This window comes from Acidovorax sp. SRI_002, from assembly GCF_057586455.1.
In genome coordinates, this window is sequence record NZ_JBYCZW010000006.1 from 115343 (window position 1) to 169741 (window position 54399).

Annotated in this window: 53 protein-coding genes and 1 pseudogene (2 of these 54 only partly in view); 25 read left to right on the forward strand and 29 right to left on the reverse strand. The window is 66.3% G+C overall.

What is annotated here, in order from left to right:
• Positions 1–232 carry the 5' end (the start) of a DUF922 domain-containing Zn-dependent protease gene (locus AC2YJX_RS17405; RefSeq protein ID WP_487256983.1) on the reverse strand. 326 nt of this gene lie to the left of the window's left edge, so 232 of the gene's 558 nt are visible here — the first part of the coding sequence; its start codon is at positions 230–232; its stop codon lies off the left edge, out of view.
• A gap of 34 nt (positions 233–266) precedes the next feature.
• Positions 267–1901 carry a wax ester/triacylglycerol synthase family O-acyltransferase gene (locus AC2YJX_RS17410; protein ID WP_487256784.1) on the reverse strand — a complete coding sequence of 545 codons (1635 nt, stop codon included), beginning with the start codon at positions 1899–1901 and terminating at the stop codon, positions 267–269.
• A gap of 149 nt (positions 1902–2050) precedes the next feature.
• Here AC2YJX_RS17410 and AC2YJX_RS17415 point away from each other — a divergent pair, with 149 nt between their 5' ends.
• Positions 2051–2305: an acyl-CoA-binding protein gene (locus AC2YJX_RS17415; RefSeq protein WP_055397012.1), complete on the forward strand. Its 255-nt coding sequence runs from the start codon at positions 2051–2053 to the stop codon at positions 2303–2305.
• A 61-nt stretch (positions 2306–2366) separates the two neighbouring features.
• Here AC2YJX_RS17415 and AC2YJX_RS17420 read toward each other — a convergent pair whose 3' ends face one another.
• Positions 2367–3287, reverse strand: coding sequence for a hydroxymethylglutaryl-CoA lyase (locus AC2YJX_RS17420; protein WP_487256785.1), 921 nt, complete (start codon positions 3285–3287; stop codon positions 2367–2369).
• Between the two features lie 218 nt (positions 3288–3505).
• On the opposite strand from AC2YJX_RS17420, the gene AC2YJX_RS17425 reads away from it, so the two are divergent.
• Positions 3506–4567 carry an ornithine cyclodeaminase gene (locus AC2YJX_RS17425; protein ID WP_487256786.1) on the forward strand — a complete coding sequence of 354 codons (1062 nt, stop codon included), beginning with the start codon at positions 3506–3508 and terminating at the stop codon, positions 4565–4567.
• 21 nt (positions 4568–4588) lie between these two features.
• On the opposite strand, the gene AC2YJX_RS17430 is transcribed toward AC2YJX_RS17425, so the two are convergent.
• From AC2YJX_RS17430 to AC2YJX_RS17440, 3 genes are read right to left on the reverse strand one after another with little or no spacing between them, the layout of a single operon-like run.
• Positions 4589–5293: a nitroreductase gene (locus AC2YJX_RS17430; RefSeq protein WP_487256787.1), complete on the reverse strand. Its 705-nt coding sequence runs from the start codon at positions 5291–5293 to the stop codon at positions 4589–4591.
• 17 nt (positions 5294–5310) lie between these two features.
• Entirely contained in the window at positions 5311–5718 is a 408-nt protein-coding gene (locus AC2YJX_RS17435) for a polyhydroxyalkanoic acid system family protein (RefSeq protein WP_487256788.1), read from the reverse strand.
• Complete coding sequence (locus AC2YJX_RS17440; RefSeq protein WP_487256789.1) at positions 5711–6883, reverse strand: aminopeptidase; 1173 nt, start codon at positions 6881–6883, stop codon at positions 5711–5713. Before AC2YJX_RS17440 ends, AC2YJX_RS17435 begins: the two co-directional genes overlap by 8 nt.
• A gap of 73 nt (positions 6884–6956) precedes the next feature.
• On the opposite strand from AC2YJX_RS17440, the gene AC2YJX_RS17445 reads away from it, so the two are divergent.
• Positions 6957–7622 carry a DNA-3-methyladenine glycosylase I gene (locus AC2YJX_RS17445; RefSeq protein WP_056059772.1) on the forward strand — a complete coding sequence of 222 codons (666 nt, stop codon included), beginning with the start codon at positions 6957–6959 and terminating at the stop codon, positions 7620–7622.
• Between the two features lie 20 nt (positions 7623–7642).
• On the opposite strand, the gene AC2YJX_RS17450 is transcribed toward AC2YJX_RS17445, so the two are convergent.
• The 5 genes from AC2YJX_RS17450 to phnF are packed head-to-tail and all read right to left on the reverse strand — an operon-like array spanning position 7643 to position 11440.
• A complete protein-coding gene (locus tag AC2YJX_RS17450; RefSeq protein WP_487256790.1) occupies positions 7643–8842 on the reverse strand; it encodes an MFS transporter in 1200 nt (399 codons plus the stop codon).
• A gap of 39 nt (positions 8843–8881) precedes the next feature.
• On the reverse strand, positions 8882–9304 hold the full coding sequence (gene arsC, locus AC2YJX_RS17455) for an arsenate reductase (glutaredoxin) (RefSeq protein ID WP_218298997.1): 423 nt from the start codon (positions 9302–9304) through the stop codon (positions 8882–8884).
• Between the two features lie 36 nt (positions 9305–9340).
• Entirely contained in the window at positions 9341–9946 is a 606-nt protein-coding gene (phnN, locus tag AC2YJX_RS17460) for a phosphonate metabolism protein/1,5-bisphosphokinase (PRPP-forming) PhnN (protein WP_487256791.1), read from the reverse strand.
• A complete protein-coding gene (locus tag AC2YJX_RS17465) occupies positions 9943–10671 on the reverse strand; it encodes a DUF1045 domain-containing protein (protein WP_487256792.1) in 729 nt (242 codons plus the stop codon). The genes phnN and AC2YJX_RS17465 overlap by 4 nt, the downstream gene beginning before the upstream one ends.
• On the reverse strand, positions 10658–11440 hold the full coding sequence (phnF, locus tag AC2YJX_RS17470) for a phosphonate metabolism transcriptional regulator PhnF (protein ID WP_008903098.1): 783 nt from the start codon (positions 11438–11440) through the stop codon (positions 10658–10660). The genes AC2YJX_RS17465 and phnF overlap by 14 nt, the downstream gene beginning before the upstream one ends.
• Positions 11441–11515: 75 nt before the next feature.
• Between phnF and phnG the strand changes: the two genes are divergently transcribed.
• The 12 genes and pseudogenes from phnG (at position 11516) to AC2YJX_RS17530 (ending at position 21212) form a co-directional block, all read left to right on the forward strand.
• Positions 11516–12028: a phosphonate C-P lyase system protein PhnG gene (gene phnG, locus AC2YJX_RS17475; RefSeq protein ID WP_444824041.1), complete on the forward strand. Its 513-nt coding sequence runs from the start codon at positions 11516–11518 to the stop codon at positions 12026–12028.
• Positions 12025–12663, forward strand: a complete 639-nt coding sequence (phnH, locus tag AC2YJX_RS17480) for a phosphonate C-P lyase system protein PhnH (protein ID WP_487256793.1) — start codon at positions 12025–12027, stop codon at positions 12661–12663. Before phnG ends, phnH begins: the two co-directional genes overlap by 4 nt.
• A 2-nt stretch (positions 12664–12665) precedes the next feature.
• On the forward strand, positions 12666–13769 hold the full coding sequence (locus tag AC2YJX_RS17485; RefSeq protein WP_487256794.1) for a carbon-phosphorus lyase complex subunit: 1104 nt from the start codon (positions 12666–12668) through the stop codon (positions 13767–13769).
• Positions 13766–14686: an alpha-D-ribose 1-methylphosphonate 5-phosphate C-P-lyase PhnJ gene (locus tag AC2YJX_RS17490; protein ID WP_487256795.1), complete on the forward strand. Its 921-nt coding sequence runs from the start codon at positions 13766–13768 to the stop codon at positions 14684–14686. The genes AC2YJX_RS17485 and AC2YJX_RS17490 overlap by 4 nt, the downstream gene beginning before the upstream one ends.
• Positions 14683–15144, forward strand: a complete 462-nt coding sequence (locus tag AC2YJX_RS17495; RefSeq protein ID WP_487256796.1) for an N-acetyltransferase family protein — start codon at positions 14683–14685, stop codon at positions 15142–15144. The genes AC2YJX_RS17490 and AC2YJX_RS17495 overlap by 4 nt, the downstream gene beginning before the upstream one ends.
• Positions 15141–15929, forward strand: a complete 789-nt coding sequence (phnK, locus tag AC2YJX_RS17500) for a phosphonate C-P lyase system protein PhnK (RefSeq protein WP_056059751.1) — start codon at positions 15141–15143, stop codon at positions 15927–15929. The genes AC2YJX_RS17495 and phnK overlap by 4 nt, the downstream gene beginning before the upstream one ends.
• Positions 15926–16657 carry a phosphonate C-P lyase system protein PhnL gene (gene phnL, locus AC2YJX_RS17505; RefSeq protein ID WP_487256797.1) on the forward strand — a complete coding sequence of 244 codons (732 nt, stop codon included), beginning with the start codon at positions 15926–15928 and terminating at the stop codon, positions 16655–16657. The genes phnK and phnL overlap by 4 nt, the downstream gene beginning before the upstream one ends.
• Positions 16654–17808 (forward strand): alpha-D-ribose 1-methylphosphonate 5-triphosphate diphosphatase, encoded by a 1155-nt coding sequence (locus AC2YJX_RS17510; RefSeq protein ID WP_487256798.1) that lies wholly within the window; start codon positions 16654–16656, stop codon positions 17806–17808. The genes phnL and AC2YJX_RS17510 overlap by 4 nt, the downstream gene beginning before the upstream one ends.
• Before the next feature lie 112 nt (positions 17809–17920).
• Positions 17921–18781: a phosphonate ABC transporter ATP-binding protein gene (phnC, locus tag AC2YJX_RS17515; protein WP_487256799.1), complete on the forward strand. Its 861-nt coding sequence runs from the start codon at positions 17921–17923 to the stop codon at positions 18779–18781.
• Between the two features lie 45 nt (positions 18782–18826).
• Positions 18827–19774, forward strand: coding sequence for a phosphonate ABC transporter substrate-binding protein (gene phnD, locus AC2YJX_RS17520; RefSeq protein WP_055399982.1), 948 nt, complete (start codon positions 18827–18829; stop codon positions 19772–19774).
• Positions 19775–19808: 34 nt separating this feature from the next.
• A pseudogene (phnE, locus tag AC2YJX_RS17525) lies at positions 19809–20614 on the forward strand (phosphonate ABC transporter, permease protein PhnE).
• A gap of 13 nt (positions 20615–20627) precedes the next feature.
• Positions 20628–21212 carry a phosphonate degradation HD-domain oxygenase gene (locus tag AC2YJX_RS17530; protein ID WP_487256800.1) on the forward strand — a complete coding sequence of 195 codons (585 nt, stop codon included), beginning with the start codon at positions 20628–20630 and terminating at the stop codon, positions 21210–21212.
• 36 nt (positions 21213–21248) lie between these two features.
• Here the strand turns inward: AC2YJX_RS17530 and AC2YJX_RS17535 are convergent, their stop codons facing one another.
• On the reverse strand, positions 21249–21710 hold the full coding sequence (locus AC2YJX_RS17535; protein ID WP_056059735.1) for an Lrp/AsnC family transcriptional regulator: 462 nt from the start codon (positions 21708–21710) through the stop codon (positions 21249–21251).
• 97 nt (positions 21711–21807) lie between these two features.
• On the opposite strand from AC2YJX_RS17535, the gene AC2YJX_RS17540 reads away from it, so the two are divergent.
• A complete protein-coding gene (locus AC2YJX_RS17540) occupies positions 21808–22776 on the forward strand; it encodes an EamA family transporter (protein ID WP_431151693.1) in 969 nt (322 codons plus the stop codon).
• Here the strand turns inward: AC2YJX_RS17540 and AC2YJX_RS17545 are convergent.
• From AC2YJX_RS17545 to AC2YJX_RS17570, 6 genes are read right to left on the reverse strand one after another with little or no spacing between them, the layout of a single operon-like run.
• Positions 22721–23119, reverse strand: coding sequence for a RidA family protein (locus AC2YJX_RS17545; RefSeq protein ID WP_055400021.1), 399 nt, complete (start codon positions 23117–23119; stop codon positions 22721–22723). The genes AC2YJX_RS17540 and AC2YJX_RS17545 overlap by 56 nt on opposite strands.
• Positions 23119–24783 (reverse strand): AMP-binding protein, encoded by a 1665-nt coding sequence (locus AC2YJX_RS17550; protein WP_487256801.1) that lies wholly within the window; start codon positions 24781–24783, stop codon positions 23119–23121. The genes AC2YJX_RS17545 and AC2YJX_RS17550 overlap by 1 nt, the downstream gene beginning before the upstream one ends.
• A 4-nt stretch (positions 24784–24787) precedes the next feature.
• Positions 24788–25996, reverse strand: a complete 1209-nt coding sequence (locus tag AC2YJX_RS17555; protein WP_487256802.1) for an acyl-CoA dehydrogenase family protein — start codon at positions 25994–25996, stop codon at positions 24788–24790.
• A 4-nt stretch (positions 25997–26000) separates the two neighbouring features.
• A complete protein-coding gene (locus AC2YJX_RS17560) occupies positions 26001–26855 on the reverse strand; it encodes an enoyl-CoA hydratase family protein (protein ID WP_487256803.1) in 855 nt (284 codons plus the stop codon).
• Complete coding sequence (locus AC2YJX_RS17565) at positions 26852–27343, reverse strand: MarR family winged helix-turn-helix transcriptional regulator (protein ID WP_431151697.1); 492 nt, start codon at positions 27341–27343, stop codon at positions 26852–26854. Before AC2YJX_RS17565 ends, AC2YJX_RS17560 begins: the two co-directional genes overlap by 4 nt.
• Before the next feature lie 2 nt (positions 27344–27345).
• Positions 27346–29706 (reverse strand): bifunctional salicylyl-CoA 5-hydroxylase/oxidoreductase, encoded by a 2361-nt coding sequence (locus tag AC2YJX_RS17570; protein ID WP_487256804.1) that lies wholly within the window; start codon positions 29704–29706, stop codon positions 27346–27348.
• A gap of 113 nt (positions 29707–29819) precedes the next feature.
• Here AC2YJX_RS17570 and AC2YJX_RS17575 point away from each other — a divergent pair, with 113 nt between their 5' ends.
• From AC2YJX_RS17575 to AC2YJX_RS17585, 3 genes are all read left to right on the forward strand, one after another.
• Positions 29820–31088, forward strand: coding sequence for a class I SAM-dependent methyltransferase (locus tag AC2YJX_RS17575; RefSeq protein WP_487256805.1), 1269 nt, complete (start codon positions 29820–29822; stop codon positions 31086–31088).
• Positions 31089–31117: 29 nt separating this feature from the next.
• Positions 31118–31441 carry a DUF1840 domain-containing protein gene (locus AC2YJX_RS17580; RefSeq protein WP_487256806.1) on the forward strand — a complete coding sequence of 108 codons (324 nt, stop codon included), beginning with the start codon at positions 31118–31120 and terminating at the stop codon, positions 31439–31441.
• A 99-nt stretch (positions 31442–31540) separates the two neighbouring features.
• Positions 31541–31930, forward strand: coding sequence for a nuclear transport factor 2 family protein (locus AC2YJX_RS17585; protein ID WP_487256807.1), 390 nt, complete (start codon positions 31541–31543; stop codon positions 31928–31930).
• A gap of 28 nt (positions 31931–31958) precedes the next feature.
• Here AC2YJX_RS17585 and AC2YJX_RS17590 read toward each other — a convergent pair whose 3' ends face one another.
• From AC2YJX_RS17590 to AC2YJX_RS17630, 9 genes are all read right to left on the reverse strand, one after another.
• Positions 31959–32987, reverse strand: a complete 1029-nt coding sequence (locus AC2YJX_RS17590; protein WP_487256808.1) for a Bug family tripartite tricarboxylate transporter substrate binding protein — start codon at positions 32985–32987, stop codon at positions 31959–31961.
• Between the two features lie 181 nt (positions 32988–33168).
• Positions 33169–34155, reverse strand: coding sequence for a tripartite tricarboxylate transporter substrate-binding protein (locus AC2YJX_RS17595; protein ID WP_055400007.1), 987 nt, complete (start codon positions 34153–34155; stop codon positions 33169–33171).
• Positions 34156–34567: 412 nt separating this feature from the next.
• Entirely contained in the window at positions 34568–35815 is a 1248-nt protein-coding gene (locus AC2YJX_RS17600) for a phenylacetate--CoA ligase family protein (protein WP_436130381.1), read from the reverse strand.
• Positions 35816–36040: 225 nt separating this feature from the next.
• A complete protein-coding gene (locus tag AC2YJX_RS17605) occupies positions 36041–36853 on the reverse strand; it encodes an ABC transporter ATP-binding protein (protein ID WP_055400025.1) in 813 nt (270 codons plus the stop codon).
• A 224-nt stretch (positions 36854–37077) separates the two neighbouring features.
• A complete protein-coding gene (locus AC2YJX_RS17610; protein ID WP_055400011.1) occupies positions 37078–38406 on the reverse strand; it encodes an ABC transporter substrate-binding protein in 1329 nt (442 codons plus the stop codon).
• A gap of 52 nt (positions 38407–38458) precedes the next feature.
• A complete protein-coding gene (locus AC2YJX_RS17615; RefSeq protein WP_055400013.1) occupies positions 38459–39535 on the reverse strand; it encodes a branched-chain amino acid ABC transporter permease in 1077 nt (358 codons plus the stop codon).
• A 28-nt stretch (positions 39536–39563) separates the two neighbouring features.
• Positions 39564–40493, reverse strand: coding sequence for a branched-chain amino acid ABC transporter permease (locus AC2YJX_RS17620; protein WP_055400015.1), 930 nt, complete (start codon positions 40491–40493; stop codon positions 39564–39566).
• Between the two features lie 15 nt (positions 40494–40508).
• A complete protein-coding gene (locus AC2YJX_RS17625; RefSeq protein WP_055400027.1) occupies positions 40509–41294 on the reverse strand; it encodes an ABC transporter ATP-binding protein in 786 nt (261 codons plus the stop codon).
• Positions 41295–41332: 38 nt separating this feature from the next.
• Complete coding sequence (locus AC2YJX_RS17630) at positions 41333–43279, reverse strand: AMP-dependent synthetase/ligase (protein WP_121507718.1); 1947 nt, start codon at positions 43277–43279, stop codon at positions 41333–41335.
• Positions 43280–43522: 243 nt separating this feature from the next.
• On the opposite strand from AC2YJX_RS17630, the gene AC2YJX_RS17635 reads away from it, so the two are divergent.
• Positions 43523–45286, forward strand: a complete 1764-nt coding sequence (locus AC2YJX_RS17635) for an ExeA family protein (RefSeq protein WP_487256809.1) — start codon at positions 43523–43525, stop codon at positions 45284–45286.
• Between the two features lie 2 nt (positions 45287–45288).
• Positions 45289–46119 carry a general secretion pathway protein GspB gene (locus AC2YJX_RS17640; RefSeq protein WP_228897520.1) on the forward strand — a complete coding sequence of 277 codons (831 nt, stop codon included), beginning with the start codon at positions 45289–45291 and terminating at the stop codon, positions 46117–46119.
• Between the two features lie 185 nt (positions 46120–46304).
• Here AC2YJX_RS17640 and AC2YJX_RS17645 read toward each other — a convergent pair whose 3' ends face one another.
• A complete protein-coding gene (locus tag AC2YJX_RS17645; protein WP_487256810.1) occupies positions 46305–47483 on the reverse strand; it encodes an ABC transporter substrate-binding protein in 1179 nt (392 codons plus the stop codon).
• Positions 47484–47661: 178 nt separating this feature from the next.
• Between AC2YJX_RS17645 and AC2YJX_RS17650 the strand changes: the two genes are divergently transcribed.
• Positions 47662–48375, forward strand: coding sequence for a Crp/Fnr family transcriptional regulator (locus AC2YJX_RS17650; protein ID WP_199727044.1), 714 nt, complete (start codon positions 47662–47664; stop codon positions 48373–48375).
• Positions 48376–48464: 89 nt separating this feature from the next.
• Here the strand turns inward: AC2YJX_RS17650 and AC2YJX_RS17655 are convergent, their stop codons facing one another.
• On the reverse strand, positions 48465–50177 hold the full coding sequence (locus AC2YJX_RS17655; RefSeq protein ID WP_228897511.1) for a methyl-accepting chemotaxis protein: 1713 nt from the start codon (positions 50175–50177) through the stop codon (positions 48465–48467).
• A gap of 396 nt (positions 50178–50573) precedes the next feature.
• Here AC2YJX_RS17655 and AC2YJX_RS17660 point away from each other — a divergent pair, with 396 nt between their 5' ends.
• The 3 genes in view from AC2YJX_RS17660 to AC2YJX_RS17670 are tightly spaced (each overlapping or abutting the next) and all read left to right on the forward strand, a layout consistent with a single transcriptional unit that may run on beyond the window.
• Positions 50574–51470: a DUF4394 domain-containing protein gene (locus AC2YJX_RS17660; protein ID WP_121507712.1), complete on the forward strand. Its 897-nt coding sequence runs from the start codon at positions 50574–50576 to the stop codon at positions 51468–51470.
• Positions 51467–52123 carry a methylamine utilization protein gene (locus AC2YJX_RS17665; RefSeq protein WP_199727043.1) on the forward strand — a complete coding sequence of 219 codons (657 nt, stop codon included), beginning with the start codon at positions 51467–51469 and terminating at the stop codon, positions 52121–52123. Before AC2YJX_RS17660 ends, AC2YJX_RS17665 begins: the two co-directional genes overlap by 4 nt.
• Positions 52120–54399, forward strand: the 5' portion of a protein-coding gene (locus AC2YJX_RS17670; RefSeq protein WP_487256811.1) for a putative bifunctional diguanylate cyclase/phosphodiesterase. 90 nt of this gene lie beyond the right edge of the window; only the first 2280 of its 2370 coding nucleotides appear in the window; the start codon lies at positions 52120–52122; its stop codon lies off the right edge, out of view. The genes AC2YJX_RS17665 and AC2YJX_RS17670 overlap by 4 nt, the downstream gene beginning before the upstream one ends.

The following is a 54399-nucleotide window of genomic DNA, read 5'->3' on the forward strand; positions in this document are numbered from 1 at the left end:
AGCGGCCCGATGCCTCGCGCCACCAGCGAAAGGTCCAGCGCACGTTCCAGCGGGTGTAGCCGTGAAAGCGCTGGCCGTCGACGGTGATGGGCGTGGCGGCGTTCAGCGCTTTCCGCAGGGTCTCGCCGGGCAGGGCGCGCACGGGGTAGGGCTGCTGGATATGTTCTTCCGTGACGGCGGCATGGGCGGCGCCCGCGCAGACCAGGGCCACCAGCACCCCGGCAAGGTCCACCAAGCGCGCCCTCAGCACCACCGAGGCTCCCGGTTCACTCGCCCCAGGGCAGCATCAGCGTGAGCAGCGACAGCTGGTCAAACTCGGGCGCAAACGCGTCGATGATCTGCTGTGGCTCGGGGCAGAGCGTGGTGTCGGTGATCACGCCAAATTGCACACCACCACCGTAGCTCAGGATGGAGACACCGAGGCCGATGTCGCCCGACTGCGGCACCCAGAACATGCACTGGGTGACGCGTGAGCCGCACAGTGTCAGCTGCTCCTTGGGCCCGGGCACATTGGTCATCACGGCCGTGGTCTTGCGGCCGAAAAGATTGAGCAGCGCGTCCTGCGCGGGTTTGATCATCAGTCCTGCCACGGCCAGCATCGCAAACGCCAGGATGGGCTGGGTGCTGCCCTTGAGCGCGTTCATGCGCTTGCGCACCTCGTATACGCGCTCGACGGGGTTGGCCACGCCAATCGGCAGCACCAGCGGCACCAGCCCAAAGCGGTTGCCCAGCTTCCAGGCCTCTTCCATGGGGCGCAGGTTGACCGGGATCATGGCACGGATCTCCTGCCCCGTGGGGTCGTCGCCCTGGCTGCGCAGGTAGCCACCGATGGCGCCCGCCACGCACGACAGCAGCACGTCGTTGATGGAGCAGTTGAGCGCTTTGCCGATGGCCTTGACTTCTTCCAGCGGGATGGGCGGGCACCAGGCCACACGTTTGGCGCTGCCAGGCTGGCCCTTTAGGCGCGTGGGTGAGTCGTCGGGCATCAGCGCCAGGGCAGCGGCATCGCTCACCAACTGGTAGGCCACGCGTGCCATGTCCATGGTGCCAGCCAGCCCATGGTGCATGGTCTTCTCGGGGTCGCTCAGCATCTTGAACGACTTGGCTGCGCCGTCACCGGCCAGATCCAGCGCCTTCACCGTCATGTCGGTAAAGGGCTTGATGAGCGCGTCCGCAATCCAGTCCTCGGCCGTGGCAGCCTGCTCGCGCTCTTTGCGGGTGCGCTTGGGCGGTTCGGCGCCGCCGTCCACGATGGACATGGTCACCGAGATCAGCGCAATGCCGTCCGCAATGCAGTGGTGGATGCGCACGATGAGCGCGCTGCCGGGCTGGCCGTCGTCACCTACAAAATCTTCGATCAGGTGCATTTGCCACAGCGGCCGCCGGGTATCGAGCGGCTGCATGGCGAGTTCACCCACGCGATCTTGCAGGGCGCGCTGCATGCTGTGGCCTTGTCGGTGGGGCAGCTTCTCGCGCAGCACATGCGCGGCGATGTCGAAGTTGCGGTCCTCCACCCAGGTGGCGCCCGCCGCGTCTTCCACCACGCGCTGGCGAAAGCGCGGGTACTGCAGCAGGCGCTGCTGCACGCGGTCGCACAGGGCGTCCCAGGTGATGCCGGGCGACAAGGTCCACACGCCGTTGATCATCATCAGGTTGCTGTGCGAATCCATGCGCAGCCAGGCGGTGTCGACCTTGGTCATGCGTTCGCCCGACAGGCCCAGCATGCCGGTGGCAGCGCGGCGCACGTTCTTCTGCACCACGGTGGCGGCTTTGCGGGCGGCTGGGGGCAGGGCCTGGGCTGCCTTGCGCGCCACCTCGGGGGCCTGGTTGCGCATCGTGCGCAGGGGGCTGGAGCCTTTGCCCGGAGTGGCTTTGCTGGGGGCTGGAATGCGGGTCACCATCGGATGTACACCTGTTGTTTGATTTTTGGGGACTTGCCTCTATGGATTGAGCGGTCCAAGACTGTGCTCAGCCCGTAAGATACAACGCAGCAAACCCTTGCCGACACCGTTCTTTCCCTCCCCCCAAAGATCTCAAGGAGCACACCGACATGGCCGACCTCAACGCCACCTTCGAAGCCGCCGTGGCCAATTCCAAGAACCTGAGCGAGCGTCCCGACAACGCCACGCTGCTCAAGATCTACGCGCTGTACAAGCAAGCCACCGCCGGCGACAACACCGAGAAGAAGCCCAGCTTCTCCGATATGGTGGGCCGTGCCAAGTGGGACGCCTGGGAAAAGCTCAAGGGCACGGGTGCCGACGAGGCCAAGCAGCAGTATGTGGACCTGATCACCTCGCTGAGCTGATACGGCGGTACCCAAAGCAAAAGGCGACTTCGGTCGCCTTTTGCTTTGGGGGCAAAGGTGCCTAACGCTGGACCCACCCCTTGGGCAGTCCCGCTTCCGGCGTCATGCCGTAGACCGGCTCTCCTGGCAGCCCAGCCTGCAGCGGCGCGCGTGCGGCCATCAGGCGCTCCAGGTCTACCCCCGTGTCAATGCCCATGGCTTCGAACATGAACACCAGGTCTTCCGTCACCACGTTGCCCGACGCGCCCGGCGCATAGGGGCAGCCGCCCAGGCCGCCCAGCGACGCATCAAAGGTTCGCACCCCCACGTCGTAGGCCGCCAGGCAATTGGCCAGGCCCAGGCCGCGGGTGTTGTGCATGTGGGCCGCACCGGCCTTGGCGCCCAGCTCGGCGCGCAGGCGCGTGAAGAGGCGGCGCACCTGGGCCGGGTTGGCCATGCCGGTGGTGTCCGACAGGCCCACCTCGTCGGCCCCGGCCTCTGCGCACAGGCTCGCGAGCCAGATCACGTCGTCCTCGGGCACCTCGCCCTGCAGGGTGCAACCAAAGGCGGTGGACAACCCCACCTCCACCAGCATGCCGGGGGCCTGCGCGTCGCGCAGGTGGGCCACGGCGCGCACTTCCTCGACCATGGCCTCGCGCGTCTTGCGCACATTGGCCAGCGAATGGGCGGCGCTGGCCGACACCGGCAGCGTGACCTTGTGCACACCTGCCGCGAGGGCCGCCTCGGCGCCACGCAGGTTGGGGGCCAGCGCCATCACAGTGATGCCAGGGTGGGTCAGCGCGTGGCGCACCACCTCGGCCACATCGGCCATCTGGGGCAGCAGGCGGGCAGGCACGAACGAGCCCACTTCAATCTCGCGCAGCCCGGCGGCCACCAGGGCGTCGATCCAGCGCAGCTTGTCGGCCGTGGGCATGGTGGCTTTGACGGACTGCAGGCCATCGCGCGGGCCGACTTCGCTGATGAGGACTTGGGGTTGCGTCATGGTGCGGAATGTTGTCGGACGTGCGTGGAATGTGTCGGATGCGGGAGGATAGCGCCCCCATGCCCCCATGCCCCCATGGCGCGGGGCCGACGATTGTGCAAAGTGGCAATTTGTTCTGCCATACCGGCAAACCGCCCCGCAACATGCGGCAGTTTGGGCAATTCCCATTGCTGCGTTGCTCCGGGACACTGCTTGTATCCCACCCGGAGACAAGCACCATGCCTTCCAAGAACCACTTTTCCACCCTCTACCTCAGTGCGCCCGATGTCATCGAGTTGGTGCAGCGCAAAGGCGTCGAGGCCTGCTTGCGCGGCATTGCCGACTACATCCAGTCCGACTTTCTGCGCTGGGGCGCGTTCGACAAATCCGCACGTGTGGCCAGCCATTCGCGCGACGGCGTGATCGAACTCATGCCGATTGCCGACGACCAGACCTATGCGTTCAAGTACGTCAACGGCCATCCCAAGAACACGCGCTGGGGCTTGCCGACCGTGATGGCGTTTGGCGTGCTGGCCGATGTAGCCACCGGCGTGCCGCTGCTGCTGAGCGAACTCACCCTCACCACCGCCCTGCGCACCGCCGCCATGTCGGCCGTGGCCGCCCGCGCCCTGGCACGCCCCGGTGCGCGCACCATGGCGCTGATCGGTAACGGCGCCCAAAGCGAGTTCCAGGCGCTGGCCTTCCACCACCTGCTGGGCGTCACCACGCTGCGGCTGTTTGACACGGACCCGGCCGCCACCGCCAAGCTGCAGGCCAACCTGCAAGGCACGGGCCTGCGCACCGTGGTCTGCAACAGCACGGCCGAGGCCGTGCGTGGCGCCGATATCGTGACCACGGTGACGGCCGACAAGACCAATGCCACCATTCTCACGCCCGACATGCTGGTGCCCGGCATGCACATCAACGCTGTCGGCGGCGACTGCCCCGGCAAGACCGAGCTGCATGCCGACGTGTTGCGCCAGGCCCAGGTGTTTGTGGAATACACCCCGCAGACACGCATCGAAGGCGACATCCAGCAGTTGCCTGCCGACTTTGTGGTGACCGAGCTGTGGGAAGTGCTGGCAGGTCAGCACACCGGCCGGGCCAGCGATGCGGCGGTGACGGTGTTCGACTCCGTGGGTTTTGCGCTGGAGGACTTTTCTGCACTGCGATTCTTGCGCGATGCGGCCACCGAGCTGGGCATGGGCCAACCCATCGAACTCATCCCCCAGCTGTCAGACCCCAAGAACCTGTTTGGGCTGCTGCGCACGCACAACCCCCTGCTGCGCGCTGTGGCCTGACGCCCGCCCGGTCACGCCCTTTCAGTCTCGCCACACCACACTGCTCCCCGGGTCGGCGCGAGTGGTGCGGAAATGGTTGGCCGGGTGGGCGGTATCTGCCATGCCAAACGAGATGCCGCAGACGATGCTGCGGTCCTCACCAATGCCCAGCACCTCGCGCAGCACGCCGGGGTAGGACGCGAGCGCGGCCTGTGCAATGGAGCCCACGCCCAGGCTGTGCGTGGCCAGCATGAAGTTGCTCACGTACGCACCGCAGTCCACCGCGCCATACACGCCCAGTGCCTCGTCGCTGGTGATGATGGCCACATGCGGCGCGCCGAACATCGCGAAGTTCTGCGCCGCCTGTTGCGCGGAGGCTTCGCGGTCGCCCTTGGCAATGCCCAGGGCTTCGTACAGGCCCCAGCCACATTCGCGCCGCCGCTCCTGGTACACGCCCCGGTATTCGCGCGGCCAGGGCAGGTCGGGGTTCGGGGCTGCGGTGGCCATGTGCGACTGCAGTGCGCCGCGCAGGCGATTCAGCGTGGCTCCACTGGCAATGGTGAGCTGCCAGGGCTGCGCGTTGCACCACGAGGCCGTGCGTTGCGCGGTGGCCAGGATGGCTTCGATGGTGGTGCGCGGCAGCGGCTTGGGCAAAAAGGCGCGGCAGCTGTAGCGGGTGTGGAGCAGCGTGGAGAGGGCGTCAAACGCCGGGCTGTGGGCGGCAGTGTCCGTGGCGGTGGATGTCATGGTGACGGCCCTGGTGGCTATGCCTTCTTGGTTTTGGCGGCAGGTTTGGCCGCCGCCTTGGTGCCCGGCTTGTCTGCACCTGCCTCGGCTGCGTGTTTCTTCTTGTCGGCAGCGGGCTTCTTGGCGCCGGGGTTGGGTGCGTTGAGCAGGGCATCGAGCTGTTCACCAATTTCGGCCTCGATGCGGTCCTTGAACGCGCCGAACAGAAAACCGAGCTGCGCCTTCATCTCGAATTGGTGGGCATCCACCAGCAGCGTGCCCTTGACGCCCGAGCGGGTGAATGTAAGCAGGTCTTCCGTCTCGCCCTCTTCGTAGGTGCACTCCATGTCGAATTTTTCTTCTGCCTTTTCGGCCCAGGAGAAGGCGACCTTGCGGGCCTCCTTGAAGCCCAGGTGGTGGTCGCGGTGGATATGGATGTCAGGCACCGGATGTCTCCTTGAGGTGTTGGGTATCAGATAGAAGGGCGCGCAGTGCCTCGTGCCGTTGTGGCTGGGGCTGTTGCGTCAGTTGCCGTACGGCATCATAAAACCGGGGCCAGTCGCGGCCCTCGCGTTCGAACAGGGCTTCGAACGCGGGCACCAGTTCATCGTAGGCAGCCTGGGCGGCAAAGCTGGCGTTGTTGGCCTTGGCCACCCAGCGGTCGTAGCCCGCCACCTGGGCGGTGGTGGCTTGGGGTGCCCCCCCGCTGGATGTGTTCAGCCATTGCGCGCGCAGGGCTGCATAACCGGTGCGAAAAGCCTCCATTGCTTCATTTTTCATAGCTGCTAGCGCTTGATCACCCAGCGCTAGAGCTTCTTTTTGTTCATAAATGGCTGCCAGCCGAGCGCGGGTGGCGCGGGTCAGCGCGCGGAAGGCGCTGCGCCGTGCCTCGCTGGTGGCAAAGGCCTTGCGGGCCTCCGGGGTGGACTGGGTTGCCAGCCACTGCACAACGCCGATGCGCTCCACCGCCGTGGCAAAGGACTCGTTGAACAAGGTGTCGTTCTTGGCATAGACCACCTGGTGCGCCAGCTCGTGGAACAGCAGGCGAACAAAGTCGCCCTCGGGCCAGGCGACAAAGGTGGAGAGCAACGGGTCGCCGCCCGCCCAGTTCATATAGCCCAACGTGGAATACGCGGGCACGCCATACACCTCCACTTCCAGCCCCTGGGCGGCCAGCTCCGCTGCCTCGGCTTGCGCGGCAGCCTCGGTGAAGTAGCCCCGGTAGCCAATGCAACCCGTCACAGGGAAGCACCAGGTGTGCAGCGTGAGGGAGTACGGCGGCGCGGCCACCACGTTCCAGACGGCGGCGGGGCGTTTGAGGTCCGCATAGCGGCGGTAGCTGGCGTTGTCAGGCAGGCCCAGCTCGGCCACGGCAAAGGCGCGGGCGCGCTGCGCCAGTTGCAGCCGCTCGCGCAGGGCGGGGGGGATGTCGGTGCGGGCGATCCAGCGGTCGATGGGTTCGGCCGCCTGCATGATCTGCATGTGCCCCTGCACCGACTGCCAGTAGTAGCCCAGCATGCTGGTGGGGCCGGTGGTGCTGGCGCAGCCCGCCAAGGCAAGGCTGATCATGAGGGGAGATACGGCTCGCAGATGGGGGAGAAGCTGGCGCATGCGGGCAGTTTATGGGCAGATCGCGCGGGGCGTTTGAAGGGGGGTCAGCAGTGTGGCCGGTGCAGTTTCTAGAATGCAGCGCATGACCGCTGAATCCGCCCCTGACCTGCCTGCCGGCCTGTTTGCCGACGAGGCCGATTGCCCACGCTGCATCTGGTGCCAGGCCACGCCTTTCTATCGCCATTACCACGACCACGAGTGGGGTTTCCCCGTGGCGGACGACCGGCGGCTGTTCGAGAAGATCTGCCTGGAGGGCTTTCAGTCGGGCCTGAGCTGGCTCACCATCCTGAACAAGCGCGAGGGTTTTCGCGCCGCGTTCGCGAACTTCGACGCCGAGCAGGTCGCGGCCTTCGGCCCCGCCGAAGTCGAGCGCCTGGTGCAGGATGCGGCCATCGTGCGCCACCGGGGCAAGATCGAGTCCACCATCAACAACGCGCGCCGCGTGCTGGAGCTCAAGCGCGAGTTCGGCTCGCTGGCGCACTACGCCTGGCGCTACGAGCCTGCCGCTGCCGACCGGCCCGAGCGGCTCACGCGCGAAGTGGCGCGCACCCTGTCCACATCGCCGGCTTCCATTGCCATGTCCAAGGACCTGAAAAAGCGCGGCTGGAGCTTTGTGGGACCCACCACGGTGTACGCCTTCATGCAGGCGATGGGTCTGGTCAACGACCACCTGGAAGGCTGCCACTCGCGCCCCGCAGCGCTCGCGGCGCGGAAGGCGTTTGAGGTGCCGCGCGGCTGACCGATGGATTGATAGCTCGTTCAGGCCCGCGCCACGGGCCGCAGCAGCCACAGCGCTCCCAACGCAGCCAGGCCCAGCAGTGTGGTGAGCCACAGGGCCGCTGCCCCGGCGCTGTCCAGCAGCATGCCAAACAGCACCGGTGCAAACGCCTGCGCCACGCGGGCGGGCACCATCATCAGGCCCTGGCGCGCGCCGTAGCCTGCTGGCCCAAACAGCACCAGTGGCAGCGTGCCCTTGGCAATGGTCAGTATCCCGTTGCCTGCTCCGTGCAGCACGGTAAATACTGCGGCAGCAGGCCCGCCCAGCACCATCAGCAGGCCCGCGCCCACGGGGTGTGCGGCGGCAGCCAGCTGGGCCGACAGCAGCGGGTGCAGGCGGCGCAGAAAACCAAACTCCAGCAGGCGCGCCGCCACCTGTGCCGGGCCCACCAGCGCCGCCAGGGCCACTGCCGCCTGCAGCGATGTGCCACTGGCCTGCAGCAGGCGAGGCAGGTGGGCTGCCATGGCGGTGCTCGTGAACCAGGTGACCGCAAACACGAAGGACAGCAGCACGGTGGTGCGCAGCGGGTGGGCTGGAGTGGGCGGGGCGGATACGGCCGGTTCCGTGGTGGGCGCTGCGGGGTCATCCGCCGAGGGTTGGTATGCTTTTTCGGCAGCGCCAGCGCGCGGCAGCCAGCCGTTGAGCGGCACCCCCACCAGCAGATGCAGTGCTGCCCAGCCTGCACATGCGCCACGCCAGCCCCATTGCACCTCCATCCAGGCCGACAGCGGCCAGCCCACGGTGCTGGCAAACCCCGCGATCAACGTGATGCCGGTGATGGCGCCGCGTGCGCCCTGGCCATACAGCCGCACCAGCGTGGCAAATGCGGCTTCGTACAGGCCTGACCCCATGGCCACGCCCATCAGTACCCAGGCGGCAAACAGGCCCACGGGGCCTTGCGCCAGCGCCATGCCGACCAGACTGGCGGCAAACAACAGATTGGTGCCCACCAGCACCGGGCGGCCGCCATGGCGGTCGATGCCCCGGCCCGCGAAAGGCCCGAGCAGCGCCGACACGATGAGCGCCACCGAAAACGCGGCGAACACGGTGGGTGTGGTCACGCCCAGGTCGCGCGCCATGGGCGCGGCCAGCATGGCGGGCAGGTAGTAGGACGAGGCCCAGGCCAGCGTCTGGGCCGTGCCCAGGCGCGCCACGGTCCAGCGTTGCGAGGCGGCGCTCATGCCGCGCGGTGGGCCATGGTGGGGGCGCGCGAGGTTGCCTCAGACACGCTGGCCCTGCGCGTTGATGACGACTTCGCCATCCTCCTTGGTGAAGGCGCCTTGTTGGGGCGCGGGCAGGATGTCCAGCACTTTCTCGGACGGGCGGCACAGCCGCGTGCCCAGGGGCGTGACCACGATGGGGCGGTTGATGAGGATGGGGTGCTGCAGCATCGCGTCGATGAGCTGTGCGTCGGTCACGCTCGGTGCGTCCAGTTGCAGCTCGGTGAAGATCGCTTCCTTGGTGCGCACGGCGTTGATCACCGGCTCGCCCGTGGCAGCAATCAGCGCCACCAGCGTGGCACGGTCGGGCGGGGTCTTGAGGTACTCAATGACCTCGGGCTCCACGCCGCTGTTTCGGATCATGGCCAGCGTGTTGCGGGACGTGCCGCATTTGGGGTTGTGATAGACGGTGATGGCAGTCATGGTGGGTGCTGTGGATGGCTGACGGGATGGAAAGGGTTACGAATAGGCAGGTTGTTGGCGTGAAAGTTTGCCACTGTGCAGGGGCCAGCCCGGCAACTGCTCCAGCGCGTTCAGTAGTCGCTGGCCTGCATTGCCCAGCGCGTCGTCGTTGTGTACCTCTAGGCTGACAGTGCCTGGGGGCGGTGTGTAGGCCATGGCCCGTTGCACGCGGGCCTCCACCTGCTCAGGACTCTCGCGGCCCCGCGACAGTATTCGCTCGCGCAGCACCTGGGGGCTGGCGGTGATGTGCACCGCTACGAGGTCCGGGAAGCGCGCCAGGGCCTCAGGCAAGTAGGCGCGCGAGCCATTGAGCAGCACCCAGTGGCCTTGGGCCAGCGGCGCCAGTTGTGCATGCCGCACGCCGTAGCCCAGGCCGTTGGCTTCCCAGTGCAGGACAAAGGCCAGTTCGTGGCGCAACGCAAAAAACGTTTCTGGCGAAACACTTTCATGGGCTTCGCCGCCGGGCATGGCGGCACGGCTGATGGTGCGCTGCGCCCAGTGCACGGGGCACGGGGTGGGCAGGTGTGCCCGCAACCAGTCCAGCAGGCTGTCCTTACCCGCGCCCGAGGGGCCCATGCAGTAAATCAGTCTGCCGGTGGTCATGCGCCCATCTCCAGGTGGTCCAGCAGCACAAAGTCTGCGCCGGGCGTAGGCTCTGCGAACAAGGCTAGGCTGTTGAACTTGAGGGTGGGCAGGTCCGAAAAAAACTCCTGTGCGGCCTCGAACACAAGCGCCTGCGTTGGCGGGTCCACCTGCGCCAGACTCCCGGTGAGCGACATGTGGAATCGGAACTCGTCCAGCACAAACGGGTAGCCCCATTGCTGCAGCAGCGCGTCCTGCCGGGCAGTGAGCCCCGCCGAGCGGCGCCGGTCGAGGTCGGCGTCGGACAAGGGGGCGGCCAAAGGCTGCAGAGCCGTCACGCAGGTGGCGGCGGTCTCCTGGATCTGCGCATTGGCGGGGTGCAACGCCGGGGGCACCAGCGCCAGAAAGTCATCGATGCGTTGCACCTGCAGGGGCGGAAGCACAAAGGGTTGCAGCCCACGCGCCACGGACTGCACGGCCTGGTGCAGCGTGATCCAGTCGGTGCCGGGTGCCAGCGCAAACGGAGCCTTGAGTGTGGCGTGCCAGCCGTAGCGGCGGGGCGCTGCGGTCAGGCGGTGCAGTGCGTCGGCCGCCACGCCGGCGATGGCGAGCTGCTGCAGCGGCTGCAGCAGCGCGGCGCAGCGCCCCAGCCAATGGCTGCCGGCCAGCCAGCCCAAGCTGCCCGGGTTGGGTGCGAAATAGACCGCATAGCGGTGGTGGGTGGGTGGCATTTCAGGCGTGTTCATCGTGGTCAATGGTCAGTTTCACGCGGTCGCCCGCAAACCAGGCGCGGGCCCATTCGATGGGCGTGCCTGCCAGGTCCACGTTCAGGCTCTCTACCTGCAGCACGGGGCGCGACGTGGGCTGGCGCAACTGGGCGGCCACTTCGGCGCTGGGCAGCTCGGCGGTGATGCGGCTTTCGCGGCGCGTGTAGTCGGCCACGCCGTGGGCGGTGAAGCCTGCGGTGATGGAGCCCGTTTCGCGCACAACGGCCGCCAGGTTCTCGAAGCGGGGCAGGGGAAAGTAGCGCTCGCTGATGTGCAGGGGCTGGCCCTCGGCGTCGCCCCGCACGCGCAGCGCCAGCAGCGGGCTGCGCGCGGGCACCTGCAGCGCCTTGGCCAGCGCCGCCGTGGCGCGCGTGGTCTGGGCCTGCAGCACCACCAGGCTGCCGCGCAGACCGGCCTGTGCCAGGCCCTGCTGGTGGCGCGTGCGCTTGCCCAGCACCAGGTCCACCGCAAAGTCTTCCACATAGGTGCCGCTGCCCTGTGTGATGCGCACCAGCCCCTGGCTGCACAGGCTGGCGAGCGAGCGGCGAATGGTGTGGCGGTTCACGCCGAACTGCTCGGCCAGCGCGTGTTCCGAGGGCAGTCGCTGGCCTGGCGGATAGACGCCGCTGCCGATGGCCTCGGCCAACTCGGCGGCAATGCGCGTCCAGAAGCTGTCGCGCGCAGGGCGCAGTGGTGGTGCTTGCGGGACCTGCAACGGGGTCGTGAGAGAGGTGGTGCTGGCTGTCATGAAACCTACATGCGCGCTCTTTAAGCTGGCGCCAGTTGTTCAATTTGTCTATACAACTTTCAGGGTACCACTTCCATGTTTCAAGCCTTTGACAACCCGGGGCCGGGCCGCCCCCTGGGCCGCGCGCAGTGGATGGCGCTGCTGGCCCGGGCGCCGCTGGGGCTGCTCGAATCTGCGTTGCACGAGCACGCCACGCGCCCCGCGCGCTGGCTGCGTGCACCAGAGACCGGCCTGATGATGGTGCAGGGCCGCGCCGGTGGCACGGGCGAGCGCTTCAACCTGGGCGAGGTCACCGTCACCCGCTGCGCGCTGCGCGTGGCCGACGCATCGGACGCCGCCGAGGCCACTGTGGGCGTGGCCTACGTGCTGGGCCGGTCGCACCGCCAGGTGCAGCTGGCGGCCCTGGCCGATGCGCTGCTGCAAGACCCTGTTCAGCAACCGGTGCTGGACGCACAACTGCTCGAACCCATCCGCAACCACCTGCGCAACGCCCAGGCCGAGCGCCAGGCGCGGGCCGCCAGCACCAAGGTGGACTTTTTCACCGTGGCGCGCGAGAGCGGTTCTGACAACGATGAGGACACCGAATGAGCACGACCCCCTTGGCATCGCTGGGTGCCGGATTTTCGAATGAAGCCTTTGGCAGCCAGGCGGTGTTCCGCTCGGTGCTGCAGGCACTGTCGCACCCTGGTCGGACGGTGGCGGTAGAACACGACGCGCAGGCTCCTGCCGTGGGGCATGCCGCATCGGCTGCCGTGCTGCTGGCGCTGCTCGACAGCGACTGCACGTTGTGGCTCTCGCCCAGACTGGCAAACAGCGATGCCGGTGCCTGGCTGCGCTTTCACACAGGCTGCACTGTGGTGGCCGACGCTGCGCAGGCTCGTTTTGTGTGGGTGGCGCAGGGTGATGCGCTGCCTGCCCTGAACCGTCTGGCCCTGGGTACCGACATCTACCCCGATCAGTCAGCGACTTGCGTGGTCGATGTATCGCGTGCCGCCACCACGGTGGACGCGAGTGATGCGTGGCACTTGCGTGGCCCCGGCATCCAGGAGGTGGCGGCCTTGCAGGTGGATGGTTTGCCCGACGACTTCGAGGCCCAGTGGGCGGCCAACCATGGGGTGTTTCCACGCGGTGTGGATCTGCTGCTGGCCACTGCAGACCACATCGTGGGTCTGCCACGCACCACGCGGGCAACGCGCGGTGCCACTGCCCTTCAGGAGGCCTGAGCATGTACGTAGCCGTCAAAGGCGGAGAAGCCGCCATTCTCAACAGCTACCAGTTGCTGGCCCGCCAGCGCAGGGGCGATGCCGCACAGCCTGAACTCTCGGTAGCGCAGATCCGCCAGCAGCTCAAGCTGGCGGTGGACCGCGTCATGACCGAGGGATCGGTGTACGACCCCGAGCTTGCGGCCCTTGCCATCAAGCAGGCAGCAGGCGACCTGGTGGAAGCTATCTTTTTGCTGCGCGCCTACCGCGCCACTCTGCCGCGCCTGGGCACCACCTGCGCGCTGGACACAAGCCGCATGGTGCTGGACCGGCGCATCTCCGCCACCTTCAAGGACCTGCCGGGCGGCCAGGTGTTGGGCCCCACCTACGACTACACGCAGCGCCTGCTCGACTTCAAGCTGCTGGCCGAAGGGCCGGTGGCGCCGCCTGCCGCTGCGGCAGCTGCGGTGCCACCCGGCCCCACGCCGCGCGTAGTGGACCTGCTCAACCAGGAAGGCCTGATCGAAACCCGCCCCGTGCCCCCGGGCGACCCGGCGCCTACAGACCTGACCCGCGAGCCACTGCGCTTCCCCGCCAACCGCGCCACACGCCTGCAAAACCTGGCGCGCGGCGATGAGGGCTTCCTGCTCGCCATGGCGTATTCCACGCAGCGCGGTTACTCGCACTCGCACCCGTTTGTGGGTGAGGTGCGCCTGGGCACGGTGGCGGTGGAGATCGAACCCGAAGAGCTGGGCTTTGCCATCGACATCGGTGACATCGAGATCACCGAGTGCGAGATGGTGAACCAGTTTGCAGGCAGCAAGAGCCAGCCCCCCCAGTTCACGCGCGGCTATGGCCTGGCGTTTGGCCACAGCGAGCGCAAGGCCTTGGCCATGAGCCTGGTGGACCGCGCCCTGCGCGCGGATGAGCTGGGCGAGCCGGTGGAGTCGCCCGCACAGATGCAGGAGTTCGTGCTGGGCCACAGCGACAGCCTCGAAGCCTCGGGCTTTGTGCAGCACCTGAAGCTGCCGCACTACGTGGACTTTCAGTCCGAGCTGGAGCTGGTGCGCAAGATGCGCGCCGCTGCCGCCCACCCCACCCCCCCCGCTGAGGAGGATGCCGCATGAACGCGCCCATGGAACCCGCCGTGATGGGCCTGCCCGCCGACGCCGCACCGGTGGACGGCCACTTCAACTTTGCCTACCTGGACGAGCGCACCAAGCGCATGATCCGCCGCGCCATCCTCAAGGCCGTGGCCATCCCCGGCTACCAGGTGCCGTTTGGCTCCCGCGAGATGCCGCTGCCCTATGGCTGGGGCACGGGCGGCATCCAGGTCACCGCGTCCATCATCGGCCCGCAGGACTGCCTCAAGGTCATCGACCAGGGCTCGGACGACACGGTCAACGCGGTCAACATCCGCCGCTTTTTTGAGCGCACCACGGCCGTGGCGACCACCACCCGCACGCGTGAGGCCACTCTGATCCAGACGCGCCACCGCATCCCCGAGACACCGCTGGCCGAAGGCCAGGTCATCGTCTACCAAGTGCCTGTGCCCGAACCCATGCAACGCCTGGAGCCGCGCGAGACGGAAACGCGCACCCTGCACGGCCTGGCCGAGTACGGGCTCATGCACGTCAAGCTCTACGAAGACATCGCACGCTACGGCCACATCGCCACCACGTACGACTACCCCGTGCTGGTCAATGGCCGGTACGTGATGGCGCCGTCGCCCATCCCCAAGTTCGACAACCCCAAGATGCACATGAACCCCGCGCTGCAGCTGTTTGGCGCGGGCCGCGAAAAGCGCATCTACGCCGTGCCGCCCTATACGCCGGTGGAGAGCCTGGGTTTTGAGGACCACCTGTTCGAGGTGCAGCGCTGGGATGCTGCTTGCGCGCTGTGTGGCGCCACCGACAGCTTTCTGGACGAGGTCATCACCGACGACCAGGGCGGGCGCATGCATGTCTGTTCTGACTCGGACTACTGCCAGGAGCGCCAGGCGCAGCAGGCCGAAACGGCGCAGGTGGAAGGCGGCGCGGCATGAGCGCCGTGCACATTCGCGAAGCCCGGCAGGCCGACCTGGAGAGCGTGCTGGTGCTGTATGCCGCCATTGAAGACAGCCCGGCCGACGTGCTGACCCTGGAAGAAGCCCAGGCCGTATGGTCCCAGTTCGCCCGCTACCCCAGCTACCGCCTGTGGGTGGCCTGCGACCCCGCGCAGCACGGCGCCGTGGTGGGCACCTATGCGCTGCTCGTCATGCACAACCTGGCGCATCGGGGCACGCCCTCGGCCATCGTGGAAGACGTGGTGGTGGCACAGGACCAGCAGGGCCGAGGCATTGGCCGCCAGATGATGGCCCACGCCATGCAGCAGGCGCGCGACGCGGGCTGCTACAAGCTCGCGCTCTCGTCCAACGCCCGCCGCAAGGGCGCGCATGCCTTCTATGAATCCCTGGGCTTTGCGCAGCATGGCCTGAGCTTTGTTGTCGAGACCCTCACATGAATCACCCCGAACCTTCTGCGCCGCTGCTGAGCGTGCGCAATGTCAGCAAGCGCTATGGCGACCGCGTGGCGCTGCAAGGCGCGTCCTTTGACCTGTGGCCCGGCGAGGTGCTGGCCGTGGTGGGCGAGTCGGGCTCCGGCAAGTCCACGCTGCTCAACGCCATTGCAGCACGCAGCGCCCCGGACGAAGGCACGGTGCAGTTCCGCCAGCGCAGCGGCGAGCTGCAGGACATCTACGCCATGACCGAAGCCCAGCAGCGCCTGCTGGCCCGCACCGACTGGGGCTTTGTGCACCAGAACGCGGCGGATGGCTTGCGCATGGATGTATCCGCCGGTGCCAACGTGGGCGAGCGCCTGATGGGCCTGGGCGAGCGCCACTACGGAAAGCTGCGCGCCACGGCCACGGAATGGCTGCAGCGTGTGGAGATCGACGCGGCGCGCATCGACGATGCACCGCGCACGTTTTCGGGCGGCATGCGCCAGCGCCTGCAGATTGCCCGCAACTTGGTCACGCAGCCCCGCCTGGTGTTCATGGACGAACCCACCTCGGGCCTCGATGTATCGGTGCAGGCGCGCCTGCTGGACCTGCTGCGCCAGCTCACGCGGCAGATGCAGTTGGCGGCCATTGTCGTCACGCACGACCTGGCCGTGGCGCGCCTGCTGGCGCACCGCATGGTGGTCATGCAACGCGGCCGCGTGGTCGAAGCGGGCCTGACCGACCAGGTGCTCGACGACCCGCAACACCCTTATACCCAGCTCCTCGTTTCTTCGGTACTGCAGCCATGAACCAGTCTTCCATTGCGCCCATTCTCCAGATGCAAGGGGTGGCCAAGCGCTTCACCCTGCACCACCAGAACGGCATCGAACTGCCTGTGCTTGCCCAGGTGGACCTGGCCGTGCAGCCCGGTGAATGTGTGGTGCTGGACGGCCCCTCGGGCATGGGAAAGAGCACGCTGCTCAAGATGATCTACGCCAACTACCGGGTCAATGCGGGGCGCATCACGGTGCGCTCGGCCGATGGCGCCGTGGTGGATGTGACACAGGCCACGCCGCGTGCTCTGGTGCAGCTGCGGCGCGACACCGTGGGCTATGTGAGCCAGTTCCTGCGGGTCATTCCGCGCGTGTCGGCGCTGGACGTGGTGGCCGAACCACTGGCGGAAGACGCCGGAGACGACCCTGCGGGCATCGAGGTCGCGCGCGAGGCCGCCCGCCAGTGGCTGACCCGCCTGCGCATTCCCGAGCGGCTGTGGCACCTGCCGCCCGCCACCTTCTCGGGCGGGGAGCAGCAGCGCATCAACATTGCCCGCAACATGATCAAGCCCAAGCCGTTGCTGTTGCTGGACGAGCCCACCGCATCGCTCGATGCAGCCAACACCGAGACCGTGATCGCCATGATCCACGAGGCGGTGGCGCGCGGGTCGGCCCTGGTGGGCATTTTTCACGACGCGCAGGTGGGCGCCGCCGTGGCCACGCGCCGCGTGAATGTGGGCGACTTTCGGGGAGCATCGGCATGACCGCGACCGTGTTCAAGAACGCCCGCATGGTGCTGCCGGGCGAAGTGGTGTTGGGCAGCCTGCAGGTGGATGGCGGGCGCATTGCGTCGCTAGATAGTGGGGGCACTGCGGCCCTGCAAGGCATCGACCTGGGGGGCGACTACCTGCTGCCGGGCTTGGTCGAAATCCACACCGACAACTTCGAGCGCCACCTGATGCCGCGACCCAAGGTGCAATGGGCCGAGATGCCCGCACTGCTGGCGCACGACGCCGAGATTGCGGCCGCAGGCATCACCACGGTGCTGGATGCGCTGGGCGTGGGCGAGGCCGATGTGGACAGCCTGCGCGGCAGCGCCTGGAACCGTGTGCTCGACACCATCGACACCTGCACCGAGCGCAACCTGCTGCGGGCCGACCACCACCTGCATGTGCGCTGCGAGCTGCCTGCGCCCAACACCATCGACCTGTTCGAGCCGTTCCACGGGCACCCGCGCCTGTCGTTGATCTCACTGATGGACCACACTCCAGGTCAGCGCCAGTGGGAGAACATCGAGCAGGCGCGCACCTACTACACCGGCAAGAAGGGCTGGAGCGCCGAGAAATTCGAGCGCCAGGTGGCGCACGCTGCCACGCTGCAGGCGCAGTACGCCGAGCCACACCGTGCGTACTTTGTGGATTACTGCCGCACGCACGGCATCTCGCTGGCCAGCCACGACGACACCACGGTGGCCCATGTGGAGCAGGCCCATGCCGAAGGGGCCGCGATGTCGGAGTTCCCGACCACACTGGCTGCAGCCCAGGCCGCGCACGAACGTGGCTTGCTCACCGTGATGGGCGGGCCCAACGTGGTGCGCGGTGGTTCGCACTCGGGCAATGTGGCGGCGGCCGATCTGGCACGCCGGGGGCTCTTGGACATCCTCTCGTCCGACTACGTGCCCGGCAGCCTGCTGAGCGCGGTGATGCGGCTGGTGCAGGACGACATCCTGCCCCTGCCACAGGCCGTGGCCACCGTCACCTGCAACCCCGCCAAGGCCGCGGGCATGGCCGACCGGGGCGCGCTGGCGCCCGGCCTGCGCGCCGACCTGGTGCAGGTGCACATGGCCGAGCTGCCCGATGGCGGTCGCCAGGCCGTGGTGCGTGGGGTGTGGCGTGAAGGGCAGCGGGTGCTGTAGAGCGCGTGCAAGTCTTTCCTGACATCCAAACTTCTCCCAACTGTCAAAGCACTGTCACGCCCCACAACCAAACTCCGGTTGTCTAGACGACTTAACTCATCAGGAGGCTGCCATGACTGCCGCACTGCACATTCACCAACTGAACAAGCATTTCGCCAACGGCAAACACGCCCTGCGCGACATCAACCTCACCGTGCAGCGCGGCGAGATGGTGGCGCTGATTGGTGCCTCGGGCTCGGGCAAGTCCACACTGCTGCGTCATGTGGCGGGCCTAGTGGTGGCCGATGCGGCCAGCGATTCGCTGATCGAGGTGGACGGCCGCTGCGTGCAGCAGGGCGGGCGCATCCACAGCGACATCCGCAAGGTGCGTTCGCAGGTGGGTTTTGTATTCCAACAGTTCAACCTGGTGGACCGCTTGCCCGTGTTGATGAACGTGCTGGTGGGCCTGCTGCACCGCACGCCCTGGTGGCGCGGCTGGCTGCGCATGTTCAAGCCGCAGGAGCGCGCACTGGCGCTGGAAGCGCTCCACCGCGTGGGCATTGCCGAATGCCATGCACAACGTGCTTCCACCCTGTCCGGCGGGCAGCAGCAGCGCGCGGCCATTGCCCGCACGCTGGTGCAGGGCGCCAAGGTGGTGCTGGCCGACGAACCCATCGCGTCGCTCGACCCGGAGTCCTCGCGCAAGGTCATGGACATCCTGGCGCGCATCAACCGCGAGGACCGCTGCACTGTCATCGTGTCGCTGCACCAGGTGGATGTGGCCATCAAATACTGCCCCCGCGTGGTGGCCTTGCACCACGGCCAGGTGGTGTACGACGGCCCTTCGGCGGCCCTCACGCCCGCACTGCTGCGCAGCCTGTATGGCGTGCACGCCGACGAAATTCTGTCGGATGCAGCGGGTGCCCCCACAGCACCCGTGCATGCCCCAACACCCGTCCCGCAGTGGGCGCCCGCCATGGTCCAGGCCGCCTGAACTGCCTTTTGTTTCTTTTCAATTCCTTTCTCTGGAGTTTTCAACATGTTCAAGAAACTGTGTGCCGCCCTGACGATCGGGCTGGGTTTGACCACGGGCGCGTTGGCCCAGGACATCAACTTCGGCATGATCTCGACCGAGGCCTCGCAAAACCTCAAGGCCGACTGGCAGCCGCTGCTGGACGACATGGCCAAGCAGACCGGTCTGAAGATCAATGCCTTCTTTGCATCCGACTACGCGGGCCTCATCGAAGCCATGCGCTTCAACAAGATGCAGGTGGCCTGGCTGGGCAACAAGTCGGCCATGGAAGCCGTGGACCGCGCCAACGGCGAGGTGTTTGCGCAGATGGTCAATGCCGACGGCACCCAGGGTTATTACTCGCACCTCATCGTGCACAAAGACAGCCCCCTGGCCACGCTGGATGACGTGCTCAAGAACGGCAAGTCGCTGAGCTTTGGCAACGGCGATCCCAACTCCACCTCGGGCTTCCTGGTGCCCGGCTACTACGCCTTTGCACAGAACAAGATCGACGCGAAGACGCACTTCAAGATCACGCGCAGTGCCAACCACGAGACCAACGCGCTGGCCGTGGCCAACAAGCAGGTCGATGTGGCCACCAACAACAGCGAGAACCTGGAGAAGATCAAGGAGCGCCAGCCCGAGAAGTTCAAGGACATCAAGATCGTCTGGACCTCGCCCCTGATTCCGCTGGACCCTCTGGTGATGCGCAAGGACTTGCCCGAGGCCACCAAGACCAAGATCCGCGACTTCTTCTACAACTACGCCAAGACCGATGCGCGCGAGAAGGAGATCGTGATGAAGATCTCCAAGCTCTCGGGCTTCAAGCCATCAACGAACGCACAGCTCACCCCCATCCGTCAGCTGGACCTCTTCGGCAAGCGCAACAAGATCGAGGCCGACGCGACGCTGGCCGATGCCGATAAGAAGACCCGCCTGGCCGAGATCGACCAGCAGCTGGCGTCGTTGAAGTAATTCGTAGGTTTCTTGTTGCGGCCCGGGTGTCTCCATGTCCTCTGCTTTGAATCCATCGCTGGCCACACTGGCCAGCACTACGTCGCCCAAGCGCAGCCTGGCCTGGTACCTGTCGTGGGGCATCCTGCTGGTGTTGCTGGCGGCGTCCTGGAAGGGCGCCGACATGCGCCCGCTCGATCTGTGGAACGACTCGGGCAACATGGTCAGCTATGCGGCGGAGTTCTTTCCGCCCAATTTTGCGCAGTGGCAGATCTATGTGCAGGAGATGCTGGTCACGCTGCAGATCGCGCTGTGGGGCACGGCGCTGGCGGTGGTCACCGCCGTGCCGCTGGCACTTCTGCCTCGTCCAACATCGTGCCCTGGTGGGTGTACCAACCAGTGCGCCGCGTGCTGGACGCCTGCCGCGCCATCAACGAAATGGTGTTTGCCATGCTGTTCGTGGTGGCCGTGGGCCTGGGGCCTTTTGCGGGCGTGCTGGCGCTGTGGATTCACACCTCGGGCACCCTGGCCAAGCTGTTCTCCGAAGCCGTGGAGGCGATTGACCCGCAGCCCGTGGAAGGCATCCGCTCCACCGGTGCGAGCGCACTGCACGAAATCATCTATGGCGTGATCCCGCAGGTCATGCCGCTGTGGATCTCGTACACGCTGTACCGCTTCGAGGCCAACGTGCGTTCGGCTTCGGTGGTGGGCATGGTGGGCGCTGGAGGCATTGGGGTGGTGCTGTGGGAAATCATCCGGGGCTTCCAGTACGCCGAGACCTGCGCGGTCATGCTCATCATCGTGGTCACGGTGAGTGTGATCGACCTGGTGTCGGCCCGCATCCGCAAGGCACTGGTCTGACAAGGAGCACACCATGGCATTGAGCCTTGAAGACATTGCCCACCTGCTCGCTACCCGGGGCGTGAACCAGTACGGCCGCGAGGCGGTCAGCCAGCTGAAGCACGCACTGCAGTGCGCGCAGTGGGCCGAAAAATCGGGTGAAACCCCGGCCACTGTCGTCGCGGCCCTGCTGCACGACTTGGGCCACCTGCTGGCGCCCGGGGGCGACTCGGCCGAGCAGGACGACCTGCACCAGTACATGGCCATCCCGTTCTTGCGGGGCCTGCTGCCCGACGCAGTGCTGGAGCCCATACGCCTGCATGTGGATGCCAAGCGCTACCTGTGCACCATGGAGCCGGGGTACTGGGAGACACTGTCGCCCGCATCGCAACACAGCCTGGTGCTGCAAGGCGGGCCCTTCACGCCGAAAGAGGCGATGCAGTTTGCGGCCCAGCCCTTTGCGCAGGAGGCCATCCGTCTGCGCCGCTATGACGACCACGCCAAGGTGCCGGGGTTGGTCACGCCCCCGCTGGGCTATTACATGGCGCTGGTGCAGCGGCTGGCACCAGCTCCAGCGGCTATTGCCGCTGCGGCTGAACTTGCCCCGGTGGCTGCGTAAAAAGCCGCGCGACCAAGCCGAGGCAGCCCCCGCGCGTCAACCTCCCTTGTCGCCATTCACCCAGCCCAGGTCCAGCGGCCGGTCCTCGAATTCGGTATTCAGGACCACGGTGCTCGTGGTGCGCGCCACGCCGGGAATCGCCTTGATCTGGTAGAGCACGTCCTCCAGCCCGCGCGCGTGCGTGGTGCGGATCTTGGCCAGGAAGTCGTGCTCGCCAGCCACGCTGTGCAACTCCTCCACCTGGGGGATACCGCGCAGGCGCGGCGCAATGTCGCGGCAGTGCGCGCCGCCATCGTTGCGGATCGCCACAAACGCGGTGAAGTTCAGCCCCACGCGCTCCGGGTCCACGCTGATCGAAAACCGGCGAATCACGCCCTTGTCCAGCAGCTTCTTCACGCGCTCGTGTACGGCGGCGGTGGACAGTCCCACTTCGGCCCCCACATCGGCATAGGAACGTCGCCCATCGGCGCCTAGCGCCGAAATAATTCTGGCGTCCATGTCATCTGTCTGAATATTTGCTTGCATAGCCGCTCGATTTTGGTAAAAATTCCGAAAACCTTGCGGTTTCCATAAATTATTCGGTCAGGTGAAGAATATGCCGGCAATTTTCAATGCGCAAGCCCGCGCACAGCGCAAAGGGGCGGTGGCCATGGCACTGCTGTTGGTCTACGTCGTCTGGGGCACTACCTATTTCGCCATTGGTATTGCGCTGCAGAGCATGCCGCCACTGCTGATGAATGCGATCCGCTTTCTGTGTGCAGGGGGGGTGATGCTGCTGATTGCGCTGTGGCAAGGCCATGCATTGCCCACGTGGGTGCAATGGCGCAACTCGACGGTGGTGGGCGGCTGCATGGTGTTTCTGGCCATGAACCTGATGGGTTTTGCGCAGAAGCTGGGCATTGGCTCGGGCCTGATGGCCACGGTGGTCACCACCATGCCGATGTGGTTGGCGCTGTGGTCGCGCTGGGGCGGCGAGCGGGTGCCCTTCACCAGCTGGATCGGTCTGGCGCTGGGCGTGGTGGGCGCACTGCTGCTAGCGCTGGAGGGCGACTTTTCAGCCACTTGGCTCGGTGCGCTGCTGGCCTTTGGTGCACCTCTGTGCTGGAGTGTGGGCTCGTATGCATCGCGCAAGCTGTCGCTACCCGCGCCCGCCATGGCATCGGCCGCGCAGTGGTTTGCGGGGGGCGCCATGGGGCTGGTGGTGGCGTTGTGGTTTGAGCCGTTGAGCGCCCTGGGCCAAGTCACTGCCAAGTCGTGGGCGGCGTGGGTCTATCTGCTGGTGTTTGGCACGCTGGTGGCGCTCAATGCGTATCTGTGGCTGCTGCAGAACACGTCGGCGGCGCTGGCGGGCAGCTATTCGTTTGTGAACCCTGCGGTGGCGCTGCTGGTGGGCGTGGCGCTGGGCGGCGAGCTGCTCACGGGCTGGGTGTTTGCCGCGCTGCCGTTGATTGGGGCGGCGCTGGCGTTCATTCTGTACGGGCAAGCGCTGCAGCGGTGGCTGGAAAAGCTCAGTCCGGGATTACAGCGGTTGCTTCAATCTCGATCTTCGCGCGCTCTTCCATGAGCCCCGCCACCTGCACGCAGGCCATCGCCGGGAAGTTCTTGCCCAGCACCTCACGGTAGACCGCCCCCAGCTCCTTCAAGCGGCTGTTGTATTCGTTGCGGTCGGTCACGTACCAGGTCAGGCGCACCAGGTGCTCGGGGCCCGCGCCGCCAGCCTCCAGCACCGCCCGCACGTTCAGCAGCGTCTGCCTCGTCTGGTCGATGAAGTCATCGCTCTCAAACTGCTGCTGCGCATTCCAGCCGATCTGGCCGCCGGTAAAGACCATGGTGCCGCGCGCGGCCACGCCGTTGGCGTAGCCCTTGGGGGTGACCCAGCCTTCGGGCTGCAAAAGGGTGTTTTTCATCATGTTGTTTTTGTTGAAGAAGAAGGTGCCGGCACCGCGCCCTGGCGCAGCTTGAAACGCTGCAGCTTGCCGGTTTCGGTGCGCGGCAGGGCCGTGACGAACTCCACCACGCGCGGGTATTTGAATGGAGCGATGGTGGCTTTCACATGGTCCTGCAAGGTCTTGACCATGGCCGCATCGCCCGTGTGGCCGGGCTTCAAGACGCAGATGGCCTTGACCACCATGCCGCGTTCTTCGTCGGGCACGCCGATCACGCCGCACTCGGCCACGGCCGGGTGGCGCAGCAGGGCGTCTTCCACCTCGGGGCCGCCCACGTTGTAGCCGGCGGTGATGATCATGTCGTCGTCGCGCGCCTGGTAGAAAAAATAACCGTCAGCGTCTTGCGTGAACGCGTCGCCCGGGTAGTTCCAGCCGTCCTTCACGTACTTGGCCTGGCGCGGGTCGTCGAGGTACTTGCAGCCCGTGGGGCCGATCACCGCGAGCTTGCCCACGGTGCCGCGCGGTACCTCATTGCCATCGTCGTCCACCACCTTGGCGGTATAGCCGGGCACCACCTTGCCGATGGCGCCTCGCCGGCTCTCACCGCCGGGCGAAGAGATGAAGATGTGGAACATCTCGGTGGCGCCAATGCCGTCCGTCATGTCGAGGCCGGTCGCCTCCTTCCACAGCTGGCGCGTGGCGTCGGGCAGGCCTTCGCCCGCGCTCACGCTGGTGCGCAGCTGGGGCAGGCCGATCTGCTTGGCGAACGGTGCCATCTGCCGGTAGAAGGTGGGGGCGGTGTAGCAGATGGTCACGCCCGCGTCGCGCATCAGGCGCACCATGGTTTCGGGCGTGTAGGGTTGGTCGGGGAAGTACACGCTGGCCCCCGCCCACATCGGGAACACCAGCAGTCCGCCCAGCCCGAACGTGAAGGCCAGCGGCGGCGAGCCCGCCACGATGTCATCGGGCGTGGCCTTGAGTACATGGCGCGGCCAGGCCTCGCAGCCTGCCAGCACATCGCGGTGCGTGTGCACGGCCGCCTTGGGGGAGCCTGTGGTGCCCGAGGTGAACGCCATCAGCGCGATGTCGTCCGCCGACGTGGGGCAGGGCGGCGTGGTGCCGGGCTTGCCCTGCGCGCGCTGCAGCAGGTCGGCCGCATCCGGCGCTGTGTGGAAGGGCACGATGGTGGCGAGCACGGGGTGCTGCGTCTGCGCCGCCTGCAGCTCGGCCAGCAGGCGGCCGTCGCACAGTGCCAGCGTGGGCTGGGCGCGGTCGATGATGCTGCCCAGCTCCACCGCGCGCAGCAGCGGCATGGTCGCCACCGCCACCAGCCCCGCGTAGACGGTACCCAGCCAGGCCAGCGCCATCTCCACCGTGTTGCCGCCGCGCAGCAGTACGCGGTTGCCGGGCACGAGGCCGTGGTCCTGTGTCAGTACCTCGGCAATGCGCGCGGCCTCGGTGCGGGTGTCGCGGTAGGTATATGTTCGGTGCGGGCCGCGCAACAGAGGGCGGTCGATGTGGCCCGCACGTTCGGCCTGGTCGAACAGCGCCTGCACCAGGTTGGCTTGGTTGGCGATCTGCAGTTCGGGCAGGTCGTAGCGCAGTGTGGGCCAGGCCTCGGGTGCAGGCAGGCGGTCGTGCACAAAGTGGTCGGGCTGGGCGGAGGGTTTGGAAGAGGCTTTCATGCGATCACTCCTGCAGAACGGCCTTGCCGATGATGAGCTGCTGCACTTCGGTGGCACCTTCGTAGATGCGCAGCGAGCGGATGTCGCGGTACAGCGATTCGACCTTGCTGCCCACTTCCACGCCGCGCCCGCCGTGCAGCTGCAGCGCCATGTCGATCACCCGCTGGGCGTTTTCGGTGGCGGTCATCTTGGCCATCGCCGCTTCAGCCGTGACGCGCGTGCCGCCGCGCTTCTCGCCTTCATCGCGCAGCCAGGCCGCACGGTAGGTGAGCAGCGCGGCGCTGTCCACCAGCGCGGCCATCTCGCCGATCTTGGCCTGCGTGAGCTGAAAGTCCGCCAGCGTCTGGCCGAACATGCGGCGCTGGCGGGCGTGGTGCACGGCCTCGGCCAGTGCGCGGCGCGCCATGCCCAGGGCCGCGGCGGCCACCGATGCGCGGAAGATGTCGAGCGTGCGCATGGCCAGCTTGAAGCCGCCGTTCTCGTCGCCCAGCAGCGCGGTGGCGGGCACGTTGCAGTTGGTGAACTGCAGCGTGGCCAGCGGGTGGGGCGCCATCACATGGATATGGCGCGAGGCGTCCAGGCCCGGCGTGTTCGCATCGACGATGAAGGCGCTGATGCCGCGCGTGCCGCCGCTCGGGTTGGTCTTGGCGAACACGCAGTAGAAGTCGGCGATGCCGCCGTTGCTGATCCAGGTCTTGGTGCCGTTCAAGCAAAAAGTGCCTGTAGCGCTAGTCGAATCTGTGCTGGCAGCTATGGTTTGCATAGCGCCCACATCCGACCCCGCCTCGGGCTCGCTCAGCGCGAACGCAGCAATCAGTTCGCCACGCGCCACGCCTTGCAGGTAGTGCGCCTGCTGCGCGGGGCTGCCCGCCAGCGTGATCGCACCGCTGCCCAGTCCTTGCATCGCAAACGCAAAGTCCGCCAGCGGCGAGTGGTAGGCCAGCGTCTCGCGCAGCAGCACCAGCGCGCGCGAGTCGAGCGCCGGCAGCGCGCCGCCGTGCGCGGCGGGCACGCAGTAGCGCAGCCAGCCGCCCGCGCCCAGGCGCTGCACCCAGTCGCGGCAGGCGGCGCGGTCGTCGGTTTCATCGACCTGCTGTGCGGCAGCCCAGGGCACCAGGCCCTCGGCCAGCGCGCGGTGGGCGTCGTCGAAGAAGGGCAGGGCCAGGTGCGCCGTCGAGGGCGGGTGGGGGGCCGGGGGCGTTGCAACGTGCATGGGTTCAATCTCCCTGGAACACGGGCTTTTGCTTGGCGGCGAACGCTTCGTAGGCGCGGCGGAAGTCTTCGGTCTGCATGCAGATGGCCTGGGCCTGCGCTTCGGCTTCGATGGCCTGCTCGATGGTCATGCTCCACTCCTGGCTCAGCATGGTCTTGGTCATGCCGTGGGCGAAGGTGGGACCATCGGCCAGCGCGCGCGCGGTGGCCTGCACGTTGGCCAGCAGGTCAGCGCTTTCATACAAATCGTTGAAGAAGCCCCAGGCCAAGCCTTCGTGCGCTGTCATCGCGCGGCCGGTGAACAGCAGTTCGCTGGCGCGGCCCTGGCCGATCATGCGCGGCAGCAGTGCGCAGGCGCCCATGTCGGCGCCGGCCAGGCCCACGCGGGTGAACAAGAACGCGGTCTTGGTGGCCTCGGTGCCGTAGCGCATGTCGCAGGCCAGCGCCATCATCGCGCCCGCACCGGCACAGATGCCGTCGATGGCGCCCAGCACGGGCTGCGGGCAGGCGCGCATGGCTTTCACCAGGTCACCCGTCATGCGCGTGAACTCGAGCAGCTCGGGCATGGTCATGGTGGTCAGCGGGCCGATGATCTCGTGCACGTCGCCGCCCGAGCAGAAGTTGCCGCCCGCACCCGTGACGACGATGGCCTTCACGTCGGTGGCAAAGCGCAGCGCGTAGAAGAAGTCGCGCAGCTCGGCATAGCTCTGGAAGGTGAGCGGGTTCTTGCGGTCGGGCCGGTTGAGCGTGACGGTGCCCACGCCAGCATCGAAGCTCCACGCGAAATGCTCGGCCACGTAGCGGGCCTCTGGGTTGAACTGCTCGCGCATTGGGTTGCTCGTCCCGATGTAGTGCTTCATTCGGCTGTCTCCAAAGAGTTGTTTTGTGTGTGTTCCTTGACCTTGCCCAGCAGGCGGTACAAGGTGGCGATGTCGCGCTCGCCCAGCGCGGCGAAGGCCTCGACGATCCATTGCTCGTGCTGGCGCGCCATGGTGTTGAACTGCTCGCGGCCCTGCGGCGTGAGGCGCACCAGGTACGCGCGGCGGTCGCCCTCCACGTCCATGCGCTCCACCAGCCCTTCGGCCACGAGCTGGTCGGTGATGCCGGTGATGTTGCCGCTGGTCACCATCATGCGGCGCGAGAGCTCCTTCATCTTCATGCCGTCCGGTGCGCGTTCGAGCTGCGCCATCAGGTCGAAGCGCGGTAACGTGGTGTCGAACTGCGCGCGCAGGTGGCTGCGCACCTGCTTTTCGATGAGCTGGGTGCAGGTGAGCAGGCGCAGCCACAGGCGCAAGGCCTCGGGGTGTTCACTGGGGGCAGCGCCGTGCAGGCGGGCTTCGAGGTCCATGGCTAGCCTTCTTCCTCGGATGCTCTGTTCTTGGTAGCTGCTTGCGCTTGATTGGCAAGCGCTGCGAGCTGTTTTTGCTTGGATATCTCGCGCAGCATCTGGTCGCGGCCGCTGGTGTACTGCACCGGCCAGTCGGTGTGCGCTGCGGCCACGGGGCTCAGCTGCGCGGCGGCGTGAAGCGTCCACGCCGGGTCGGCCAGGTGGGGGCGGGCGATGGCGCACAGGTCAGCACGGCCGGCGGCGATGATGCTGTTGGCGTGGTCGGCCTCGGTGATCGCGCCCACGGCCATGGTGGCAATGCCCACCTCGTTGCGGATGCGGTCGGCGAACGGGGTCTGGTACATGCGGCCGTACACCGGGCGTGAGTTGCGCGTGGTCTGGCCTGAGGACACGTCGATCAGGTCCGCGCCAGCGGACTTGAAGAGGCGCGCGATGGCAATGGCGTCGTCGGCGGTGTTGCCATCGGGGAGCCAGTCGTGCGCCGAGATGCGCACGGAGAGCGGCTTGTTAGCGGGCCACACGGCGCGCAGCGCCGTCAACACCTCCAGCGGGTAGCGGCAGCGCTTGTCCAGGCTGCCACCGTATTCGTCCGTGCGCTGGTTGGTGGCGGGGCTCAGGAAGCTGGCGAGCAGGTAGCCGTGTGCGCAGTGCAGCTCCAGCCAGTCAAAGCCGCAGGCCACGGCGCGGCGGGCGCTGTCCACGAAGGCGGCGGTCACGCGGTCCATGTCGGCGCGGGTCATGGCGGCAGGCGTCTGGTTCTGTGCGCCGTAGGCGAGGGGGCTCGCGGCCAGCAGGGGCCAGTTGCCCGAGTCCAGCGGCTCATCCGTGCCTTCCCAGCCGACGCGGGTCGAGCCCTTGGGGCCGCTGTGGCCCAGCTGCAGGCCGATCTTGGCCGTGCTGCTGCCGTGCACAAAGTTCACGATGCGCGCAAAGGCGGCTTGCTGTGCGTCGTTCCACAGGCCGGGGCAGGCGGGGGTGATGCGGCCCTCGGGCGTGGGGCTGGTCATCTCCACCATCACCAGCGCGGCGCCGCCCAGGGCCCTAGCGCCCAGGTGCACCAGGTGGAAGTCCTGCGGCACGCCCTCGACCGCGCTGTAGGTGGCCATGGGCGAGACGACGATGCGGTTCTTGAGCGTGAGGCCTTTGAGCGTGAAGGGCGTGAGCATGGGCGGAATCGCGGCCTTGCCACCCGCGAGCCAGGCCTCATAGCCCTCCAGCCACGCGGCATCGCGCAGCCGCAGGTTCTCGTGACTGATGCGCTGGCTGCGAGTGAGCAGCGAGTACGTGAACTGCTCCACGGGCATGCCGGCGTAGCGCGCCACGTTCTCAAACCACTCGGTGCTGTTGCGCGCGGCGTTCTGGATCTTCAGCACCTCCACGCTGCGGCGCGCTTCATAGTGCTGCAGCACCTCGTCAATCGGCAAACCCGTGGCGAATTCGTTGGCCAGGTCAATGGCGTCTTCGAGCGCGAGCTTGGTGCCGCTGCCAATCGAGAAATGTGCGGTGTGCGCCGCGTCACCCATCAGCACGATGGGCACCTGCTTCCCGCCGATGGTCTCGCGGTGCACCCAGGTGTTGCAGATCACGCGCGGGAAGCGGATCCAGTTGGCCGAGCCGCGCAGGTGCGTGGCGTTGCTGATGAGCGCGTTGCCGTCCAGGTATTTGGCAAACAGCTTTTCGCAGAATGCAATGGCCTCGGGCTGCTCCATTTGGTCGAGGCCGTGCGCCTTCCAAACCGCTTCGGGTGTTTCGATGATGAAGGTGGAGGTATCGGCATCGAACTGGTAGGCATGCGCCTGGAACCAGCCATGCTCAGTCTGCTCGAAAGCAAACGTAAAAGCATCAAGCTTTTTGTGTGTACCCAGCCAGACAAAACGGCACTCGCGCAGGTCGATATCGGGTTGGTAGGTGGTGGCGTAGCGGGTGCGGATGCGGCTGTTGAGGCCGTCGCTGGCGATCACCAGGTCGGCGTTGTACTGCGCAGCCAGCGCCTGGTCGTCGGCCACGTCGGTCTCGAACACCAGCTCCACGCCCACCGCCAGGCACCGGTCCTGCAGGATGTTGAGCAGCCGCTTGCGGCCAATGCCGCAGAAGCCGTGGCCTGTGGAGCGCACGCTGCGCCCCTTGAAGAACACCTCGATATCGTCCCAGTGGTTGAACGCGTCGCCGATCAGGGCTGCCGTGGGCGCGTCGGCCGCCTGCAGGTTGGCCAGCGTCTGGTCCGACAGCACCACCCCCCATCCGAAGGTGTCGAACGGCCGGTTGCGTTCAACCACCGTGACGCGGTGCGCGGGGTTTTGCTGCTTCATGAGCAGGGCGAAGTAGAGACCGGCGGGCCCACCGCCAATGCAGAGGATGTTCATGCCAAAATAGTTTAGGCTTAAACAAAATGCTGTCAATGGGGCCTTCCCGGCGAAACCCCTGATGCCATCGCGGGGTGTTGACGCAGTGCAGCAAATTTCTCAAGATGCGCCGCATGAAGCACTTGCTGCACACCTTGGAGGGGCGGCTCGCGGCCCTGCCGGTGCCGATGGCCGTCCAGTTGCCTGCGGGCCAGCAACTGGGCGCGCCCGAGCCTGCTGTAACGCTGCGCTTTCGTGACCGCATGGCACTGGTGGCGCTGGCCACGGGCGAGATCGGCAATGTGGGGGCTGCCATCGTCGAGGGACGCGTGGCGCTGGAAGGGGGCATGCGCGACCTGATGGCCGCCGCTGCGGGCCTGTTGACCCGCGACCCGGCCCGCGACCAGCACCACGGCTGGTGGCAGCGGGTGCTGGCACGCGCGCGGTCGATGGCGGTGCACACGCTGGCGCATGACGCGCGCCATGTGCAGTTCCATTACGACCTGTCGGACGACTTCTACGCGCTGTGGCTGGACCCGCGCCGCGTGTATTCGTGTGCGTACTACCGGTCCCCAGACCTGACGCTGGCCCAGGCGCAGGAGGCCAAGCTCGACCACATTTGCCGCAAGCTGCAGCTGCAACCGGGGGACCGGTTTCTGGACATTGGCGCGGGCTGGGGTGGCCTGCTGCTGTGGGCGGCCGAGCACTACGGTGTGGATGCCACAGGCATCACGCTGTCGCGCAACCAGCACGCCCATGTGCAGCGGCGCATTGAAGAGCGTGGGCTGCAGGGGCGCGTGCGCATGCAACTGGTGGATTACCGCGAGCTGCAGGTGGAGCAGCCCTTCGACAAGATCGCCTCGGTGGGCATGTTCGAGCATGTAGGCCGCGCGCAGATGCAGCGCTACTTTGAGACGGTGGCGGGCCTGCTGCGGCCCGGAGGGCTGGTGCTGAACCACGGCATCACAACGGGGGGCGCAGACAACGCGCAACTGGGCGCGGGCATGGGCGACTTTATCGAGCAGTACATCTTCCCGGGCGGCGAGCTGTTGCATGTGAGCACGGTGCTGCACGACATGGCCCGCGCAGGCCTGGAGATGGTGGACACCGAGAACCTGCGCCCACACTACGCGCGTACGCTGTGGGCGTGGTCCGACGGGCTCGAAGCCCAATTGCCTGCGGCCCGTGAGGTGCTGGCCGCACAGGGTGGGGCGCAGCAGGGTGATAAGGTCTTGCGTGCATACCGCCTGTATCTTGCGGGCAGTGCCCTGGGGTTTGAGCGCGGCTGGATGGCACTGCACCAGATGCTGGCCATCAAGCCTGACGGAGATGTGGCCACCGGGGCCATGCCCGGCGCACAATCAGGCTATCCGTTCATTCGCGATTACATCTACCGCAGCTGAGTCTGCTTCTTCCACGAAAACGCTTCTCCATGCTCTACAAATTCAAATCCCGCGCCGCAGCCGATCTGATCATGCTGGAGCCGCAGGGCCGCCAGGTGGTGACCATCATGGGCAAGACACCCGGTGCCAGCGGTATCGTGACGGCCGCCCAGATCCCTGCCGCCATCGCTGCGCTGGAGTCCGCCGTGGCGTCCGAAGAGGCTCAGCAGGCGTCCGCAGACGCGGGTGGAGAGGACGAGGCCAGTGCGGAAGACCGCGCTGAGGCCGTGCGCCTGCGGCAGCGGGTGGCACCGCTGATCGACATGCTCAAGCGCAGTGCGGCGGCGGATTTGGACGTGGTCTGGGGGGTATAGCGCCTCGTCTTTTGAGCCAGTGGGCTGCGGGCAGCTTTGTTCGCGGCGCATCTTCACTACAGCCCCCCACTGGTTTCTTCTTTCTCGTGCAACCCTCCAATGACCCGCGACCTTTCTCCGCTGGCCGTCGTCCAGGCTCAACTGGACGCCTACAACGCCAAGAACATCGACGCCCTGTTGGCGACCTACGCCGAAGACGCGCAGCAGTTTGTCCTCCACGGAGAACGGCTTGCGCAAGGGCATGCCGAAATGCGTCCACGCTTTCTGGCGCGCTTTGCCGAGCACGACCTGCATGCACGGCTGCTGTCGCGCACGGTGGTGGCGAATGTGGTGGTGGACTGCGAATTGATCACGCGCAATTTCCCAGAGGGTCTGGGGACGCTGGAGATGCTGTGCGTGTATGAAGTCTCGAACGGGCGCATCCAGCGCGCCTCGGTTGCCACGGGTGAAAAGCGCCTGCAGCCCGCGCAGGCAGCCATCACGGGCTGACCCGCAGGCCCGCCACCACGGCAAGAGGTCAGTCCACCTTCGCCCCCGACGCCTTCACCACCTGCGCCCACTTCTTGTGTTCGTTGTCGATGTGCTTGGCAAACTCGGCGGGTGTGTTGCCACCCGGAATAGCGCCTTGCGCCACCAGCCGTTCTTTCATCGCCGGGGTGGCCAGTGACTTGGCCACTTCCTGCTGGATGCGGTTCACGACCTCGGTCGGTGTACCGGCTGGTGCCAGCAGGCCGAACCAGGAGCTGGCCTCGTAGCCCTTGAGGGCCGGGCCTCCGGCCTGCTCCACTGTGGGAACGTCGGGCAGGGCGCTGGAGCGTTCTGAACTGGTCACGGCCAGGGCCGTGAGCTTGCCCGCTTTGATCTGCGCCATCGACGAAGGCAGGTTGTCAAACATCACGTCGGCGTTGCCCGCCACCATGTCCATGAGCGCGGGGCCGGAACCCCGATAAGGCAAGTGCAGCATGAAGGTGCCCGTCATGCTCTTGAACAGCTCGCCTGCCAGATGGATCGATGTGCCGTTGCCGCTGGAGGCCATGTTCATCTTGCCGGGGCTGGCCTTGGCGACGCGGATGAAATCCTGCACGTTGGCGATGCCCTGGGCCTTGGCCTTGTCGGCATTCATCACCATCACATTGGGCACCGCAGCCACCAGCGTGACGGGGACAAAGTCCTTGATGGGGTCGTAGGGCAGCTTGGCGTATAGCGCGCGGTTGATGCCGTGCGTGCCCACGGTGCCCATCAGCAGCGTGTAGCCGTCCCCCGGTGACTTAGCCACGATGTCGGCGCCCACATTCCCGCCAGCACCGGCGCGGTTGTCCACAATGAACTGCTGGCCAAACGCGCGCGAGAGTTCGGGTGCCATGGCGCGCGCCAGGATGTCGGTGGTGCCACCGGGGGCAAAGGGCACCACGATGCGCACGGGCTTGGTGGGCCAGGTGCTGGCTTGTTGTTGGCCGCGCGCAAGGGGCAGCAGGGCAGCGCAACCCAGGGCGGCGCAGGCCAGTGCCGCAACGGTGCGGCGGCGTGTATGGGGGCGTGTTGTCATGGCGGGGGCGTCCTTTCGCAGGTGTTTCGTATGCATGCAAAGCTTTTTACGCGGCGCGGCGCGATCCGTGCAGATGGATTACCCCAAGGTGGTGGCGCCGAGCTCGATGGCAGGCACAAAAAAGCCGCCTCGGCCAAGGCCGAGGCGGCTATTCCATCAATGACCGGAAGGGAAAAACTGATCAGTCTGCGTAGGTGCCTGCAGCCTTGATCACAGCGCCCCACTTGTCGATTTCGGCCTGTACAAACTTCTTGTGCTCGGCGGGCTCCATGCGCTTGTCGGTGACGACCACCGCGCCCAGGCCTTCTTGCTTCTTAATGAACTCGGGGTCCTTCAGTGCAAGCTTGAGGGCTTCGTTGATCTTGGTCACGACGGGAGCTGGCGTGCCCTTGGGCGCGTACAGGCCGTGCCAGATGCTGACGTTGAAGTCCTTCAGGCCCGACTCCGCCAGGGTGGGCAGGTCCTTCAGAGCCGGGGTGGTCAGGCGCTTGGGCGTGGTCACGGCGTAGGCCTTGACCTTCTTGCCTTCGATCTGTGGCGTGGTGTTCGTGGTCTGGTCGCACAGCAGGTCGATCTGGCCGCCAATCAGGTCGGTGATGGCGGGGGCCGTGCCCTTGTACGGCACGGGGGTCATGTCCACCTGCATGGCGCTCTGGAACATCAGGCCACACAGGTGCGACGCTGCGCCCAGGCCGGCATTGCCCAGGTTGATCTTGCCCTTGTTCTGCTGGATCCAGGCGGTGAGTTCCTTGAAGTTGTTCGCAGGCATGGTGGGCCGAGCGATCAGCGTCATAGGCACATCGTTGACCATGCCCAGGTATTCAAAGTCGTTGGGCACGCTGAACGACAGCTTGCGGTACAGCGCGGGCATGGTGGACATGCCAATGTGGTTGAGCAGCAGCGTGTAGCCGTCCGGCGCGGCGCGGGCTACGCGGGCTGCACCGATGGAGCTGCCGGCGCCGGCCGTGTTGTCCACCACCACAGTAGCACCCAGGGGCTTGCGCAGTGCTTCGGCCAGGTCGCGCGCCACGCGGTCGGTAGGGCCGCCCGCAGCAAAGGGAACCACGATGGTGACGGTCTTGTCCTTGGCGGGATAGTCTTGGGCGCTGGCGCCAAAAGCGGTGGCTGCGGCCGCAGCGATCAATGCAAGTTTCAGCGTTGTTTTCATGGGTCTCTCCTGTGAATGACGGGCCATGATAGCGAGGGGGGTTTGCGGGAACATTGCGGATATTACGTAGCACACAGGGGGCATGGTCTTTAACAAAAAGACGTCTGTAGCGCTTGTCTATAAAGCGCTGAATGCTACTGAATTGTGAGCAATGCTAGGGTAAACACTGCGCTATGACACCGCGCAAAGCGGGCACTTTTTGCGCTGACGCAAACCTTTGGGCGGAGCGGGAAGGGCCCACGTTTGTGCATTGACAGCACGCCCATGCCGCTCATCACCGAGACAGGCACGACCCGATGCCAGCGCCACCGTGGAACGCTTTGCCAAGCCACGGGCGGCGTTTCCGTTGGGGATAGAGGAGCTGCAGCCCCTGGCAGCTGCGGCTAGGCGCCGCAGGGCGCCATGGCGGAGGCTACTTATAGCTCCGCGCGTCCTCGATCACCTTGCCATCGTTGGGCAGCGTGCCAGGGGCCACCATCTGCACGTCGCCCCGCAGCTTGGTCACCTCGCGGATCGCGTCCGAGAGCTGGTGTGCCAGGCCCTCGGCGGTCTCCACGGTTTCCACCTGCAGCACCATCTGGTCGTTGGCCATCTCGCCGCTGACCACCAGGCGTGCGCGCAGCACCTGCGGAAAACGCTGTGCAATCGTGGCCACCTGGCCGGGGTGCACGAACATGCCGCGGACCTTGGTGGTCTGGTCGGCCCGGCCCATCCAGCCCTTGATGCGGGTGTTGGTGCGGCCCGTGGGGCACTGCCCTGGCAGCACGGCCGACAGATCACCCGTGCCAAAGCGGATCAGCGGGTAGTCGGGGTTGAGCGTGGTCACCACCAGCTCGCCCACCTCGCCCTCGGGCACCGGGTCGCCGGTGCCGGGGCGCACGATCTCGACGATCACACCTTCATCGAGCACCAGGCCTTCGCGGGCCGAGGTCTCGTAGGCAATCAGCCCCAGGTCGGCCGTGGCGTAGCACTGGTAGCCCGCGATGCCGCGCTCGGCAAACCACTCGCGCAGTGAGGGCGGAAAGGCCTCGCCCGACACCAGCGCCTTGGTCACCGTGGGCAGCGTTACACCCATCTCGGCGGCTTTTTCGACAATGATCTTGAGAAAGCTGGGCGTGCCGATGTAGCCCGCAGGTTGCAGTTCGGCCATGGCCTGCACCTGCTGCTCGGTCTGCCCCGTGCCGCCTGCAAACACCGTGCAGCCCAGAGCGTGTGCGCCGGTTTCCATCATCGAGCCCGCGGGCACGAAGTGGTAGCTGAAGCTGTTGTGGATCAGCTCACCGGGCCGAAAGCCTGCGGAATGGATGGCGCGCGCCATGCGCCAGTAGTCGCGCCGCGTGCCTTCGGGTTCGTAGATGGTGCCGGGGCTGGCAAACACACGCGGCATGGCCGCGCCAAAACCCAGCGCGCTGAAGCCACCAAACACGTTGGTGGCGCGGCCTGCCTGCTGGCGCTCCAGCAACTCGTACTTGCGCGTGACGGGCAGCGTTGCCAGGGCCGCGCGGCCGGTGATGGTGGTTGCATCCACGCCAGCCAGGATGCCGGCAAATGCGGGCGATGCCTTCTGGGCATGGGCGATCTGCTGCGGCAGCGCAGCCATCAGCGCCGCTTCGCGCTCTGCGGGGCTGCGCGTTTCCAGGGCGTCATAAAACGTGCTCATGCCTGGGGTTCCTTGTGAGGTGGTTTGAAGTGAAATTGGCCTCTGGCGCTCATCCATAAAGCGCAAGCAGCTATGAAATTGAGAGTGAATTTGTCCGAGGTCCGAAAATGAGCACTGCGCTGGCCGCCCGCGATGCCCCACCAGCGCACCCGTGGAACTGGCTTTGCCAGGCCACCGGGTGCGTCCCCCTGAGGGGGATGGCGCGTCAGCGCCTCAGGGGGCTCCCTAAGCAAGCCAGCGCTTGCGCCGCTTGTAGCTTTTGACATCCTTGAAACTCTTGCGCTCGCCGCCGCCCACGCCCAGGTAGAACTCCTTGACGTCCTCGTTGTTGGCCAGGTCGCTCGCTGCGCCGTCCATCACCACGCGGCCGCTTTCCATGATGTAGCCGTAGTCGGAATACTTGAGCGCCATGTTGGTGTTCTGCTCGGCCAGCAGGAAGGTGACCTTTTCTTTGGTGTTCAGGTCCTTCACGATGTTGAACACCTCCTCCACGATCTGCGGCGCCAGGCCCATCGAGGGCTCGTCCAGCAGCACCATGCTGGGGTTGGCCATGAGCGCGCGGCCGATGGCGCACATCTGCTGCTCGCCACCCGAGGTGTAGGCGGCCTGCGAGGTGCGGCGCGTCTTGAGGCGCGGAAAGTAGTTGTAGACCTTCTCCAGGTTGGCTGCGATCTCGGCCTTGCTGGTACGGGTGTAGCTGCCCGTCATCAGGTTCTCTTCAATCGTCAGGTGGGCAAAACAGTGGCGCCCCTCCATCACCTGCACCACGCCACGCTGCACCAGGTCCGCGGGCGAGAGGTTTTCGATGCGCTCGCCGCGCAGCTCGATGGAACCCTTGGTGACCTCGCCCCGCTCGCCCTGCAGCAGGTTGGAGATGGCGCGCAGCGTGGTCGTCTTGCCCGCCCCGTTCCCCCCCAGAATGGCCACGATGGAGCCCTGCGGCACCTGCAGTGACACGCCCTTGAGCACCAGGATCACGTGGTTGTAGATGACCTCGATGCCGTTGACGTTGAGAACGATATTGCTGTTGGAGTCCATGGTGTTGCCTTCCTGTACCAATCCAAAGAGCTGTTGCACAACCCTTTGGATTGGCGGCTGCCAGAAAGCAGCCGTTACGTCACTGGCCCTTGAAACGGTCGCAGCCTGAAATACCAGTGCCACCGCGCAAGGGCCGCCCCGCCGCGCTGGTGGCGTCCCCCTTCCCGCAGCGCGAAGCGCTAAGAGAGAAGGGGGAAGCGGCAAAGCCGCTCAGGGGGATGTGCTTAGCTCTGGCAGTCCGCAGCGTCGCGGCGCGTCATCTTCTTGTCGGCCAGGTACTTGTCCGCACCGGCCTTGACCATGGGCTTCAAGATCTGCTCATCGGCCTGGTACCAGTCGGACGAGAAGTTCCACTTGCTGCCATCCCAGGTGTGGACGCGCGCCCAGGTGGATCCCATGTGGTCAGCGCAGCTGGTGGACAGCGGACGCATCACGCCGCCAAAGCCCAGCGCATCGAGCTTCTTCTGGTCCAGGGCCAGGTTTTCCATGCCCCAGCGCACTTGTTCGCCGGTCATGACCTTGCCCTTGCCAAAACGCTCCTGTGCGCGGCGCACCGATTCGACGGCCAGCATCTGGATGATCACGCCGCGCGTGTACAGCACCGAGCCCACTTCGTCCTTGGGACCCGTGCCCTGGCCCTTGTCGTGCACGTTCTTCAGGATGTCCTGGATCACCTTGGGCTGCTGGCCCGAGGTGTTCAGTGCCAGCGCGTTGTAGCCCTTGGCGCCTTCGCCCACATCACGCACATCCGGCTCCGCACCGGCCCACCACACGCCATACATCTTGTCGCGCGGGTAGCCGGTGGCCTGGGCTTCCTTGAGGGCGGTGGAGTTCATCACGCCCCAGCCCCACAGCAGCACGTAGTCAGGGCGGCTCTGGCGCACTTGCAGCCAGGTGGCTTTTTGCTCCACGCCGGGTGCGGTCACGGGCAGCATCTGCAGCTCAAAGCCGTGCATCTTGGCGCGTTCTTGCAGCAGCGGGATGGGCTCCTTGCCAAACGGGCTGTCGTGGTACACCAGCGCAATCTTCTTGCCCTTGAGCTTGTCCAGACCGCCGTTGGCCTTGCCAATGTGCTGGATCAGGATGTCGGCGCCTGTCCAGTAGCTGCCCATGAACGGGAAGTTCCACTTGAACGCCTGGCCGTCCTGCGCCACCGACAGGCCATAGCCCAGCGTCATCAGCGGGATCTTGTCCACGGGCGCTTTTTCGGTCAGCGCAAAGGTGATGCCGGTGGCCTGGGGGTCGAACAGAGACACGCCAGGGCGGCTCTTGAGGCGTTCGTAGCATTCCACGCCACGGTCGGTGGCATAGCCGGTTTCGCATTCTTCAAAGGTCAGCTTCACACCGTTGATGCCGCCGTCGCGGGCGTTGATCATCTTGATGTAGTCCTGCTTGCCGTTGGCCCATGGCACACCGTTGGGTGCGTAGGGTCCTGTGCGGTAGGACAGCAGCGGGAAGAACTGCTCCTTGGCTTGTGCGAGGGCGCTCGTCGCAACGGACGAGGCACCGGCAGCAACCACCGCAGCGGCGATCACGAGTTTCGAAAGCTTCATGGATGTCTCCTTTGGATGAATGTGTTGAAGCACGGGGAAAACTGGCAGGGGATCAGTGGGGGAAGGGCCAGAGGCGGAGTTTTTGTTTGGCGGTGGACCACAGCTTGGCCAGGCCATGGGGCTCCACGATGAGGAACCACACGATCAGAGCTCCGAAGATCATCAGCTCGGCATGCGAGACACCGGCGGTGGACACCTCGATGCCAAAGATCCCCATGAAGGCCGGCAGGAACTGGTTGAGCACGATGGGCAGCACCACGATGAAGGCCGCACCAAAGAAGCCACCCATGATCGAGCCGAGCCCGCCGATGATCACCATGAACAGCAGGCGGAACGAAATTTCCACCGAGAAGGCCGCAGGCTCCCAAGCGCCCAGGTGCACAAAGGCCCACAGCGCACCGGCCATGCCCACGATGAACGAGCTGACCGCAAACGCGCTGAGCTTGGCGTACATGGGGCGGATGCCGATCACGGCCGCAGCCACGTCCATGTCACGGATGGCCATCCACTCACGCCCGATGGCGCCGCGCACCAGGTTCTTGGCCAGCAGGGCCACCACCACCAGGATGGCCAGGCAGAAGATGTACTTGCTGGTGGCGCTTTCGATCGGCATGCCCAGCACCTGCAGGTTGGTGACCGACACCGAGCCCGAGTCGGAGTTGTTGGTGAACCACTTGATGCGCAGGAACATCCAGTCGCTGAAGAACTGCGCGGCCAGCGTCGCCACGGCCAGGTACAGCCCCTTGACGCGCAGGCTGGGCAGCCCGAACAGGATGCCGAAGAACGTGGCGCACAGCCCGCCCAGGATCAGGGCCGGGATCAGCGGCATGCCGGGGAAACGCACGAAGAAGTTGTAGGCCCCGTAGGCGCCCACGGCCATGAAGGCGCCCGAGCCCAGCGAGATCTGGCCGCAGTAGCCCACCAGGATGTTCACCCCCAGGGCCGCCAGCGCCATGATGACGAAGGGGATCAGGATGGCACGGAAGATGTAGTCGCTGGCCAGCATGGGCACAGCGATGAAGGCGATGGCCAGGATGATGCCGATGGCAATGCGGTCCTGCGCGATCGGAAAGATCTGCTGGTCAGCGCGGTAGCTCGTCTTGAACTGGCCGTTTTCGCGGTAGAGCATGGAAGTCTCCTGTTCTTGTTGTTATGGGTTACACGCGGTCGATGATCTTTTCTCCGAACAAACCTTGCGGTCTGAACAGGAGGAACACCAGCGCCAGCACATACGCAAACCAGATCTCGATGCCCCCGCCCACGAACGGGCCCAGGTACACCTCGGAGAGCTTCTCGCCCACGCCGATGATCAGGCCGCCGATGATGGCGCCGGGTACCGAAGTCAGGCCGCCCAGGATCACCACCGGCAGCGCACGCAGGGCCACCGTGGTGAGCGAGAACTGCACCCCGAGCTTGCTGCCCCAGATCATCCCGGCCACCAGGGCCACCACACCTGCCACGCACCACACGATCACCCAGATGCGGTTCAAAGGGATGCCGATGGATTGGGCCGCCTGGTGGTCGTCGGCCACGGCGCGCAGTGCGCGGCCGGTCGAGGTTTTCTGAAAGAACACCGACAGCAGGGCCACCAGCGCAGCGGCAATGGCGGCAGCAATCACGTCTTCCTTGTTGATCAGGATGCCGCCCTGGAACACCGTGTCAAAAGCAAAAATGGGCTCCTTGGGCATGCCCACGTCGATTTTGTAGATGTCGCTACCAAACAGCGTCTGGCCCAGGCCTTCAAGAAAGTACGTGATGCCCAATGTGGCCATCAGCAGCGTGGCACCTTCCTGGTTGACCAGGTGGCGCAGCACCAGCTTTTCAATCAGCCAGGCCACCACGAACATGATGGCGCCCGCAATCACGAAGGCGGCCAGGTTGGCCACGATGGGGTTGTCGATGCCGGTCCACTTGGGGATCCATTCGGCAAAGCGGGCCATGGCCAGCGCTGCAAACAGCACCATCGCGCCCTGCGCGAAGTTGAACACGCCTGAAGCCTTGTAGATCAGCACAAAGCCCAGCGCCACCAGCGAATACAGCATGCCAGCCATGAGGCCGCCGATGAGGGTTTCCAAAAAGAATGCCATGAGTTGTTCTCCCGATCAGTGGCTTGTGCCCAGATAGGCACTGATCACGTCTTCGTTGTTGCGCACTTCGTCGGGGCTGCCGTCGCCGATCTTCTTGCCGTAGTCGAGCACCACCACGCGGTCGCTGATGTCCATCACCACGCCCATGTCGTGCTCGATGAGCACGATGGTCGTGCCGAACTCGTCGTTCACATCGAGGATGAAGCGGCACATGTCCTGCTTTTCTTCCACGTTCATGCCGGCCATGGGCTCGTCCAGCAGCAGCACCTGCGGCTCCATGGCCAGGGCGCGGCCCAGGTCCACGCGCTTTTGCAGGCCATAGGGCAGCTGGCCCACGGGCGTCTTGCGAAACGCCTGGATTTCCAGGAAGTCGATGATGTGCTCGACGTACTCGCGGTGGCGGATCTCCTCGCGCTCGGCCGGGCCGATACGCAGCGCCTGCATCAGCAGGTTGCTTTTGATCTTGAGGTTGCGGCCGGTCATGATGTTGTCGATCACGCTCATGCCCTTGAACAGCGCCAGGTTCTGGAATGTGCGCGCCACGCCCATCTCGGCCACCTGGCGCGAGTTCATGTGCGAGAACGTCTTGCCCCGGAAGGTGATCGAGCCGTCCTGCGGCGTGTACACGCCGTTGATGCAGTTGAGCATGGAGCTTTTGCCCGCGCCGTTGGGGCCGATGATGGCGCGGATCTCGTGCTCTTTCACGTTGAACGAGATGTCGGTCAGCGCCTTCACGCCGCCAAACCGCAGGCTGATGTTCTTGACGTCCAGGATGACGTCGCCGATCTTCTTTTTGGTCATGGTGGGGTGTTGCTGCTCGGGCGGGTAGAGAGCGGGTTTCATGCTGCAGCCTTGACGGGCGCGAAGGTCTTTGTGTCCGACAGCTTCAGGGTGGCGCTTACGCTGCCTGTGCGGCCGTCCTCGAACTTGACCTGGGTCTCGATGTACTGCTCGGTGCGGCCTGCGTACAGCGCATCCACCAGCACCGCGTACTTTTCGGCAATGAATCCCCGGCGGACCTTGTTGGTGCGCGTGAGTTCGCCGTCGTCCGCGTCCAGCTCCTTGTGCAGCACCAGGAAGCGGCTGACCTGGCTGCCCGCCAGCATGGTGTCGGTGGCGAGGTCGGCGTTGACCTTTTCGATGCACTCGCGGATCAGCTCGTACACCTCGGGCTTTTGTGCCAGGTCGGTGTAGCCCGCGTAGGGCAGGTTGCGGCGTTCTGCCCAGTTGCCCACGGCGTCGAAATCGATGTTGACCATCACACACACCTTCTCGCGGCCGTCGCCCAGCGCGACCACTTCCTTGATGTGCGGGAAGAACTTGAGCTTGTTCTCCACATACTTGGGCGCAAACATGGCGCCATCGTTGGCGCCGCCCTTGATGCGGCCCACGTCCTTCACGCGGTCAATGATCTTGAGGTGGCCGTGTGCGTCGAGGAATCCTGCATCGCTGGTGTGGTACCAGCCATCGGCGGTGAGCACCTCGGCCGTGGCCTTGGGGTTCTTGTAGTACTCCTTGAGCAGGCCGGCGGACTTGACGAGGATCTCGCCGTTGTCGGCCACCTTGATCTCCACACCGCGAATCGGCACGCCCACCGTGTCGGCGCGCGCCTGGTTGTCGGGCTGCAGGCACACGAACACGGCGGTCTCGGTGGAGCCATACAGCTGCTTGAGGTTGATGCCGATGGAGCGGTAGAACGTGAACAGATCCGGGCCAATGGCCTCGCCTGCCGTGTACGCCACGCGCACGCGGCTAAAGCCCAGGTTGTTGCGCAGCGGGCCGTACACCAGCAGGTTGCCCAGCGCGTACTTGATGCGGTCCAGGGTGCCCACGGGTTCGCCGTCCATGAGGGCGGGGCCCACCCGCTTGGCCACGCTCATGCAGGCGTGGAACATGGCGCGCTTGATGGTGCCTGCGTCTTCCATGCGGATCATCACGCTGGTCAGCAGGCCTTCAAAAATGCGCGGCGGCGCAAAGTAGTAGGTGGGGCCGACTTCCTTCAGGTCGATGGTCACCGTGCTGGCCGACTCGGGGCAGTTGACCACGTAGCCGCAGGCCAGCCACTGGGCGTAGCTGAAGATGTTCTGGCCGATCCAGGCCGGGGGCAGGTAGGCCAGCACTTCTTCGCTGCTGGTGAGCTTGTCGAACTCGGCACCTGCGCTGGCGCGGTCCAGCAGGGTGCTGTGGGTGTGTACCACGCCCTTGGGGTTGCCCGTGGTGCCCGAGGTGAAGAACATCGCCGCCACATCGTCGGGCTGGGCCTTGGCGACCTCGCTCTGGAACCACTGGGGGTTCTTGGCGACGTGCGCCTTGCCTGCTTCGATCAGCGAGTCCAGCGACGCCAGGCCCTGTTCCTCGTAGTTGCGCAGGCCGCGCGGGTCGTCAAAGTAGATGTTCGAAATCTGGGGGCATTGCTCGCGGATCTCCAGCAGCTTGTCCACCTGCTCCTGGTCTTCCACCAGGCAAAAGCGCACTTCGGCGTTGTTGAGCGGGAACACGCATTCGGCCCCCACGGCGTCCTGGTACAGCGGAACAGGAATCGCGCCCAGTGACTGCGCGGCCAGCATGGTGGCGTAGAGGCGGGGGCGGTTGGCGCCGATCACCACCATGTGTTCATGGCGCTGCAGCCCGGCCAGGTGCAGGCCGGCGGCCACCTGCTCCACCAGCCGCACCAGGTCAGCCCAGCTGTGGGTTTGCCAGATGCCATATTCTTTTTCGCGCAGGGCCGGGGCCGTGGGGCGCTCGGCGGCATGCTTGAGCAGCAATTGCGGGAACGTGGTCAACATTGCAGGTTCCTGAAAGTAAGAGGTGTCCGTCCGGTGACTGCCGGGAGCGCGGCCTTGTGGCTGCGTATCTGTGTATGGGATGGATGCTAGGACTGACTTTGACGTCATCTTGTCTTGCCGACGACAATTTACGGGAAACTACTCCTCGGGTAAAACCCTGACGCACTGCGAATGGCCGATTGGCGAGGGTGGCGGACGGGGTATCGCGGAACGCTTCACAGGGGGGCGGTATCCTCACGGGCTATGTACGCCCCGTTCTTCGGCCTTCAGCACCCGCCGTTCTCCATCGCCCCCGACCCCCGCTACCTGTTCATGAGCGAGCGGCACCGCGAGGCGCTGGCCCACCTGCTCTATGGACTGGATGCAGGGGGGGGCTTCGTGCTGCTCACGGGCGAGGTGGGGGCGGGCAAGACCACCGTGTGCCGCTGCTTTCTGGAGCAGATCCCGTCGCACTGCAACGTGGCCTACATCTTCAATCCCAAGCTCACGGTGCGTGAGCTGCTGCGTTCCATCTGCGACGAGTTCGGGGTGCCGCACAAGCCCACCGTGCCGGGCGGTGTGGAAACGGTCAAGGATTACATCGACCCGCTCAACGCCTCGCTGCTGGCGGCGCACGCCGCCGGGCGCAACACCGTGCTCATCATCGACGAGGCACAGAACCTCTCGGCCGACGTGCTGGAGCAGCTGCGGCTGTTGACCAACCTGGAGACCAGCGAGCGCAAGCTGCTGCAGATCATCCTCATCGGCCAGCCCGAGCTGCGCGCCATGGTGGCCAAGCCGTCGATGGAGCAATTGGCCCAGCGCGTGATTGCGCGTTTTCACCTGGGCGCACTGAGCCCGCAGGAGACACAGCAGTACATCGCACACCGCCTGGCCGTGGCCGGGCTCACCGGGCCGCTGCCGTTTGACCGGGGTGCCCTGCGGCGTGTGCATGCGCTCTCGCACGGCGTGCCCCGGCGCATCAACCTGCTATGCGACCGGGCGCTGCTCGGTGCCTATGCGGCTGGCGCGCGGCAGGTGAACCGGGCCATCGTCAACCGCGCCGCGCGCGAGGTCTTCGATGCGCCGGCCTCGGCCGCTGCAGCGCGCAGCGCCCGGCAGGCGGGACTGCCACGCTGGGCTCTGGCGGGCCTGGGTGCCGTGGCGGGTGCTGCAGCGGTGGCGGCTGCGGGCTGGGGCATGGGGGTGTGGCCTGCGCACCGTGGCGGCCCGCAGGTGGCCACCACAGGCCCTGGTGCCGCCGTGGCGCAGGGGGCGGCGTCCAGCTTGGGCGCGAAACCCCCGGCGGCTGCGGCGCCTGCGGCAGTGCTGCCCGCATCCGCTGCGGCTGCCTCCGCCCCGGTAGCTGCCGCGCCCGCTGTACCGGCGTCATCGGCGGCACCGTCTTCTGCGCTGGACCAATTTATGCAGGCCCAGCCTGCCACCGATGCGCCGGCCTGGCAGGCGCTGGCCTCGGCCTGGGGGGCGGCTTTGCCTGCGGGCGCCGATGCCTGCACTACCCTGCCGCGCGAGGGCTTGCGCTGCTACCGCAACCGCCGTGCGGGCCTGAACCTGGTGCGCCAGATCGACCGGCCCGTCCTGCTTGCGCTGTACCCGTCGGAAGAGGCCGAGGCCCCTGTCTCGGTCTTGCTGCGTGGACTGGATGGCGACAACGCCACGCTCGAAGGCGGCAGCCGCAGCTTGCGCGTGCCCGTGGCCGAGCTGGCCCAGGTCTGGCGCGGCGAGATTGCCACGCTGTGGCGCGCCCCGGTGGGCATGCCCGACCGGGGCGAGATCACCGATTCACCGGCGGGCGCGGCATGGCTGGACCAACGGCTGGCGAGCAAGGCCGCCGGTGGCTCGGGCCCCGGCAGCAAGCCGGTGACACCCGCTCAGCGCCAGTCGCGCATCCACCGGTTCCAGCTGGCCCAGGGCGTGACGCCCGACGGCCGCGCCGGCCCCCTGACCCTCATGCTGCTCAACCGCGCCACGGGCGTGAACGAGCCACGTCTGCGGAACACGCCTTAACCATGTCCTACATCCTTGATGCCCTGCGGCGTGCCGATGCCGAACGCGGCCGGGGCGCCGTGCCGGGCCTGCACACGCAGGCTGCGCCCACTTCTGGCGCTTCCTCCATGCCGGGTCAGGCCGGGCCGATCAACCTGTGGTTTGTCGCAGCGGGCGTGGTCGGAGCCGCTGCGCTGGCGGCCGGCGGCACCTGGTGGGCCCTGCGGCCCCAGGCCCCGGCTGTGGTGGTGGCAGCGGCCCCGGCTGTGCCAACGCCCGCTGCCGTGGCGCCCCCCGTGGCAGCGCCAACCCCGCTGCCGCCCCCCGTGCCCGCGCCGGAGCCTGCCCCGGCACCCGCACCCGCACCGATGGCACCGCTTGAGCCCCGCAGCGCCGACAAGCGCCCGGCAGACAAACGCAGCGCAGCACCTCAGCCACCCCCGCGTGAACGTGAGCGGCCCGTGGCCTCCGTGGTGGTGGCGGCTCCTGCGGCGGCCCGCGCCCCCGCAGCCGAGCAGCCCGCGCGCCCGCGCAGCCCGGCAGCTGCGCCCGCCCCCCAGGCCCCCTCAGCGCCTGCGCCACGGCCGTCACCAGACGCCGGAGTTGCACCACCGCCCGCCAGCCCCGTGTTTGCGCAGGGAGACCTGCCCGAGGCCTTGCGCACGCAGTTGCCTGCGCTCAAGGTGACGGGCGCCACCCATTCGAACAATCCGGCCTACCGCATGGCCATCGTCAACGGACAGGTGCTGCACGAAGGCGACCAGGCGGCACCCGGCCTAGTGCTGGAAAAGATCGAGCCTGGGCGTACTGTCTGGTCGTTCAAGGGCTACCGGTATGGTGTGGCGGCGCAGTAGTAAAAAAATCAGTTAAAACAGCCTCTAGCGCTTATCCTGTAAGCGCTAATAGCTATCTATTTGATAATTGTTTTGTGAGGCGCTGTGCTTTCAACACCTAGCTCCACGCAAAGCGAGAGCCACGGTGGAGTCGGCGTCACCGGCCCACCAGCGTCCGGGTGGGGGCGGCGCAGCAACCCCGGGGATCACCGGATAAACCTGCCGTCGCGCCCCACCAGCGTCAGCTCCACAAACCGCGATGCATTGCGGTCGGGGGTGCTGGCGTTGATCTCGAAGCCACCCAGGTCCCACTTCTTGAGGTTCCAGGTGGCGTCGATGAAAGCGGCTCGTGTGGGGTTGCGGCCCGCGCGCTGCAGGGCCTCGGCAAAGACGCGGGCGTTGATGTAGCCCTCCAGCGCCAGGTGCGAGGGCTCGGCCGCGGCGCCCGAGGCCTTCCAGGCGGCCTGGAAGTCGCGCACCACCGGCATGACCACGTTGGAGGGCAGGGGCACGACCTGCGAGATGGCCATGCCCGTGGCATCTGCGCCCAGGGCCTTCACCGTAGCGGGGGTGCCCATCACCGACAGTGCATACAGCGTCACGCCGCGCTTGATGGCGCGAAACGCCTTCACGAATTCCAGCGTGGGCTTGCCTGCCAGGCCGATCACGATGGCTTCGAGATTGCCGCTTGCCAGTTTGGTGGCTGCGGCGCCGGCATCCGACGCGTTGTTTTCGACCGTCACCGTCAGCGCCTCGGGCAGCTTGAGGCGGTCCATCGACTGTTTGGCGGCGGTAAAGATCTCTTTGCCGAACGCGTTGTTCTGGTAGACGATGCCGATGCGCTGGATGCCGATGGTAGACAGGTGTTGCACCAGCTTTTCGGCCTCGTCGGCGTAGCCGGCGCGAATGTTGAAGACACTGCGGGCCTTGGTACGGCTCAGCTGGGCGCCGGTGAAGGGCGCGAAAAACGGAATGCCACTCTCGATCACCTTGGGCAGCATGGCGTCGATCATGGGGGTGCCCATGCAGTTGAACAGCGCAAAGTACCCAGGGTCTGCCAGGAACTGCTCCACATTGGCCAGCGCCTTGGGCACATCGTAGGTGTCGTCCTGCGTGACCAGTTCAATGGTCTTGCCGTGGATGCCACCCCGTGCATTGATGCCCGCAAACGCCGCCTTGGCACCCTGGTGCATGGCCGACCCGAGATCGCCCAGCGGGCCGGTGAGGGCGGTGGACTGTGCAATACGGATGGTCCCTTCCTGTGCGCGGGCGCTGCCCAGCCCCAGCCAGGGCAGGCTGATGGTGGCGGTCGCGGCAGCCAGCAACTGGCGCCGGGCGATGTGGGACGGTGGTCGGGCGGTGGTCGGGGGCAGGTCGGCGGGCATGTGTGTCTCCTCAAAAGGCCCGGGCCTGCGCAGCGGCGGCCGGGGGAGGCGACATCATCCAATCACGATTGGCATTTTTTTGTCGGTCTGGCGACAATTGGGATCGTGGTATTCCCGCACTTCCCCATCGCGGCAGACTGCCCTTTTTCATGAGAACCTTCGCGCCATGGACTCACGCATGAACCAGGATCTGTCTTTGCACCAGCGTCGTCGGCCGCCCACGGCGGATGAGCTGGACGGCATTCCCTGGCTGCGACTGCTGCTGCCCGCCGAGCGCGAGCGCGCTGTGGCCTCGTTGCTGGTGGGGGATGCCAAGGCGGGCGACTATGTGTGCCGCGTGGGGCGCCCGGTGACCTACTGGTTTGGTGTGGTCGAGGGCCTGCTCAAGATGAGCACGGACAACGCCCAGGGCCAGACCATGACGTACGCGGGCCTGCCGCCGGGCGGCTGGTTTGGCGAGGGCACCACCATCAAGCGCGAGCCCTACCGCTACAACATCCAGGCGCTGCGCAAGAGTGTGGTGGCGGGGTTGCCGATTGACAGCTTTCACTGGCTGCTGGACCACTCCATCGGCTTCAACCGCTTTGTGATGAACCAGCTCAACGAGCGCCTGGGCCAGTTCATCGCCGCGCGCGAGATCGACCGTCTGAACAACCCCGATGTGCGTGTGGCCCGCAGCCTGGCGTCGCTGTTCAACCCGGTGCTGTACCCGGGCGTGGGCGAGGTGCTGCGCATCACGCAGCAGGAGCTGGCCTATCTGGTGGGTCTGTCGCGCCAGCGCGTGAACGAGGCGCTAGCCGCGTTGGAAGCGCAGGGCGCCATCCGTGTGGAGTATGGCGGCCTGCGTGTGCTGGACCTTGCTGCGCTGCGGTCGAGCGTGTTTCCCCCCTGAGGCGCTCGGCGCCTGGGGGCGACGCCCTCGCTGCGGGGCGGCCCTTGCTGGGCGTCCCTGGCGTGGGGCGCGCCGGTTTCAAAGTCCGGTTAGCTGCGCGGCAGGGCGCGGGGGCGGGAAGGTGGCGAGGACAGGGGGCGGCTGCCGGTGGTGCGGGCTGGGGCGGGCACAGCCATTGGCGATGCTGAGGGGCTGCCTGCCCCCCAGCTGTTGTCATCGCCGCCGTCGCGCGTGAGGCGGAAGGTGCCCACCATTTGTGTGAGGCGCCCGGCCTGGTCTTTGAGGCTGTCGGCGGCGGCGGCGCCTTCTTCCACCAGCGCCGCGTTCTGCTGGGTCATTTCTTCCAGCGCACCCACCGAGTGGCTCACGTGGCCAATACGCTGGCTTTGCTCCTGTGTGGCGGCGGTGATCTCGCCCATGATGTCCGACACACGGCGCACCGAAAGCACCAGTTCTTCAATGGTCTTGCCGGCGTGGTTCACCAGGGTGCTGCCTTCCTGCACCTGGTCTACGCTGGTACCGATCAGCGCCTTGATCTCGCGCGCGGCATTGGCCGAGCGGCCCGCCAGGTTGCGCACCTCGCCGGCCACCACGGCAAAGCCCCGGCCTTGTTCGCCTGCACGGGCTGCTTCGACTGCCGCATTCAGCGCGAGGATGTTGGTCTGGAACGCAATGCCGTCGATCACGCTGATGATGTCGGCGATCTTGCGCGAGCTGGCGCTGATGGTGTCCATGGTGCGCACCACCTGCGACACCACCTCGCCGCCGCGCGTGGCGGCATCCGATGCGGTGGACGCGAGCTGGTTGGCCTGGCGGGCCGAGTCGGCGCTCTGCGACACCGTACCGGTCAGGTCCACCAGCGAGCTGGCCGCGCTTTGCAGGTTGTGCGAGGTTTGTTCGGTGCGCTGGCTCAGGTCCAGGTTGCCCGAGGCCACTTCCGAGCTGGCGACCAGGATGGAATCTGCCGTCTGGCCAATCTCACCCACCAGGGTGCGCAGGCGTTCCTGCATGGCGGCGATGGCTTCGAGCAGGCGGCCGGTTTCGTCGTGGATGCGCACTTCGACCTGCGAGGTGAGGTCGCCGCGCGCAATGCGTTCGGCCACCACCACGGCGCGGCCAATGGGGGCCGTGATGCTGGTGGTGATGCGCCAGGCAATCAGCGCGCCCAACCCAATGGCCAGCAGCACCAGCAGCCCGCCCACCACGCGGGCCTGGCTCTGCGTGTGCTCGGCCGATGCAGTGGCTTCGGCATTCAGCGTGTTTTGCAGGTCGATGAGTTCGCCCAGTTTGGTGCGCCAGGCGGTTTCGGCGGGGGCCACGCGGGTCATCAGCGCCAGGGTGGCGCTCACGGTATCGCCGTCGTCGGCGGCCTTGATGGCTGTGTCCAGTTCGGGGCGGGTCTTCTTGCCCAGGGCCTGCACTTCGCCCAGCAGTTTGATCTCGGTGGGGGTGGCGTTGGCGGGGGTCAGCAACTCCGCCAGCGCGGCTTCCTGGGTCGCATACAGCTTGAGCGTCTTGGCCACAGCATCAATCTGTTCGCGGGCCTGTTTGGGGTCGATGTCGTTGAGCATGGCCGCCGACCGGCTCTGAATGCCTATGGCGCTCACACTCTCCAGCATGCCATTGACCAGCTTGGCCTTGTTGGCGCCGATGCCCGTGATCTGGCGCATCTGCTCGTGCACCTTGCCCACCGAGAGCTGGCCCACGGCGGCCACCGCCACCAGCAGCACCAGCATGCAGCCAAAGCCCAGGCTCAGCCGGCTGGAAATCGACAGGGATTTGAGTGACGTTGCGGCCTGCATGGTGTTCCTTGGAGTCTCTGGGGACAATGAATCGTGTGGGGAGAACGAAGCAATAAGGGTGCCCGTGTCAGCCACCTGCTGAATGGCCTTGGTCTGCGTCCGGGTTCAAGGCAGTGTAGGCACAAATTACAAAATGTGTCATGACGCTTGCGGATAGTGGTATGCCCAATGTGCATGGGCTCGTTGTTACAAATTGGCGGGCAGTTTTTTGCCATTTGTGAAAGCGTATGGCGGTATTGTTGCTTCGCAAGATTGCAGATAGAACTGGTGTTTACGCCTGTATTTAAGGCATCAAATGCTATACAAAATATAGCAATCCACTTTCCTTGGATTGCTCTGTGGCCACGCGGGAGTGGCCCATCAGGTATAAATCCGTTACAGATGCGAGGCCCCACGATGAAAGCTCTTTCCTTCCCCTTGGTGCGCCACATGGCTGCTGCAGCGCTGGTAGGCGCCGCGCTGGCGGGTTGCGCCACCGCACCCGCGCCAGAATCCAGCCAGCGCGAACTGGTCGTTGCGATCACGGCCTCGCACGAACTCATCACCTTCCACGCCGGCCAGCCAGACCGCATCCTGGAGCGGCGCCCCGTCACGGGTCTGCCCACAGGTGAGCGGCTGGTGGGTATCGACTTTCGGGTGGCGCGTGGCGTGCTCTATGCACTCTCTCAGGCGGGCCGCCTGTACACGCTCGACATTCCCACTGGCGCGCTGCGCCCCGTGGGGCCAGCACCAGCGGTCCTGGGCTTGCGGGGCACGGCCTTCGGCTTCGATTTCAACCCTGCGGCCGACCGGATCCGTGTGGTGTCGAACACGGGCCAGAACCTGCGCCTGCACCCCGACACCGGGGCTGCCGTGGATGGCGACCCGGCCGTCGAGGGTGTGCAACCCGATCCGGCCCTGCGCTATGCGTGGAGCGACACCCACGCCGGCCGCAATCCCGACATCGCAGGCGCCGCCTATACCTACAACGCCCAGGACAGCAAGATCACCACCAACTACGCCATCGACCGGACCCTCGGCGTGCTGGTGATGCAGGGCTCACGCGAAGGCACCACGCCTGTGGTGTCGCCCAACACCGGCCAGCTGCGCACCGTGGGGTCGCTGGGGCTGCCACGGCTCACCGACGTGGCGTTCGATATTTCGGACGTCGGCAATACCGCGCTGATTGCGGTGCGCACTTCGGTAGACAGCCACACGCGGCTGCACCTCGTAGACCTGCGCACAGGGGCCACCCGGCCGCTGGGCACCGTGGGTGAAGGCGCCCCCCTGCTGGGCATGGCCATCGAACCATGACCACCAGCTGCCATGCCCAGCGCACCAGGGCTTTGTCTGCGCTGACCGGCGTGGTTGTGGTGTTTGTGGCGTGTCTGGCAGGCCTGCCCACCGCTGCCCAGGCTGCCACAGTGCAGGTGGAGGTGCTGGATGCGGCGGGCAGGCCGCTGCCAGACGCCGTGGTGTTTCTCGAATCCGCCGATGCCCGCAAGGCGGTCAGGCCGCTGTCCGGGGCGGAGATGGCGCAGGAAAAGCGGCAGTTTGTGCCCGGCGTGCTCGTGGTGCCCGTAGGCACCGAGGTGCGGTTCCCCAACCATGATTCGGTGCGCCACCACGTCTATTCGTTCTCTCCGGCCAAGAAGTTCGAACTCAAGCTCTATACAGGCACGCCTTCCAACCCTGTGCTGTTCGACCGCCCTGGGGTGGCCGTGCTGGGCTGCAATATCCACGACCAGATGGTCGGCTGGATTGTGGTGGTGGACACCCCGTACTACGCCCGCACACCTGCCGCACCGGGCCGGGCGCAGATCGACAACGTGCCGCCCGGCACCTACACCTTGCGCACCTGGCACACGCGGTTGCCCGTGGGCGCGCCCGCGCAGGAGCAGGCGCTCACGGTGCCCGCCACGGGTGCTGCGGCGGCATCGGTGCGTTTGGCAGGGCTGCAGCCTTGAACCGGAAGAAGCTGTGCGAACTGGGGCGCAGCCTGATCTTGCGGCTGATTGGGCTCACGTTGCTGCTGCTGCTCATCGTGCAGGCTGCAGGTTTTGCCGTGGTGCGCGCCACCATCGAGCGCAATGCCCGTGCGCAGATTGCCCAGGCCCTGGACCTGGATGAAAACGTCTGGCGCCGTCTGTTGGAGCAGAACGCCGACAAGCTGCGCCAGGGTTCGGCCTTGCTGGCCGCCGACTACGGTTTTCGCTCGGCCGTGAATTCGGGCGACGAGGAGACCATCCAGTCGGTGCTCGAAAACCACGGCAACCGCATTGGCGCGGCGGTCACCGCGCTGCTGGGCACCGACCTGGAACTGCGCGCGGTCAGCCTGGCGGGCAACATGGAGGCGTTTCCGGCCACCTTGCGCGCGCTGGTGCCGCCGCTGGCCGCCCAGCCGCAGGGCAGCCAGATCGCGGTGATGGGCGGCGTGCCCTACCAGTTCGTGATGGTGCCGCTGCGCGCACCGGTGGTCATTGGCTGGGTACTGATGGGGTTCCCGGTCAACCAGCCGCTGGCCGATGAGATGCGGCAGCTGCTGGCTGTGCACGTGGCGCTGGTCGTGAAGGGCGAGGACGGCAGGGCCAAGGTGCCCGTCAGCACGCTGCCGCCAGGCTCGCTGGCGCTGCTGCAGCGCGAGGGTGTGCCCTCTGGCGAGCTGCAGACGCCCGAGGGCATCCTGCTGGCGAGGGCCATTCGCCTGGACAGCGTGGGGGGCGAGGTGCAGGCGCTGCTGCTGCGGTCGGTGGAGGAAGTGCTCGCCCCCTACCGGCAGCTGCAGGTGCTGCTGGCCATCATCACCGTGGCGGGGGTGATGTTGTTTGCGGTGGGCACGGGGCTGGTCGCACAACGCCTGACCACGCCGCTGCGCTCGCTGCTGGCCGCCACGCAGCGGCTGTCGCGCGGTGAATACGATGTGCCGCTGGAACACACCGACCGCAGCGACGAGATTGGCAACCTCGCACGTTCGTTCGATCACATGCGCAGGGACATTGCTGCGCAGCAAACCGAGGTCCGCCGCCTGGCGTACTGGGATCGCCTCACCGGCCTGCCCAACCGGGAGCGCTTTCGCGAGGCTGTGGTGCTGGCCATTGCGCGCAGCACCGACGGCGCGGTGCCCCCGAACCCGCTGGCCGTGCTCACGCTCGACCTGGACCGCTTCAAACACGTGAACGACGTGCTCGGCTATTCCTTTGGTGACCGCCTGCTGCAGGCGGTGGCCGAGCGGCTGCGCCAGCAGGTGCCATCGCCCGACAACATGGTCGCCCGCCTGGGCGGCAACGAATTCGCCGTGCTGCTGCGGGGCGCCGATGCGGCCACCGCCCATGCCACGGCGCTGCGCATCACCCAATCGTTCGAAGAGCCGCTGGCCTTCGAGGACCAGACGGTGGACCTGAGCGCTGGCATTGGCATTGCCTGCTGGCCTGGCGATGCCGACGATGCCGACACGCTGCTGAGCCGCTCCGAGATCGCCATGTATGCCGCCAAGCGAAGGCTCAGCGGGGCACAGCAGTACGACGCCTCATTTGATTCGGCCAGCGCGCAGACCCTGTCGCTGCTGACCGAGCTGCGCCACGCGGTGGAGCACCACGAGCTGCGCCTGTACCTGCAGCCCAAGGTGCCGCTGCACGGGCAGCCCGGCCGGGCTGCCGAGGCCCTGGTGCGCTGGCAGCACCCGCAGCGCGGCCTGGTGCCGCCCATGCAGTTCATTCCGTTTGCCGAACAGACGGGGTTCGTGCGGCAGCTCACGCTGTGGATGTTCGAAGAGGTGGCGCGCCTGCTGGCCGACCCGCGCACCCAGGGCCTGGCGCTGCGGGTGTCGGTCAACCTGTCCACACGCGATCTGCTCGACCCGGAACTCAGCACCCGCCTTGCCGACATTCTGGTGCGCCATGGCGTGCCGGCCAGTGCCTTCTGCCTGGAGATCACCGAAAGCGCCATCATGGACGACCCCCAGCGCGCCGAGGCCATGCTCAACCGGCTGTCGGAGCAGGGCTTCAAGCTGTCGATTGACGACTTCGGCACCGGCTATTCCTCGCTGGCCTACCTCAAGCGCCTGCCGGTCCATGAGCTCAAGATCGACAAGTCGTTTGTGATGGGCATGGAGACGGGCGAGGACGACGCGATGATCGTGCGCTCGACCATCGATCTGGCGCACAACCTGGGGCTCACCGTGGTGGCCGAGGGGGTGGAAACCGCCGCCATTCTGGAGCGCTTGCGCACCTTGGCGTGCGATGAG

Excerpts from the sequence above, each read along its gene's own strand:
- AC2YJX_RS17410 (WP_487256784.1), bottom strand. The coding sequence starts at position 1,901 with ATGGTGACCCGCATTCCAGCCCCCAGCAAAGCCACTCCGGGCAAAGGC.
- AC2YJX_RS17415 (WP_055397012.1), top strand. The coding sequence starts at position 2,051 with ATGGCCGACCTCAACGCCACCTTCGAAGCCGCCGTGGCCAATTCCAAG.
- AC2YJX_RS17420 (WP_487256785.1), bottom strand. The coding sequence starts at position 3,287 with ATGACGCAACCCCAAGTCCTCATCAGCGAAGTCGGCCCGCGCGATGGC.
- AC2YJX_RS17425 (WP_487256786.1), top strand. The coding sequence starts at position 3,506 with ATGCCTTCCAAGAACCACTTTTCCACCCTCTACCTCAGTGCGCCCGAT.
- AC2YJX_RS17430 (WP_487256787.1), bottom strand. The coding sequence starts at position 5,293 with ATGACATCCACCGCCACGGACACTGCCGCCCACAGCCCGGCGTTTGAC.
- AC2YJX_RS17440 (WP_487256789.1), bottom strand. The coding sequence starts at position 6,883 with ATGCGCCAGCTTCTCCCCCATCTGCGAGCCGTATCTCCCCTCATGATC.
- AC2YJX_RS17445 (WP_056059772.1), top strand. The coding sequence starts at position 6,957 with ATGCAGCGCATGACCGCTGAATCCGCCCCTGACCTGCCTGCCGGCCTG.
- AC2YJX_RS17450 (WP_487256790.1), bottom strand. The coding sequence starts at position 8,842 with ATGAGCGCCGCCTCGCAACGCTGGACCGTGGCGCGCCTGGGCACGGCC.
- arsC (WP_218298997.1), bottom strand. The coding sequence starts at position 9,304 with ATGACTGCCATCACCGTCTATCACAACCCCAAATGCGGCACGTCCCGC.
- phnN (WP_487256791.1), bottom strand. The coding sequence starts at position 9,946 with ATGACCACCGGCAGACTGATTTACTGCATGGGCCCCTCGGGCGCGGGT.
- AC2YJX_RS17465 (WP_487256792.1), bottom strand. The coding sequence starts at position 10,671 with ATGAACACGCCTGAAATGCCACCCACCCACCACCGCTATGCGGTCTAT.
- phnF (WP_008903098.1), bottom strand. The coding sequence starts at position 11,440 with ATGACAGCCAGCACCACCTCTCTCACGACCCCGTTGCAGGTCCCGCAA.
- phnG (WP_444824041.1), top strand. The coding sequence starts at position 11,516 with ATGTTTCAAGCCTTTGACAACCCGGGGCCGGGCCGCCCCCTGGGCCGC.
- phnH (WP_487256793.1), top strand. The coding sequence starts at position 12,025 with ATGAGCACGACCCCCTTGGCATCGCTGGGTGCCGGATTTTCGAATGAA.
- AC2YJX_RS17485 (WP_487256794.1), top strand. The coding sequence starts at position 12,666 with ATGTACGTAGCCGTCAAAGGCGGAGAAGCCGCCATTCTCAACAGCTAC.
- AC2YJX_RS17490 (WP_487256795.1), top strand. The coding sequence starts at position 13,766 with ATGAACGCGCCCATGGAACCCGCCGTGATGGGCCTGCCCGCCGACGCC.
- AC2YJX_RS17495 (WP_487256796.1), top strand. The coding sequence starts at position 14,683 with ATGAGCGCCGTGCACATTCGCGAAGCCCGGCAGGCCGACCTGGAGAGC.
- phnK (WP_056059751.1), top strand. The coding sequence starts at position 15,141 with ATGAATCACCCCGAACCTTCTGCGCCGCTGCTGAGCGTGCGCAATGTC.
- phnL (WP_487256797.1), top strand. The coding sequence starts at position 15,926 with ATGAACCAGTCTTCCATTGCGCCCATTCTCCAGATGCAAGGGGTGGCC.
- AC2YJX_RS17510 (WP_487256798.1), top strand. The coding sequence starts at position 16,654 with ATGACCGCGACCGTGTTCAAGAACGCCCGCATGGTGCTGCCGGGCGAA.
- phnC (WP_487256799.1), top strand. The coding sequence starts at position 17,921 with ATGACTGCCGCACTGCACATTCACCAACTGAACAAGCATTTCGCCAAC.
- phnD (WP_055399982.1), top strand. The coding sequence starts at position 18,827 with ATGTTCAAGAAACTGTGTGCCGCCCTGACGATCGGGCTGGGTTTGACC.
- AC2YJX_RS17530 (WP_487256800.1), top strand. The coding sequence starts at position 20,628 with ATGGCATTGAGCCTTGAAGACATTGCCCACCTGCTCGCTACCCGGGGC.
- AC2YJX_RS17535 (WP_056059735.1), bottom strand. The coding sequence starts at position 21,710 with ATGGACGCCAGAATTATTTCGGCGCTAGGCGCCGATGGGCGACGTTCC.
- AC2YJX_RS17540 (WP_431151693.1), top strand. The coding sequence starts at position 21,808 with ATGCCGGCAATTTTCAATGCGCAAGCCCGCGCACAGCGCAAAGGGGCG.
- AC2YJX_RS17545 (WP_055400021.1), bottom strand. The coding sequence starts at position 23,119 with ATGAAAAACACCCTTTTGCAGCCCGAAGGCTGGGTCACCCCCAAGGGC.
- AC2YJX_RS17550 (WP_487256801.1), bottom strand. The coding sequence starts at position 24,783 with ATGAAAGCCTCTTCCAAACCCTCCGCCCAGCCCGACCACTTTGTGCAC.
- AC2YJX_RS17555 (WP_487256802.1), bottom strand. The coding sequence starts at position 25,996 with ATGCACGTTGCAACGCCCCCGGCCCCCCACCCGCCCTCGACGGCGCAC.
- AC2YJX_RS17560 (WP_487256803.1), bottom strand. The coding sequence starts at position 26,855 with ATGAAGCACTACATCGGGACGAGCAACCCAATGCGCGAGCAGTTCAAC.
- AC2YJX_RS17565 (WP_431151697.1), bottom strand. The coding sequence starts at position 27,343 with ATGGACCTCGAAGCCCGCCTGCACGGCGCTGCCCCCAGTGAACACCCC.
- AC2YJX_RS17570 (WP_487256804.1), bottom strand. The coding sequence starts at position 29,706 with ATGAACATCCTCTGCATTGGCGGTGGGCCCGCCGGTCTCTACTTCGCC.
- AC2YJX_RS17575 (WP_487256805.1), top strand. The coding sequence starts at position 29,820 with ATGAAGCACTTGCTGCACACCTTGGAGGGGCGGCTCGCGGCCCTGCCG.
- AC2YJX_RS17580 (WP_487256806.1), top strand. The coding sequence starts at position 31,118 with ATGCTCTACAAATTCAAATCCCGCGCCGCAGCCGATCTGATCATGCTG.
- AC2YJX_RS17585 (WP_487256807.1), top strand. The coding sequence starts at position 31,541 with ATGACCCGCGACCTTTCTCCGCTGGCCGTCGTCCAGGCTCAACTGGAC.
- AC2YJX_RS17590 (WP_487256808.1), bottom strand. The coding sequence starts at position 32,987 with ATGACAACACGCCCCCATACACGCCGCCGCACCGTTGCGGCACTGGCC.
- AC2YJX_RS17595 (WP_055400007.1), bottom strand. The coding sequence starts at position 34,155 with ATGAAAACAACGCTGAAACTTGCATTGATCGCTGCGGCCGCAGCCACC.
- AC2YJX_RS17600 (WP_436130381.1), bottom strand. The coding sequence starts at position 35,815 with ATGAGCACGTTTTATGACGCCCTGGAAACGCGCAGCCCCGCAGAGCGC.
- AC2YJX_RS17605 (WP_055400025.1), bottom strand. The coding sequence starts at position 36,853 with ATGGACTCCAACAGCAATATCGTTCTCAACGTCAACGGCATCGAGGTC.
- AC2YJX_RS17610 (WP_055400011.1), bottom strand. The coding sequence starts at position 38,406 with ATGAAGCTTTCGAAACTCGTGATCGCCGCTGCGGTGGTTGCTGCCGGT.
- AC2YJX_RS17615 (WP_055400013.1), bottom strand. The coding sequence starts at position 39,535 with ATGCTCTACCGCGAAAACGGCCAGTTCAAGACGAGCTACCGCGCTGAC.
- AC2YJX_RS17620 (WP_055400015.1), bottom strand. The coding sequence starts at position 40,493 with ATGGCATTCTTTTTGGAAACCCTCATCGGCGGCCTCATGGCTGGCATG.
- AC2YJX_RS17625 (WP_055400027.1), bottom strand. The coding sequence starts at position 41,294 with ATGACCAAAAAGAAGATCGGCGACGTCATCCTGGACGTCAAGAACATC.
- AC2YJX_RS17630 (WP_121507718.1), bottom strand. The coding sequence starts at position 43,279 with ATGTTGACCACGTTCCCGCAATTGCTGCTCAAGCATGCCGCCGAGCGC.
- AC2YJX_RS17635 (WP_487256809.1), top strand. The coding sequence starts at position 43,523 with ATGTACGCCCCGTTCTTCGGCCTTCAGCACCCGCCGTTCTCCATCGCC.
- AC2YJX_RS17640 (WP_228897520.1), top strand. The coding sequence starts at position 45,289 with ATGTCCTACATCCTTGATGCCCTGCGGCGTGCCGATGCCGAACGCGGC.
- AC2YJX_RS17645 (WP_487256810.1), bottom strand. The coding sequence starts at position 47,483 with ATGCCCGCCGACCTGCCCCCGACCACCGCCCGACCACCGTCCCACATC.
- AC2YJX_RS17650 (WP_199727044.1), top strand. The coding sequence starts at position 47,662 with ATGAACCAGGATCTGTCTTTGCACCAGCGTCGTCGGCCGCCCACGGCG.
- AC2YJX_RS17655 (WP_228897511.1), bottom strand. The coding sequence starts at position 50,177 with ATGCAGGCCGCAACGTCACTCAAATCCCTGTCGATTTCCAGCCGGCTG.
- AC2YJX_RS17660 (WP_121507712.1), top strand. The coding sequence starts at position 50,574 with ATGAAAGCTCTTTCCTTCCCCTTGGTGCGCCACATGGCTGCTGCAGCG.
- AC2YJX_RS17665 (WP_199727043.1), top strand. The coding sequence starts at position 51,467 with ATGACCACCAGCTGCCATGCCCAGCGCACCAGGGCTTTGTCTGCGCTG.